General features: G+C 35.0%; 53 protein-coding genes (2 of these 53 cut by a window edge). 27 read left to right on the top strand and 26 right to left on the bottom strand.

Annotated elements, in window-relative coordinates; all coding sequences use genetic code 11:
* Nucleotides 1-229 carry the end of an SPOR domain-containing protein gene (locus FDY99_RS09625; protein WP_139421068.1) on the top strand. 308 nt of this gene lie to the left of the window's left edge, so 229 of the gene's 537 nt are visible here — the last part of the coding sequence; its start codon lies beyond the left edge, outside the window; it ends in the stop codon at nucleotides 227-229.
* A 51-nt stretch (nucleotides 230-280) separates the two neighbouring features.
* Here the strand turns inward: FDY99_RS09625 and FDY99_RS09620 are convergent, their stop codons facing one another.
* From FDY99_RS09620 to FDY99_RS09595, 6 genes are all read right to left on the bottom strand, one after another.
* Entirely contained in the window at nucleotides 281-1,555 is a 1,275-nt protein-coding gene (locus tag FDY99_RS09620; RefSeq protein WP_139421066.1) for a DUF6080 domain-containing protein, read from the bottom strand.
* 77 nt (nucleotides 1,556-1,632) lie between these two features.
* Entirely contained in the window at nucleotides 1,633-2,934 is a 1,302-nt protein-coding gene (locus FDY99_RS09615) for a WD40/YVTN/BNR-like repeat-containing protein (RefSeq protein WP_139421064.1), read from the bottom strand.
* 67 nt (nucleotides 2,935-3,001) lie between these two features.
* Nucleotides 3,002-4,543, bottom strand: a complete 1,542-nt coding sequence (locus FDY99_RS09610; protein WP_139421062.1) for a protein adenylyltransferase SelO — start codon at nucleotides 4,541-4,543, stop codon at nucleotides 3,002-3,004.
* 77 nt (nucleotides 4,544-4,620) lie between these two features.
* Nucleotides 4,621-7,002, bottom strand: a complete 2,382-nt coding sequence (locus tag FDY99_RS09605; RefSeq protein ID WP_139421060.1) for a transglycosylase domain-containing protein — start codon at nucleotides 7,000-7,002, stop codon at nucleotides 4,621-4,623.
* 6 nt (nucleotides 7,003-7,008) lie between these two features.
* Entirely contained in the window at nucleotides 7,009-7,470 is a 462-nt protein-coding gene (locus FDY99_RS09600) for a gliding motility lipoprotein GldH (protein ID WP_139421057.1), read from the bottom strand.
* Nucleotides 7,463-8,914: a PSP1 domain-containing protein gene (locus FDY99_RS09595; protein WP_139421055.1), complete on the bottom strand. Its 1,452-nt coding sequence runs from the start codon at nucleotides 8,912-8,914 to the stop codon at nucleotides 7,463-7,465. The genes FDY99_RS09600 and FDY99_RS09595 overlap by 8 nt, the downstream gene beginning before the upstream one ends.
* 277 nt (nucleotides 8,915-9,191) lie before the next feature.
* On the opposite strand from FDY99_RS09595, the gene FDY99_RS09590 reads away from it, so the two are divergent.
* From FDY99_RS09590 to FDY99_RS09560, 7 genes are all read left to right on the top strand, one after another.
* Nucleotides 9,192-10,430, top strand: a complete 1,239-nt coding sequence (locus FDY99_RS09590; RefSeq protein WP_139421053.1) for an OmpP1/FadL family transporter — start codon at nucleotides 9,192-9,194, stop codon at nucleotides 10,428-10,430.
* A gap of 9 nt (nucleotides 10,431-10,439) precedes the next feature.
* Nucleotides 10,440-12,005 (top strand): SGNH/GDSL hydrolase family protein, encoded by a 1,566-nt coding sequence (locus FDY99_RS09585; protein WP_139421051.1) that lies wholly within the window; start codon nucleotides 10,440-10,442, stop codon nucleotides 12,003-12,005.
* Between the two features lie 85 nt (nucleotides 12,006-12,090).
* Nucleotides 12,091-13,029, top strand: a complete 939-nt coding sequence (locus FDY99_RS09580; protein WP_074230699.1) for a ribose-phosphate pyrophosphokinase — start codon at nucleotides 12,091-12,093, stop codon at nucleotides 13,027-13,029.
* Between the two features lie 55 nt (nucleotides 13,030-13,084).
* Entirely contained in the window at nucleotides 13,085-13,729 is a 645-nt protein-coding gene (locus FDY99_RS09575; protein WP_139421049.1) for a 50S ribosomal protein L25/general stress protein Ctc, read from the top strand.
* 158 nt (nucleotides 13,730-13,887) lie between these two features.
* On the top strand, nucleotides 13,888-15,108 hold the full coding sequence (locus FDY99_RS09570; protein WP_139421047.1) for an aminotransferase class V-fold PLP-dependent enzyme: 1,221 nt from the start codon (nucleotides 13,888-13,890) through the stop codon (nucleotides 15,106-15,108).
* 44 nt (nucleotides 15,109-15,152) lie between these two features.
* Nucleotides 15,153-16,271, top strand: coding sequence for an aspartyl protease family protein (locus tag FDY99_RS09565; protein ID WP_139421045.1), 1,119 nt, complete (start codon nucleotides 15,153-15,155; stop codon nucleotides 16,269-16,271).
* 153 nt (nucleotides 16,272-16,424) lie between these two features.
* Nucleotides 16,425-17,057: an NAD(P)H-dependent oxidoreductase gene (locus tag FDY99_RS09560; RefSeq protein WP_139421043.1), complete on the top strand. Its 633-nt coding sequence runs from the start codon at nucleotides 16,425-16,427 to the stop codon at nucleotides 17,055-17,057.
* Between the two features lie 209 nt (nucleotides 17,058-17,266).
* On the opposite strand, the gene hemE is transcribed toward FDY99_RS09560, so the two are convergent.
* From hemE to hemA, 6 genes are all read right to left on the bottom strand, one after another.
* The gene (hemE, locus tag FDY99_RS09555) at nucleotides 17,267-18,298 is read right to left on the bottom strand and encodes a uroporphyrinogen decarboxylase (RefSeq protein ID WP_139421040.1); all 1,032 of its coding nucleotides are present in this window, start codon (nucleotides 18,296-18,298) and stop codon (nucleotides 17,267-17,269) included.
* A gap of 37 nt (nucleotides 18,299-18,335) precedes the next feature.
* Nucleotides 18,336-19,022: a uroporphyrinogen-III synthase gene (locus FDY99_RS09550; RefSeq protein WP_139421038.1), complete on the bottom strand. Its 687-nt coding sequence runs from the start codon at nucleotides 19,020-19,022 to the stop codon at nucleotides 18,336-18,338.
* Nucleotides 19,022-19,681, bottom strand: a complete 660-nt coding sequence (locus FDY99_RS09545) for a peptidoglycan recognition protein family protein (protein ID WP_317129821.1) — start codon at nucleotides 19,679-19,681, stop codon at nucleotides 19,022-19,024. Before FDY99_RS09545 ends, FDY99_RS09550 begins: the two co-directional genes overlap by 1 nt.
* Nucleotides 19,682-19,684: 3 nt before the next feature.
* Nucleotides 19,685-20,266 (bottom strand): DUF1287 domain-containing protein, encoded by a 582-nt coding sequence (locus FDY99_RS09540; protein WP_139421036.1) that lies wholly within the window; start codon nucleotides 20,264-20,266, stop codon nucleotides 19,685-19,687.
* Between the two features lie 149 nt (nucleotides 20,267-20,415).
* Nucleotides 20,416-21,324 (bottom strand): hydroxymethylbilane synthase, encoded by a 909-nt coding sequence (gene hemC, locus FDY99_RS09535; RefSeq protein WP_139421034.1) that lies wholly within the window; start codon nucleotides 21,322-21,324, stop codon nucleotides 20,416-20,418.
* A complete protein-coding gene (gene hemA, locus FDY99_RS09530; RefSeq protein ID WP_102979655.1) occupies nucleotides 21,311-22,585 on the bottom strand; it encodes a glutamyl-tRNA reductase in 1,275 nt (424 codons plus the stop codon). Before hemA ends, hemC begins: the two co-directional genes overlap by 14 nt.
* A 240-nt stretch (nucleotides 22,586-22,825) precedes the next feature.
* Here hemA and FDY99_RS09525 point away from each other — a divergent pair, with 240 nt between their 5' ends.
* The 6 genes from FDY99_RS09525 to FDY99_RS09500 all read left to right on the top strand — a co-directional run bounded on the left by FDY99_RS09525 (nucleotide 22,826) and on the right by FDY99_RS09500 (nucleotide 29,207).
* Nucleotides 22,826-23,851 (top strand): rod shape-determining protein, encoded by a 1,026-nt coding sequence (locus tag FDY99_RS09525; RefSeq protein ID WP_066678895.1) that lies wholly within the window; start codon nucleotides 22,826-22,828, stop codon nucleotides 23,849-23,851.
* Between the two features lie 31 nt (nucleotides 23,852-23,882).
* Nucleotides 23,883-24,737, top strand: coding sequence for a rod shape-determining protein MreC (gene mreC / locus FDY99_RS09520; RefSeq protein ID WP_074230709.1), 855 nt, complete (start codon nucleotides 23,883-23,885; stop codon nucleotides 24,735-24,737).
* Entirely contained in the window at nucleotides 24,730-25,236 is a 507-nt protein-coding gene (locus FDY99_RS09515; RefSeq protein WP_074230710.1) for a rod shape-determining protein MreD, read from the top strand. Before mreC ends, FDY99_RS09515 begins: the two co-directional genes overlap by 8 nt.
* Nucleotides 25,233-27,260, top strand: coding sequence for a peptidoglycan D,D-transpeptidase FtsI family protein (locus tag FDY99_RS09510; RefSeq protein WP_139421033.1), 2,028 nt, complete (start codon nucleotides 25,233-25,235; stop codon nucleotides 27,258-27,260). The genes FDY99_RS09515 and FDY99_RS09510 overlap by 4 nt, the downstream gene beginning before the upstream one ends.
* A complete protein-coding gene (rodA, locus tag FDY99_RS09505) occupies nucleotides 27,257-28,504 on the top strand; it encodes a rod shape-determining protein RodA (RefSeq protein WP_139421031.1) in 1,248 nt (415 codons plus the stop codon). The genes FDY99_RS09510 and rodA overlap by 4 nt, the downstream gene beginning before the upstream one ends.
* Before the next feature lie 121 nt (nucleotides 28,505-28,625).
* Nucleotides 28,626-29,207, top strand: a complete 582-nt coding sequence (locus tag FDY99_RS09500; protein ID WP_139421029.1) for a pentapeptide repeat-containing protein — start codon at nucleotides 28,626-28,628, stop codon at nucleotides 29,205-29,207.
* 285 nt (nucleotides 29,208-29,492) lie between these two features.
* Here FDY99_RS09500 and FDY99_RS09495 read toward each other — a convergent pair whose 3' ends face one another.
* On the bottom strand, nucleotides 29,493-30,182 hold the full coding sequence (locus FDY99_RS09495; protein WP_139421027.1) for a C40 family peptidase: 690 nt from the start codon (nucleotides 30,180-30,182) through the stop codon (nucleotides 29,493-29,495).
* A gap of 338 nt (nucleotides 30,183-30,520) precedes the next feature.
* Nucleotides 30,521-32,716: a glutamine synthetase III family protein gene (locus FDY99_RS09490; RefSeq protein ID WP_139421025.1), complete on the bottom strand. Its 2,196-nt coding sequence runs from the start codon at nucleotides 32,714-32,716 to the stop codon at nucleotides 30,521-30,523.
* Nucleotides 32,717-33,067: 351 nt separating this feature from the next.
* On the opposite strand from FDY99_RS09490, the gene FDY99_RS09485 reads away from it, so the two are divergent.
* The 4 genes from FDY99_RS09485 to FDY99_RS09470 all read left to right on the top strand — a co-directional run bounded on the left by FDY99_RS09485 (nucleotide 33,068) and on the right by FDY99_RS09470 (nucleotide 40,225).
* Nucleotides 33,068-35,572 (top strand): toxin-antitoxin system YwqK family antitoxin, encoded by a 2,505-nt coding sequence (locus FDY99_RS09485; protein WP_139421023.1) that lies wholly within the window; start codon nucleotides 33,068-33,070, stop codon nucleotides 35,570-35,572.
* A 180-nt stretch (nucleotides 35,573-35,752) separates the two neighbouring features.
* On the top strand, nucleotides 35,753-37,444 hold the full coding sequence (locus FDY99_RS09480) for a DUF6909 family protein (protein WP_139421021.1): 1,692 nt from the start codon (nucleotides 35,753-35,755) through the stop codon (nucleotides 37,442-37,444).
* Nucleotides 37,445-37,721: 277 nt separating this feature from the next.
* Nucleotides 37,722-38,198: a DinB family protein gene (locus FDY99_RS09475; RefSeq protein WP_139421019.1), complete on the top strand. Its 477-nt coding sequence runs from the start codon at nucleotides 37,722-37,724 to the stop codon at nucleotides 38,196-38,198.
* Between the two features lie 185 nt (nucleotides 38,199-38,383).
* On the top strand, nucleotides 38,384-40,225 hold the full coding sequence (locus FDY99_RS09470; protein ID WP_139421017.1) for a M1 family metallopeptidase: 1,842 nt from the start codon (nucleotides 38,384-38,386) through the stop codon (nucleotides 40,223-40,225).
* A gap of 52 nt (nucleotides 40,226-40,277) precedes the next feature.
* Here the strand turns inward: FDY99_RS09470 and FDY99_RS09465 are convergent, their stop codons facing one another.
* Nucleotides 40,278-40,667 carry a helix-turn-helix domain-containing protein gene (locus FDY99_RS09465; RefSeq protein WP_139421015.1) on the bottom strand — a complete coding sequence of 130 codons (390 nt, stop codon included), beginning with the start codon at nucleotides 40,665-40,667 and terminating at the stop codon, nucleotides 40,278-40,280.
* Between the two features lie 146 nt (nucleotides 40,668-40,813).
* On the opposite strand from FDY99_RS09465, the gene FDY99_RS09460 reads away from it, so the two are divergent.
* From FDY99_RS09460 to FDY99_RS09430, 7 genes are all read left to right on the top strand, one after another.
* The gene (locus tag FDY99_RS09460; protein ID WP_139421013.1) at nucleotides 40,814-42,313 is read left to right on the top strand and encodes a hypothetical protein; all 1,500 of its coding nucleotides are present in this window, start codon (nucleotides 40,814-40,816) and stop codon (nucleotides 42,311-42,313) included.
* A complete protein-coding gene (locus FDY99_RS09455) occupies nucleotides 42,285-42,719 on the top strand; it encodes a hypothetical protein (RefSeq protein ID WP_139421011.1) in 435 nt (144 codons plus the stop codon). The genes FDY99_RS09460 and FDY99_RS09455 overlap by 29 nt, the downstream gene beginning before the upstream one ends.
* 152 nt (nucleotides 42,720-42,871) lie before the next feature.
* Nucleotides 42,872-43,129, top strand: a complete 258-nt coding sequence (locus FDY99_RS09450; RefSeq protein ID WP_139421009.1) for a hypothetical protein — start codon at nucleotides 42,872-42,874, stop codon at nucleotides 43,127-43,129.
* Between the two features lie 152 nt (nucleotides 43,130-43,281).
* On the top strand, nucleotides 43,282-43,539 hold the full coding sequence (locus FDY99_RS09445) for a hypothetical protein (RefSeq protein ID WP_139421007.1): 258 nt from the start codon (nucleotides 43,282-43,284) through the stop codon (nucleotides 43,537-43,539).
* Nucleotides 43,539-43,937, top strand: a complete 399-nt coding sequence (locus tag FDY99_RS09440; protein WP_139421005.1) for a hypothetical protein — start codon at nucleotides 43,539-43,541, stop codon at nucleotides 43,935-43,937. The genes FDY99_RS09445 and FDY99_RS09440 overlap by 1 nt, the downstream gene beginning before the upstream one ends.
* Nucleotides 43,938-44,075: 138 nt before the next feature.
* The gene (locus FDY99_RS09435; protein WP_139421003.1) at nucleotides 44,076-44,441 is read left to right on the top strand and encodes a hypothetical protein; all 366 of its coding nucleotides are present in this window, start codon (nucleotides 44,076-44,078) and stop codon (nucleotides 44,439-44,441) included.
* A 118-nt stretch (nucleotides 44,442-44,559) separates the two neighbouring features.
* On the top strand, nucleotides 44,560-44,844 hold the full coding sequence (locus FDY99_RS09430) for a hypothetical protein (RefSeq protein WP_139421001.1): 285 nt from the start codon (nucleotides 44,560-44,562) through the stop codon (nucleotides 44,842-44,844).
* Here FDY99_RS09430 and FDY99_RS09425 read toward each other — a convergent pair.
* The 3 genes from FDY99_RS09425 to FDY99_RS09415 all read right to left on the bottom strand — a co-directional run bounded on the left by FDY99_RS09425 (nucleotide 44,832) and on the right by FDY99_RS09415 (nucleotide 48,999).
* Nucleotides 44,832-45,662, bottom strand: a complete 831-nt coding sequence (locus FDY99_RS09425) for a glycoside hydrolase family protein (protein ID WP_139420999.1) — start codon at nucleotides 45,660-45,662, stop codon at nucleotides 44,832-44,834. The genes FDY99_RS09430 and FDY99_RS09425 overlap by 13 nt on opposite strands.
* Nucleotides 45,663-45,832: 170 nt before the next feature.
* Complete coding sequence (locus tag FDY99_RS09420) at nucleotides 45,833-48,070, bottom strand: hypothetical protein (RefSeq protein WP_139420998.1); 2,238 nt, start codon at nucleotides 48,068-48,070, stop codon at nucleotides 45,833-45,835.
* The gene (locus FDY99_RS09415; protein WP_139420996.1) at nucleotides 48,067-48,999 is read right to left on the bottom strand and encodes a hypothetical protein; all 933 of its coding nucleotides are present in this window, start codon (nucleotides 48,997-48,999) and stop codon (nucleotides 48,067-48,069) included. The genes FDY99_RS09420 and FDY99_RS09415 overlap by 4 nt, the downstream gene beginning before the upstream one ends.
* Nucleotides 49,000-49,205: 206 nt before the next feature.
* Here FDY99_RS09415 and istA point away from each other — a divergent pair, with 206 nt between their 5' ends.
* The gene (gene istA, locus FDY99_RS09410; RefSeq protein WP_139420994.1) at nucleotides 49,206-50,756 is read left to right on the top strand and encodes an IS21 family transposase; all 1,551 of its coding nucleotides are present in this window, start codon (nucleotides 49,206-49,208) and stop codon (nucleotides 50,754-50,756) included.
* A 12-nt stretch (nucleotides 50,757-50,768) separates the two neighbouring features.
* Nucleotides 50,769-51,506 carry an IS21-like element helper ATPase IstB gene (gene istB / locus FDY99_RS09405; RefSeq protein WP_139420992.1) on the top strand — a complete coding sequence of 246 codons (738 nt, stop codon included), beginning with the start codon at nucleotides 50,769-50,771 and terminating at the stop codon, nucleotides 51,504-51,506.
* A gap of 131 nt (nucleotides 51,507-51,637) precedes the next feature.
* On the opposite strand, the gene FDY99_RS09400 is transcribed toward istB, so the two are convergent.
* The 8 genes from FDY99_RS09400 to FDY99_RS09365 form a co-directional block, all read right to left on the bottom strand.
* Nucleotides 51,638-53,647 (bottom strand): phage tail tape measure protein, encoded by a 2,010-nt coding sequence (locus FDY99_RS09400; protein ID WP_139420990.1) that lies wholly within the window; start codon nucleotides 53,645-53,647, stop codon nucleotides 51,638-51,640.
* Nucleotides 53,648-53,946: 299 nt separating this feature from the next.
* Complete coding sequence (locus FDY99_RS09395) at nucleotides 53,947-54,402, bottom strand: hypothetical protein (protein WP_139420988.1); 456 nt, start codon at nucleotides 54,400-54,402, stop codon at nucleotides 53,947-53,949.
* A 24-nt stretch (nucleotides 54,403-54,426) separates the two neighbouring features.
* Entirely contained in the window at nucleotides 54,427-54,864 is a 438-nt protein-coding gene (locus FDY99_RS09390; protein ID WP_139420986.1) for a hypothetical protein, read from the bottom strand.
* A gap of 2 nt (nucleotides 54,865-54,866) precedes the next feature.
* A complete protein-coding gene (locus FDY99_RS09385) occupies nucleotides 54,867-56,096 on the bottom strand; it encodes a DUF2586 family protein (protein ID WP_139420984.1) in 1,230 nt (409 codons plus the stop codon).
* Nucleotide 56,097: 1 nt separating this feature from the next.
* Complete coding sequence (locus FDY99_RS09380; RefSeq protein ID WP_139420982.1) at nucleotides 56,098-56,490, bottom strand: hypothetical protein; 393 nt, start codon at nucleotides 56,488-56,490, stop codon at nucleotides 56,098-56,100.
* A complete protein-coding gene (locus FDY99_RS09375; RefSeq protein WP_139420980.1) occupies nucleotides 56,490-57,044 on the bottom strand; it encodes a hypothetical protein in 555 nt (184 codons plus the stop codon). The genes FDY99_RS09380 and FDY99_RS09375 overlap by 1 nt, the downstream gene beginning before the upstream one ends.
* Before the next feature lie 15 nt (nucleotides 57,045-57,059).
* A complete protein-coding gene (locus tag FDY99_RS09370; protein WP_139420978.1) occupies nucleotides 57,060-57,527 on the bottom strand; it encodes a CHAP domain-containing protein in 468 nt (155 codons plus the stop codon).
* Nucleotides 57,528-57,560: 33 nt separating this feature from the next.
* Nucleotides 57,561-57,671, bottom strand: the 3' end of a protein-coding gene (locus FDY99_RS09365; RefSeq protein WP_139420975.1) for a hypothetical protein. The gene runs 792 nt beyond the window's last position; the window shows 111 of its 903 coding nt (coding positions 793-903); its start codon lies off the right edge, out of view; it ends in the stop codon at nucleotides 57,561-57,563.

The following is a 57,671-nucleotide window of genomic DNA, read 5'->3' as shown; positions in this document are numbered from 1 at the left end:
TACGACTGTGAAAAGTAATGACGAAGCGAATGAAATTAAAGCTTATTTCAGAAAAAGATTTCCAAATTTAAAGGTTGAAACGGATGCTTCTTTAAGGCCAAATTATAAAATTTTGGCAGGAAGTTATTTCACAAAACAAAGCGCAGCAAGCGATTTGGCTAGAATAAAGGAGTATTTTAAATCTGCAACACCAATTCAGTACAGAGTTTTCTGTGCAGAAGCAAAATAAAAATTTAACTAAATAAAATTAAAAGGCTGAGAATATTTTTCTCAGCCTTTTTTATCTGTAAAATTGATTAACAAAATCATAAAATTCCCACATTCTCATGTAATTGTTAAGGAGTAAATACACCAACATTACTCCAATGACTACTGTGAAAGCTGACATCATTTTTGGTGATTCTCTGTAAGAAAAAAAGAGCCACCCCAACATAATAGGAAAAACAAAAACAAAATGTCCTCCGTAAATGTAAGAAGTATGAAGCCCGAATCTGAAAACACAATGAATTAAAATGTCAACCAATAAAGAAAGCATGATGATTTGCACCAATTTATTCTTGAAATTTCTAAAATAGCTCCATAAAACAAGTCCTAAAAGTAATCCGATGAACAAATAGGGGATAACTGAAGTGTAAACATCCATGAAAAGCGCTTTATAGTAAAAACCTTTCATATTATGTTTTTCACGGATAAAAAAGTTTGGAAAAAGGATGCTTCCACCAAAGAAATAGGAGTAAATCATATCCCAGGTCGGAGTAGATTTTACATTAGAAAATTTCTCGTACTGCTCTCCGGATTTTGAAAGTATATTTTTGTATTTAAAATCGATTCGGTAAAGATAAAGAAGGATAAAAGTTACGCAAGTAAGTACAACTCTGAAAACTGCATTACCGAATTTTTTCCAACTTTTAAAAATGTCTTTTTCAAATGCAATCGGAATGAAAACTTTTACAATATTTGTTACGGTTAATCCTCCAATCGTGACTCCTGCCAAAACCAAAGCTGAACCGGCAATTTTTTGATCTTTTTTAAATTTTATTGCTGTGTAATAATTGAATAATACCAATAAAAATAAGGTGTAAGTATAGGTTTCCGGAGTGAATGACAATAAAATATTTGTTGAAAAAACACTGAAGAAAGCAACAATCAACAGATTTAATCCTATGGGAAGATAGGTGATGCTTTTTAAATATTTGTAGATCTGAATCAGGCTTAAACTGATGGTAATATTACTCAACCAAGCTAATGTTAATCTGAAATTACTTCCTGTTTTTCCATCAGAAATATAAAATGCCAACTCCCGAATCCAATTGAAAAAATAATAAGATAAAGGATGTCTTTCGAAGCTTCCGCCGCTCATTACGATAGCTTTATTATCGAAACTGAAATATCCGTCCCAAGGAATTCTTGAGTCAAAAATAATGCGGTAATGTTGCGCTAAATAGGTTCCGAATATGCCGTAAACAACAATAAAGAATACGAATAATCCTAATTCTACATACGAAGAAGGAAAAACAATTTTAAAAAAGGTTAAAAATTTTGATTTGAATGACACTAATTGTAGTTTTTGCAAAAGTAAAATAAAAAACTCACCCAAAAAGGTGAGTTTTTATAATATTGAAAAGATATTAATTAATCTTTAATGATTTTTTCTGTTTTGCTGCTTCCGTCAGAAAACTCTACTTTAACTAAGTAAGTTCCTTTAGTAAATGCGCTAAGGTTTACTGTTTCAGAGCTTCCTACAGTAAGTACTTTTCCTGATAAATCTAATACAGTTGTTGATTTTATTTTCTTATCAGTTTTGATGTTTACTTCTCCTTTTGTTGGGTTCGGATATATCGATAAGTTGTTGTTTTTTTTGTTTATAGCATCGTTTACTCCTAAAGATCCCGAAGACTTATATACACCTCCTACAGTAGCACTTGTGTTAAAACCTCCTCCAAAAACAGTTGATGTATTAAGAGCGGCTACGCTAACCATGCTATTTGTACTTTCAATAGTTGTCCAAGTAGTTCCTCCATTGTAACTTACACTAGATCCAGCTCCGTTGCCTACTGCTATTAAAGTAGAAGTTGTTCCAGGAACATATGTAATGTCTGATGCTTGTGCAAGAGTTGTAGGTAATGTTGTCCAATTGGCTCCTCCATCTGTAGTAGAATAGACATTTCCAAGATCATTAAGGATCCATGCGGTGTTAGCATCTTTTAAAGCAATCTTTCCACTTGATGTAGTACTTCCAAAATCTGAAATTGGTGTTGAAACAACTGTCCATGTTGCTCCTTTATTAGCTGATTTGAAAATCCTTCCTTTAGAAGTACCAAACCAAATATTGTCTCCTGCTACTTCTTTAAGGTGGACATATCCGGCCTCCCCACTTGTAGCCGCTGCAACAGAAGCAGAGGTTAATTTTGTCCAATTTGTTCCTCCATTTGTAGTGGTGTAAATTTCAAATAAAGTTCCGGTTGGGTCTCCCATTGCGACACCATTATTGTCGTCCCAAAAATGAATTGTATTCGCAAAAGATGCATTAGAGCTAAATGAAGCACTTGCTTGTTTTGTCCATGTGGATCCACTATTAGTTGTTTTCCATACGCCACCGCCATTTCCACCCGCAGTAGGAGTTGCTACTACCCAAGCTGTTGTTCCAGAAACTGCTGTTAAATCAGAAATTATATAATTTGTATTGCCTACGTTAATGGTTCCTGAAGACCAAGTTGTTCCTGCATTTGTTGTTCTGGTAAATGTTTGATAATTTGCTTCTACAGCTGAACCATCATATCCTAATGCCCAAGCGACATTGTTATCAACGATTGCAATAGTGTTAATGCCTGTAGTTGCAGCTGTGAATGCAGAATTTTGTTGTGTCCAACTTAATTGTGAATATGCGTTTACACTTAATGTTAATGCAAATGCAAAAAGTAGAATTTTTTTCATGAATAATTATTTTTTTTCAAAATTAATGAAAATAATTACATATTAATGAAAATGTTTAGCAAATATTCTAAGAACTACAAGAAAGCATTGAACATCCGGAAATATCATCGTAATTCAGGGGTCTTTTTACTGAAAATGCAGGGAAAATTTCTTCGTATGGATTTTCTAGAGCTTTTGTCAGTTTTTGTAATATTTCGGTTTTACCATTGTTGATTTCTTCAATGCATTCAAAAAGAAGATAATTTCTAAGCAGAAATTTCGGATTTGCTTTTTTCATTAAACCTGAAGACTCTTCTTTTGAAATACGATTCGTCTTTAATCGGTGGGAATAATTTTGAATGAAATCTTCAATCTTTTTTATTTTAGCATCATCTAAAAAACCGTAAGATATTTTCTGGAAGTCCGTTTTAATGTCTGAAATATTATCCAGTTTTTCTAAAAGATTAAAAAATAGAGTATAATCGAATTGAAGCTCTTGCATCAAGCCTTGCCAGTTGATGAAAAACTCTTCATCTTCTTTTTTTAATTCATCAAAGCCAAATTTTCGGCAGAGCATTTTATCATGAGCTTTCCAAAAATAATTTCCGTAAGAATTTAATGTTTCTTCTAAAAAAAATTCATCTTTTATCAATGGGAAAAGTGCGTTGGCAAGTTGCCAAAGATTCCATTGTGAAATTTGTCCCTGTTTTCCGAAAGCATATCTTCTTCCTGGCAAATCAGTCGTGTTGGGTGTGAAATTTAAATCATATTCATCCATCATAGAATAAGGTCCATAATCGATTGTTAAACCTAAAATCGACATGTTGTCTGTATTCATCACGCCATGTACAAAGCCAACTCTAAACCATTCGACTATTAAATCTGCTGTTTTGGTGCAGACTTCACTGAAAAAGTCTTTGTATTTCTGTTCGCCTTGAGAAGTTATATTTTTAAAATAATTTTTAATTGTAAAATCTGTCAGTTCGGTAAGTGTTTTTATTTCTTTCTGTGCAGAAATCAATTCGAAATGACCAAAACGAAGGAAGCTTTCGGCAGTTCTTACAACGACGGCGCCTTTTTCATTCTGCGGATTCCCACTATACATCATATCTCGAACAACCTCTTCACCTGTAAAGCATAAGCTTAAAGCTCGGGTCGTTGGAATTCCCAAATGATGCATTGCCTCGCTCATCAGATATTCGCGAACAGAAGATCTCAGAACAGCTCTACCATCTGCGTGACGAGAATAAGGTGTCGCTCCGGCTCCTTTCCATTGAATTTCGTTTTTTTCTCCTGCTTCATTGGTGATTTCACCTGCAAGAATTGCACGGCCATCTCCTAACTGACCTGCCCAGTTTCCAAACTGATGTCCTGCGTAAGCTGTCGCATAAGTTTTTATATTTTCAGGTAAGTTGGTTGCTGCTAAAAAATTAAGGTCGTCTTCATTAAATTCTCCCAAACCTATTTCTTCTGAAAGTTTTTCATTAAAAATAATTAATTCAGGATTTTCAAAACCAACTGGTTCTACAGTTGAAAAAAGAACTTTAGGTGTGTTTCTCTGAATCGTGTTTCCTGAAAAATCTCCAGGGAAAATCTCTGTAAATGGCTGGGTAATCTTGTCGATATTCATAGTTCAAAGATATTAAAAGTAAGAAATAAAAAAGACCTTCCAATAATTGAAAGGTCTTATAATGATTATAAAGAAATTTATTTATTAAAATCGATATCTTCACTGGTGTTCAAATGCTCATTTACATTTTCTTCTTTTTTACCAGAGTTGTTTTTTGGTCCTGTGTCTGCAGGTCGTGGATTTTTTAAATCATCGATGGTTTGCAATCCTCCATCATCACCGTATCCACCGCTAAGTCCCTGAAGATTTGAGCATCCGTCTTTCCAATCAAGAGGTTTTACAAATTTATCGTCAGGTGATATTTTTAAGCTTTTATCGGCCCATACTTTTTTCATAAATATTGCCCAGATTGGTAATGCCATTTTTGCTCCCTGACCTTCTCCTGTTCCAAAAAAGTGGGTTGCTCTGTCTTCCCAGCCTACCCAAGCTCCGGTTGCCAGTTTTGGAGTAATTCCCATAAACCAACCATCAGAGTTATTCTGAGTTGTTCCAGTTTTTGCAGCAATTTCAATGTTTTTAGATACTCCTCGTCTTCCCAGTTCTCCTGAAGCGGTACCGTATTGAGCAACACCTTTCATTAGTTCAATCATGGTGTAAGCGTAATTAGGATTCATTACTTCTTTCGGTTCTGAGATTACCTCTTTTATCACTCTTCCGTTGACGTCTTCAATTCTCCAGATCATTTCCGGTTTGTTGTAATTTCCGTAATTGGCAAATGTGCTGTAGGCTCCAAGCATTTCATAGATTGTAATATCAGAAGCTCCTAAAGCCATTGGTAAGCTTGTAGAAATTTCTTCGGTAACCCCCAAATCTCTTGCGGTCTGAATTACACTTTGCGTTCCTGTCATTTCAGCCAATCTTAATGCAACAGGGTTTTGAGAGTGAGCTAAAGCATCTTTTAATGTTAACATTCCACCTCTTCCGGGTACATGATAACTTCCTTTGTTGAAACTAGCATTTGAAATAGTTGAACAAGGTGTTAAACCTAATTTCATAATCGCAGTTGCATAAACAAATGGTTTGAAAGTAGATCCTACCTGTCTTTTTCCTTGTTTGATGTGATCGTATTGGAAATGTTGCCAATCGATTCCTCCAACCCAAGCTTTAATTTCGCCTGTTCCCGGAACCATAGACATTAAACCTGCCTGTGCAATTTGCTTGTGCCATCTTATAGAATCCCAAGGAGACATTTCAACTTCTTCTTCACCTGCCCAAGTAAACCTTGACATTTTTATCGGCTTGCGGAATTCCATCATAATAGAATCTTCAGGAACTCCAGCTCTGCTTAATTGTTTGTAACGACCGGTTCGTTTTACCGCCTGCATCATTACTTTGTTTGCTTGCTGATCATTAAGATAGTAAAAAGGTCTGTTTTTTCTGCCTCTCTGCTCTGCATCAAATCTTTTTTGAAGATCAGTTAAATGTTCTTTAATAGATTCTTCCGCATATTTCTGCATCTTAGAATCAAGGGTTACATATATTTTTAATCCGTCTTTAAATAGATTTAATGGTTTTCCCGTTTCTTTTTCGTAATCTTTAAGATAATTATCTATTTCCTTTTTTAAGTAAAACTTATAATATGCTGAATAATCATCAGTAATATTCTTAATAGGGTGGTAATCTAGAGTAATTGGGGTTGCTACAGCTTTATCAAAAGTTTCTTTATCTATATATTCAGTTTTAAGCATTTGCTCCAACACAACGTCTCTTCTGAATTTGGCTCTTTCAGCATTACGCATCGGATTATTTTTAACTGGGTTTTCGAGCATTGCAACAAACATTGCAGCTTCTGGTAAGGTTAATTCTGCAGTTGTTTTATTGAAATATATCTTTGATGCCATTTCAACGCCATTGGCATTATATAAAAAATCAAACTTATTAAAATATAATGTGATGATTTCTTCTTTCGTGTAACGTTTTTCAAGACTTACAGCAACAACCCATTCTTTTAGTTTTTGTATAACAGCTTTTACTTTATTGTCAGATCTTTTGCCTGTGAAAAGTAATTTTGCCAGCTGTTGGGTAACAGTAGATCCACCACCTCTTCCGCCTCTAAACGCTACAGCTCGAACAACAGATTGTAAGTCAATCCCAGAATGTTCTTTAAAGCGTTCATCTTCTTTTGCATATAATGCATAGATGAGGTATGGGGGAAGTGATTTGTATTCAACAGGTTGTGTTTTCTCTTTCTCAAATTTACCTAAAAGAACTCCGTCTGATGAATAAATTTGGGACGCCACATAAATATCCGGATTTTCAAGTTCTTTTACATCGGGCATTTCACCAAGAAAGCCTTGGGAAACTGCAAAGAAAATCCCTGAAATACCTAAAACTACTGCAATAAAACCAATCCAGATGAATTTTACCCATCTTTTCCATGCAGAATTTTTGGTACTTTTTTTAGGAGGAAGCGGGAACGTCTTTCCCTTGTTTCCTTTATTTTGTTTGTTTTCTTCCATGTATAATTACGGTTTAGCCGTTTCTACTTTTATACCTAAGTCTTCAATCCCCGGAAGATTGTCGTTTCTCATTGCCTGAGCAACTGCAATTTCATAATTGCCTTTTTCCGGGAATTTGTAATTTAATTTATACTGAAACAAAGTTTCTTTCGTTTCTCCAAATCCTGTTCCAAGCCATTCTCCGTTTGGTTTTGCTAAAATATAATTCAGCGTATCAATCTGTTTGGCTTTGGTTTTCGGGTTGGTAAGATTAACAATGAATCTTATATTACTGTAAGGGTACTCATTGTTGTTCCTTACAACAAATATAAGATTTTTAGGATTTTGCGGATCCGAAATTTCAAGATTAAATTTTTGTTCGGTCTTCTTATTCCATTTATTATCAACGTTATTCATAATAACGTCTTCTCCGGTAGCATTGCAGCTTACCAAAAAAACAAGGAGAAAAAGTCCTGAAATTTTATGCATTATTATCTTTTTTTGGAGGAAATTTCTTTTTAAACTTCTTTTTGGGCTGTTGATTCTGTGGTTTTTTATCAACATCATTATTCACTGCTTCAGTTTTTTCCAACTGCGGTTTTTCCGATTGTGGTTTCTGCTGTTGCGGTTTTTGAGGCCTTTGATTATTATTTTGATTAGGCCTTGTGCTTTTTTCAGGTCTTTGCTGACGTTCAGGTCTTTCTGTTCTTTCGCCTTTATCTGCTCTGTCCTGTGGTTTTTCGTTGTTGTTTTCAGGTCTAGGTTTTCTAGGTCCCTGATTTTGATTGTTGTTTGGTCTGTTTTGATTCTGATTTCCTTGGTTTCTGTTTTTGTTGAAACCTCTGTTTTTCTTCTCAAAACGATCGACACTGTTTTCCTGAATTAAATCTACTGTTTTAATAGAAATTTCAGGTTGCTTCAAATCTTCGAGAGGTAACGTTTTTTCACCTCTTTTATTTTGCGAAATCATTTTTTTAACCAAATCAACGTCGAAATCGTACCACGCCATCGAGCTGTCGACGTAGGCAAACCACATTTTCTTTTTGAAAACATCAATTTTTATACAAAAAGCTCTTCCTTTTTCGGTATCAATCATGGTTGAAGAAGAAGGGAAGTGGCTTAATGCATCAAGATAGCTGTCTAATTCATAGTTTAGACAACATTTAAGTTTACCACATTGTCCTGCCAGTTTTTGAGGATTAATGCTCAATTGCTGATATCTTGCCACATTGGTGTTTACTGATCTGAAGTCAGTTAACCAAGTAGAGCAACACAATTCTCTTCCGCAAGATCCTATTCCGCCTACTTTTGCAGCTTCCTGTCTGAAACCGATCTGTTTCATATCGATTTTTGTACGGAAAGCTCCTGCGAATTCTTTAATCAACATTCTGAAATCCACTCGGTTATCGGCGGTGTAGTAGAATGTTACTTTAGAAGAGTCGCCTTGATATTCCACATCAGTAATCTTCATTTCAAGACCTATTCTGTGTGAAATTTTTCGGGCTTCAATTTTTACATTTTCCTCTTTTTTTCTAGCTTCCTGCCAAACTTCAATGTCTTTTTGGTTGGCCAGCCTATATATTTTAAGTGGGTTTTCTTCTGAAGCTCTTTTTTTCTTCATCTGAATTTTCACTAATTCACCAGTGAGGCTTACTACGCCTACATCATGTCCCGGACTAGATTCTACTGTTACAATGCTACCTATATGTAAAGGAATATTATTTACATTTTTATAAAATAATTTTCTGTCATTTTTAAATCTAACTTCTACAAAATCACACCTGTTTGATGCAGGGTTTTGTACGTTAGACAGCCAATCGAAAACACTTAATTTATAACTATTACCGCAGGTATTTACACTTTCACAGCCATTTGCAGATTTTGTTCCGCAAGAATGTGCAGAATCGCCGGATGTTTTACATCCACAACTCATATTATAATTTGTTTAATCTTGCAAATTTATTGATTTTTATCTTTATACAATTCCAAATGTACTAAATATTAATTTTTGAAAATGTTTAATATTAAACATGGTGAAAATTGATTGTCTGGATTCTATTTAATGCAATGTTATTGAGTGTGTTATTTTAATTTATGCATGAGATATTATTTTAAACATAGTTTTCTTTTATTACTTTGTTTAAAATTTTAAGATTTATTAACAGACCTAAACAAAATAATTTTATATTTGGGTTATATAATAATAGTCTATGAAAAAAATATTAATATCAACTGCTTTATTGGCTGGTGTTTTATCTTATGCGGGAGGCTTTAGAGTTTCTTTGCAAGGGGTAAAACAATTGGCAATGGCGCACACAAGTGCTCATGCTGAAGATGCGAGTGTTGCATTTTTTAATCCAGCGGGTATGTCATTTATTCCTTCTAAACTAAGTATTGTTGCAGGAGGTTTTGGAGCAAGTAATAAAGTTACTTTTCAGAATTTAAATACTTTACAAAGTACAGAGACTGATAATCCGTTGGGTACACCAATTTATGCAGCGATTGCTTATAAGCCGATTAATAAATTATCGATTGGTTTCAGTTTTTCTACGCCTTTTGGAAGTACAATTCAATATCCTTACGATTGGGAAGGAAGAGAAATGGTACAGAAACTTGAGCTGAAAAGTTTTTATTTCCAGCCTATGGTTTCCGTGAAAATGGCAGACTGGGTTTCTTTCGGTGCGAGTTATATTTACGCAAGAGGATCGGTAAACTGGGATAAAGCAGTGACGCAATTTGGCGGAACGGTTAATATTAATGACGAGAAAGCAAGTGGTCACGGTTATGGTTTTGGTTTTTATTTCAGACCCGATCCAAAATTTGATATGAGTATTGCATACCGTTCTCCTGTTGATATGAAAGCTAAAAAAGGAACTGCAACTTTCGTTGCACCTGCACAAACTACTGTAAACACGCTTTTAGGATTGAACGGAGCGGGACAGGATAGTTTCACAGCAACTTTACCTCTTGTAGAAGAATATACAATTGGTTTAACGTACAGGGTTACTCCAAAATGGCAAATCTCTGCAGATTTCAACTACCATGGTTGGGAAAGATACAGCAAGCTGACTTTAGATTTTGCTAATGCTCCAATTGGAAATCAAACAGATCCTACAATATTGGTTGCTCCAAAGAACTTTAAAAATTCTAAAACAGTAAGATTAGGAACTCAATATGCATTCACAAATATGATTTATGGCCGTTTAGGTGCTTATTACGATGAGTCTCCTTATTCTGATGAAAACTTCATTCCGGAAACACCATCTTTTGATTCTTTTGTGTTGACAGGAGGTTTAGGTTTCAAACTTAATAAATTCGGAGTTGATGTTGCTGGTGGTTATGCGATGCCACAAAGCAGAGATGTGAAAAATAATTACTTAGGTTTCTATGGTCAGGCAAAGGCTAAAGCATTCTATTTTGGTCTAGGTTTATCTTATAATGCTTTTTAATTTTAAATTATGAAAAAAATAATAATATCTACAATAGCTGTTTCTGCACTTTTTTTTACAGTAAGTTGTAATACAGATTTTGATACTGATGTAGAAGACATCGTTGTAACGAAAGGTGAAGCAGATTTCTCTAATTATGTTGCGCTGGGAAACTCACTTACATCAGGTTATAGAGATGGAACACTTTACAGTGATGGTCAAAACGAATCTTATCCAAGTATGATTGCAATGCAAATGAAACTTGCAGGTGGAGGAGCGTTTAAGCAGCCATTGATGCCCAATAATGTTGGAGGTTTTACAAACTTACCTGGTTTTCCGGGAAAACTCGTTTTAAAAATGGTTAATGGAGCTTTAGCTCCTGTTGCTTCTCCTGCTGCTGCAACTTTAGATAATGTTGCTGCGGGTAGACCATATAATAATATGGGAGTTCCCGGTGCAAAATCTTTTCATCTTGTAGCTCCAAATTATGGAAGTGCTGCAGGTTTGTCTACAGGAACTGCAAATCCTTATTTTGTAAGATTTGCTTCTTCTGCAACGACGAGCGTTTTAGCAGATGCAATGGTGCAAAAACCAAGTTTTTTCTCTCTTTGGATTGGAAATAATGATGTGTTGTCGTACGCAACAAATGGTGGAACTAATTCGCAAACTACAGGAGGAGTTACTACATATACTGCTGCGACAGTACAGAACGGCAATACAAATCCTGCGACATACAGATCAAATGATATTTCAGATGCTAATGTAGTAGCAGGTTCTATAAAAGGTGTTCTTGATGGATTGAAAAGTGTAGGATCTACAAAAGGAGTTATTGCAAATATTCCTGATGTTACCAATATCCCGTTTTTTACAAGAGTTCCTTATAATGCTATACCTTTAGACGCAGCAAAAGCACAGTCTTTAAATACTCAGCTTTATGGACCTTTAAAAGCTGCTCTTACTGCATTTGGACAAGGTGATAGAATTAATCCTGTTGTAGCAGGAAATAATCCGGTGCTTATTATTGATAATAAATTAGCTAATCTTTCAGCACAACTTACGGCTGCACTTACTGCAGGTGGAGTTCCGGCAACTCAGGCTGCATTTATTGGAAATGCTTTCGGAAGAGCACGTCAGGCAAAACCTGGAGAATTAATGCTTCTTACATCAAGTGCGCTGTTAGGTTTAGATGCAACAACTAATCAACCTGCTACACCAACTTCTGTGTTTATTTACGGAGCAAGTTTCCCAATAGGAGATCAGTATTCCTTAACAACAGATGAAGTGAATAATATTTCTACAGCTGTTAAAGCTTATAATACTTCTATCAGATCTATGGCAGATTCTTATGGTTTGGCTTTTGTTGATATGAATGCTAAAATGATTGAATTAAATTCTAAATCAGGAATTTCTTGGAATGGAGTAAGGTATACAGCTACTTTTGTTACGGGAGGTACTTTCTCTTTAGATGGAGTTCACCTTACCGGAAGAGGATATGCAGTGGTTGCTAATGAATTTATAAAGGCAATCAACATGAAATATAAATCGACTTTACCACAGGTAGATCCTAATAAATATTCAGGAATTACATTTCCTTAATCGGAGATAAAAATAAATAATAGAAACCACAGGATTGATTCTTGTGGTTTTTTTTTAAATTTGCAAAATCTTTTAAAAAGTAAAAATGGCCGATCAGTTAAGTTATCTATTTTCTACAAGAACCAGTAAGGATCTTGCAGAAAAAATTGCCCAGCATTATGGGAAAGAATTAGGAAAAATCAACTTTCAGGAGTTCAGCGACGGAGAATTCGAACCTGTTTTAGACGAATCTGTAAGAGGAGGAAGAGTTTTCCTAATCGGATCTACGTTTCCGCCGGCAGACAATCTTTTAGAATTGCTTCTAATGATTGATGCAGCAAAAAGAGCTTCTGCAAAAAGTATTACCGTAGTGCTTCCGTACTTTGGGCTTGCAAGACAAGACAGAAAAGACAAGCCAAGAGCGCCGATTGGGGCTAAATTGGTGGCAAATCTTTTAACTGCTGCAGGTGCAACCAGAGTAATGACGATGGATTTACACGCAGATCAGATTCAAGGATTCTTCGAAATTCCTGTGGATCATTTGTATGCTTCTACCATCTTTGTAGACTACATCAAGAATCTTAAGCTTGATAATCTTACCATTGCTTCTCCGGATATGGGAGGTGCAAAAAGAGCAAAAAACTATGCAGGTCACCTTGGTGCAGACGTAGTAATTGCCTATAAAGAAAGAAAAAAAGCAAACGTTGTAGAAGAAATGTTCCTTATTGGGGATGTGGAAGGTAAAAATGTTATCCTTATTGATGATATGATTGATACTGCAGGAACACTTTGCAAAGCTGCAGATATCTTAATGGAAAAAGGAGCAAAATCTGTAAGAGCAATGGCTACTCACGGAGTGCTTTCTGGGAAGGCTTATGACAATATCGAGAACTCGCAATTGTTGGAAGTTATTGTAACTGACTCAATTCCTGTGAAAAATGGTTTGTCATCTAAAATAAAAGTGCTATCTTGCGCCCCATTATTTGCAGATGTTATGAAGATGGTGCACGAGCATCAATCTATTAGCAGTAAGTTCGTTATCTAATTGGTAATTAGCTAAATGCGATTTAAATCGAAACAATTTTTTTAAATTTTTATAAATGAAATCAATTACAATTCAAGGTACAAAAAGAGAAAGCGTGGGCAAAAAGTCTACAAAAGCTTTACGTGATGCTGAATTAGTTCCTTGTGTTGTTTACGGAGGTGGTGAGCCATTGAATTTCTCTGCTACAGAGAAGTCATTCAAAGGTTTGGTATATACTCCTGAAGCACACACGGTATCTATTGAAGTTGACGGACAGGTAATTCCTGCAGTTCTTCAAGATATTCAGTTCCACCCAATTACAGACAAAATTATTCACGCAGACTTCTACAGATTATCTGACGATAAGCCAGTTATTATGGAAGTTCCTGTAAGAATTACAGGTCGTTCTAAAGGTGTTGTAGCTGGTGGTGTTTTACGTCAGACTTTCAGAAAGTTAAAAGTAAAAGCTATTCCTGCAAACTTGCCAGATGAGATCGTTGTAGATATTACTCCGCTTAAAATTGGTAACAAACTTTATGTAGGAACTATCAAAACTGAAGGATATTCTTTCATGCACCCAGACAATGCAGTTGTTGTAGCTGTTAAAATGTCTAGAAATGCAGCGAAAGGTGGAGCGGCAGCTCAAGATGATGATGAGGATGAAGAAGTTGCAACTGAAGAAGGAGCAGCTCCAGAAGCAGCTGAAGCTTCAGCAGAATAAGAATTTTCTTACTCTAAATAAATTAACCTGTCATTTTTTGGCAGGTTTTTTTTGTTTTAGATAAAAATGATCACTCTATTAATCTGGCAGACTTTTAGATAAAAAATCGTAAATTTGATGCGTTCTAAATAAAGAACCTTTTAATTAAAATTGTAATAATGTTTGACATTCAGGAAATCAGAAGTCAGTTTTCTATATTAAATCAGGAGGTGAACGGTAAACCATTGGTTTATTTAGATAATGCAGCAACGTCTCAGAAACCCAACTCAGTACTTGAGGTTTGGAATCAATATTATACCGAGCTCAATGCTAATGTACATCGCGGAATTCATACATTGAGCCAATTAGCAACCGAAGAAATGGAGCTTTCAAGAAGAAAAATCCAGAAATTCATCAATGCTAAAGATGATTTTGAAGTCATCTTCACCAAAGGAACAACCGAGGGTCTAAACCTTATCGCTTATATTTTAACTCAAAAGTTAAAGAAAGATGACGAGATTATTATCTCTTATCTTGAGCATCATTCGAATATCGTTCCGTGGCAATTGCTTTGCGAAAGAACGGGTGCAAAACTTCGCGTTATCCCAATTGATGAAAACGGAATTCTTCAATTGGATTATTTAGACGAATTTTTAAGCGAAAAAACAAAAGTAGTATCTGTTAATCAGGTCTCCAATGCTTTGGGAATTGTAAATCCTGTTGAAGAAATTATTGCTAAAACAAGAGCCAATTCAGATGCTTACGTCGTGATTGACGGTGCTCAGTCGGCTCCTCATTTTACAATTGATGTGCAGAAGTTAGACTGCGATTTTTTTGTGTTTTCAGGACATAAAATGTATGCTCCGATGGGAACGGGAATATTGTACGGAAAACAGGAAATTCTTGAAAATTTGCCGCCTTTCCACGGTGGAGGTGAAATGATTGCGGTATGTTCGTTCGATGCAACAACATATGCAGGTTTGCCTTTTAAATATGAAGCCGGAACTCCAAATGTAGGCGGAAATATTGCTTTGGGTGCCGCTATTGATTTCATTAAAAAAGTAGGGCAGGAAAATATCCAAACTCACGAAAATGCTTTGCTGAAATATGCGCAAAGACAACTTTTGGAGATTGAAGGATTAAAAGTATATGGCGAAAAAGCTCACAGAACAGGTGTAGTTTCATTTAACTTAGAAGGAATTGGTATTTCTTCAGATGTAGGAATGATTCTCGATAAAATGGGAGTTGCAGTAAGAACCGGACATCATTGTACGCAACCGATCATGGATTTCTTTAATATTGCAGGAACCGTAAGAGCAAGTTTTGCGGTTTACAATACATTTAATGAAATCGATCTACTTGTAGAAGGTGTGAAAAAAGCAAAACGAATGCTTTCTTAATAACTTAACAGACTGTTTCTTTGAAGCAGTCTTTATTTTTTAGTATGATGAAATACAAGATTTTTTTTGCTTTTACGTTATTGTTATTGCCATTGTTTTTTAGCGCAACAACAATTCCTTTTGAATATATTGATGGAAAAATAATCATCAATGTTGACATTAAAAATAAGAAACATAATTTCATCTTTGACACGGGGGCTTTAACGATTATTTCTTCTGAACTAAAAGGTTCGTTGAACGAAAAGAAGAGCAACGCCATATTTGAAGCTACAGATGCCAATAATTCTAAATCAAGGATGGATCTTTTCTCAACCAATGAGTTGAAAATTGATGATCTGAAATTTAAAAATATAGACTTTTCATTTGCAGATATTAGTTGGATGGATTCTCGTGCGTGCAAGAAAATCAGTGGAATTTTCGGAGCGAATATGATGAACAATAAAGTTTGGCGAATAGATTTTAAGCTTAAAACAATTATTGTTTCAGATAAAGTAACAGAAAGTTCTGCTCAATCAATATCAATCCCATTTTCCGAAGAAAATTTCACTCACGTTCCTACAATCAGTGTCAATATAAGAAAGCAAAATTTCAATGTGTTTTTCGATACAGGAGCGGGTTCTGGTTTTACACTCGATTCAAAATCTTATCAATTAGTAAAAGACAATAATTTTTTGATTTTTGAAGGACTTTTATCACAATCGTTAAGCAGTATTAGTAAAGGTGAAAGACAGCTTGATGTGATGGAAGTTGAGGTTGATAATAAAATTTTGGGGAATCAGATTGTTGACACGAGTTCAGATTCACGAAATTTGGTGGGAACAAGATTCATGGAAAATTTTCTCATCAATTTAGATTTCGTCAATAAAAAAGTCATTCTCAATCCAACAGGAAAAACAGCGGAATATAATAGCTTCGGAATTGCTTTTGCTCTTGTAGAAAACCATTTGGTTATCGTTAATAAACTAAAAATCCCTCAGTTGTCAGAATTAAATGTAGCCGATAAAATTATTAAAATAAATAATATCGATGTTTCAAAAATCAATGCTGAAAAATTTTGTGAGATTAAAAAGCTTATTGATAACAGTTCTGAAATGACTATTAAAAACGAATCTGGAAAAGAATTTAAACTTGAGAAGAAAAATATTTTACAGTATTTAAATTAATTTCAATTTAAAAAACAGCAATTTCTTATTCTGAAAACATTTTGTAATCAATTTTGTTACATTATAGATTTTAACAATTGTTCAAATTAGCTTTTTAGCAATTTTCTTAGGTTTGTTTATACTAATTTTGTCCGGTAAAATTTTATTCAATCTATGGAATTATTAGATAAATTAAACTGGAGATTTGCTACAAAAGCAATGAACGGGCAAAAAGTGCCACAGGAAAAACTAGATAAAATATTAGAGGCGGCAAGATTAGCGCCTACTTCAAGCGGTTTGCAGCCTTTTGAGATCATTGTGATCAGCAATCAGGAAATCAAAGAACAGATCAAGCCTCATGCTTGGAATCAGCCGCAGATTACAGATTGCTCACATCTTTTGGTTTTTGCAGCTTGGGATAATTATACCGAGGAAAGAATCAACAAAATGTTTGATTTAACCAACGATGTAAGAGGTTTTAAAAATGAAGGTTGGGAAAATTACAGACAACAGATTTTGGCAATGTATCCTCCAAGACCAGCTGAAGAAAACTTCACACACGCAGCAAAACAGGCTTATATTTCTTTTGGTGCAGCGATTATAGCAGCAGCTTTCGAAGAGGTAGATTCTACGCCAATGGAAGGGTTTTCACCTGAAGCAGTAGACGAAATTTTAAATTTAAAAGAAAAAGGTTTAAGAAGTGTTCTTCTTCTGCCAATCGGTTACAGAGATACTGAAAATGACTGGTTGGTAAACCTTACCAAAGTGAGAAAATCGAAAGAAGATTTCATCACAGAACTTAATTAACGGCTAATTTTTTTCTTCATAGAAAAATCCCTTTCAAAGTTATTTTTGAAAGGGATTTTATTTATAATAAATATTACATAAAGTTTGTCATTCCGTAGGAATCTCGACAATGTATTTGCGTAATTTTTAAAGCTAAATTTAGATTCCCCCAGAATGACAAACGTATTGAAAAATCTGTGTCAATCCGTGAAGATCTGTGGGAATAAAATTTAATTATTCGGCTTCCAATCTACAACAGCTCTGATAAACGCTTCTGCATTTTCCAAAGGAATATTTGGTAAAATTCCGTGTCCTAAATTGGCAATATATCGGTCTTTTCCAAAACGGTTGATCATTTCATTCACCATTTTCTTAATCGTTTCAGGGGTAGAATGCAATCTTGCAGGATCAAAATTTCCTTGCAGCGTCATGGTGTGATTCGTCAAAGTTCTTGCAAATTCTGGTTTGATCGTCCAGTCAACTCCCAAAGCTGAAACCGGAGCCATTGTCATTTCTTCCAAAGCAAACCAACATCCTTTTCCAAAAACTACAACGTGCGTTAACGGGCTTAAAGCTTCAACAATCTGATTGATATATTTCCAAGAAAATTCCTGGTAATCTTCCGGAGAAAGCATTCCACCCCAAGAATCGAAAACTTGTACTGCAGAAACTCCTTTTTCAACTTTTCTTTTCAGATAAGCGATTGTAGTGTCTGTAATTTTCTGAAGTAACAAATGTGCAGCTTCCGGTTGTTGGAAACAGAAAGATTTAGCAATATCAAAAGCCTTGCTTCCTTTTCCTTCTACACAATAGCAAAGAATTGTCCACGGAGAACCAGCAAAACCTATCAATGGAATGTCATTATCTAATTTAATTAAAGTAAGCTCAATCGCATCAAAAACGTATCCTAAAGTATCATTCACATCAGGAACAATTACATTTTGTACGTCTTCCATCGTTCTGATCGGATTATCCAACCACGGACCTACATTTTCCTTCATTTTAAAATCAATTCCCATTGCTTGAGGAACCACCAAAATATCAGAAAATAAAATCGCAGCATCCAAAGGATATCTTCTTATCGGCTGTACTGTAATTTCAGAAGCTAACTCCGGAGTCTGACATCTTGTGAAGAAATCGTACTTGTCGCGAAGTGCGATAAATTCAGGTAAATATCGTCCTGCCTGTCTCATCATCCAAACCGGTGGTCTTTCTACAGTTTCACCACGAAGTGCTTTTAAATATAGGTCGTTTTTAATCATAATTTTAATTGATAATTGACGGTTTTTAGTTGATAGGCTATGAAATATCTTTCATTAATCTACTTTTTATGACCGACAATATGTTTAATAAAGTATTTTCTGTACTCGTAAAAATCTCAGATTTTGTATGTTTTCTTACCTCTTTAGAAGTGGTTTCTCCTATTGAAAAAAGAATAGCATTTTCTAAAGAATTATTTTTCGCAAAACTACGAACTCCGCTCGGGCTAAAAAAAACTATTGCATGATATTTTTCATGTATCACAGGATTAAGTGCTTCGGTCTCATAAACTGTCACTTTTTTGTACGAAATATTCTGCAGCGGAAGCTCCTTGTCTAAAACATCCAATGCTAAATTTCCACAAAAATGAATAAATTTTTCGTGAACGCAGTTTTCAGTAATAAACTGAGATAATGTTTCAGCATTTTTTAAAACCTTAAAGGTTCCGAAACCGTTTTTACGAAGCTCTCTTTTAGTTTTTTCACCTACACAATATATTTTGTTGTAGTTTTTTGCGGTGAAATCTTCATTAGGCTGAAATTTGTTTTCGAAAAAAGATTTTACACCATTGGAACTTGTGAAAATAAGCGATCGGTCTTTCAGGTCAAAACGTTCTACCGAAATCGATTTTGTTTTTATTACCTCAATACAATCGACCGAAATATTATTTCCCAGTTTTTCAGAAATGTATTTAGGATCGATGTTTTTGGTAAATAAAATGTTCATTAAGGTTTGTCTTTTAAATGTAAATCTGCTACTTGCTTTCTTACTTTTGTCATGAAGTCTTTTCCTGGATCTTCTTTTCCTGTAAAATAATTGGGGTCAGATTCTTTCCATAATTTAGAATTTCTAAAGATCCCGTATTCTGAATGGCCAATAAGATATTCTATTTTATATTTTTTGGTTAAATATCTTACCAATTCTGCGTTGGCTTCAACTTGTTTTTCGGTAAGCGGTTGTTTCTTGCTTCCGATATTTTCAACTCCGATGGCGCAATAATTTAAACCAATTGTGTGTCTTGCAAATTGAGTTGGTTCCATCAACTGATAAATAGTTCCGTCCCGGTCTATGATAAATTGCGAAGAAACATTTAAGGTGCTTTGCTTTTTTAAAGTATTTCTTGCACTTTCAAGATGGGTTTTGTTGAAGTATTTATGATTACTTTCTACTGTTCCTCCCGCTGTATAATGCAAAACAATCATTTTCGGAACAATCGTCGGCGTTTTTTGAGTTAAACCGTGATGTTCATTTAAATATTCTAAACTTAATTGAATTCTTTCCGCAGAATAACTGATCGGTTTATCGACGATTTTTAAGCTTGAACTCTGTGCTGAACTCAAGTTTAAAATAAATAAAAACAAAATGAAAACTACCTTTCTCATCATATATTATTTTGAATATTGGTAATGTCCGGTAATTGTAAATTTAAACAGACAATCTTCAATAACCTGTCCTGCGCCGATATTATGTACAATTAAATATCTTTTTCCGTCTGCTGATTTTTTGTTGACCACAATTCCGATATGTGTTAAATTTCCAGGAAGAAGCCACGTTACAATATCTCCGGGAGCATATAATTCAGGTTTCGTTTCGATTGATTTCGATTTTCCAAATTTCGCAAAGAAAACCATCAGGTTTGGAACTCTTCTATGATCAATATTCGTGTCTGGTTTTTTCAAACCAAACTTTTTAGGATATTTAGAAAAATTCTTCTTCATATCTTCATGCACTTCTTTTTGCAAATCAATTCCCAGTTTTCTGTATGCTCTGATAATTACGTCGGTACAAACTCCTTTGTCTGGAGCTACATCACCATTCGGATACTTGATCGAGTAATAAGCAGGATCGTAAATCACTTTGTCTTTCGTCAAGCTCAAAGCCGCATCAGACAATTTTTGAGCAAATTGAGCTTGTGCTTTTCCAAAAAAAACAAAAAGTACTACAATGAATATTGAAAAGAATTTTTTCATGGGCTTAAAATTTGAATTGAAAAACGAGTCTTGTAAAGTTCAAAAATTAATTTTAAACATGAAGATTCTTTAAGCATAAAGAAATGTTAAGATTCAGAAAATCTTAATTTTGCCTAAAACCTAAAACCTAAAACCTAAAACCTAAAACCTTAAAGCTGAGTTTTAATTTCAGTCATCAATTCTTTACCTCCGTTTTCTAAAACAATTTTGGCAAATTTTTCGCCAAAATTTTCTTCTTCATTATATTCAAAACTTTCGTCGGTGGCGATATAGTTTTTTCCATCCAAAGAGCAAAGAGCAGCCTTGAATCTGATCTGGTTTTCAATTTTTTCAGCAAAAGCTCCAATTGGTGCGGTACAACCTCCTTCAAGAGTACTCAGGAAATTTCTTTCAATCTCTATACAAATTTGAGTTTGCTTATGACTAATTTGTTTCAGAATATCGTTGATTTCTTTTTTGTCGGAATGTCCTGCAACGGCAACCACACCTTGTGAAGGCGCAGGAATCATGAATGGAAGAAATTCGTAATCGATATCCATTTTCATTCTTTTAATTCCAGCCAGAGATAAAATGGTTGCATCAAAATCCTGCTCTTCCAGTTTCTGAAGTCTGGTCTGAATGTTTCCTCTGATGTCAAAAAATTCTGTATCAGGATAATTTTTAGACCAGAAAGCCCTTCTTCTTAAACTGCTTGTCGCCAATTTAAGTTCGTGAAATTCTTTATTCATTGCCGATTTTCTTTTAATCAAAACATCCTGCGGATGATCTCTTTCAAGATAAGCGACGATTTCTATATTTTCGGGTAATTTTGTGGGTACATCTTTTAGGGAATGCACAGCAATATCAATTTCGTCATTCAGCAAGGCGATGTCTAAATCTCTTGTAAAAACCCCTGTAATTCCTAAAGAATAAAGAGGTTGATTAAGATTTTTGTCGCCTGAAGAAACGATTGGGACAATCTCGGTAAGATAATTAAGGTTTTGCAAATGTCTTGCAACTTCTCTAGCCTGCCAAAGTGCAAGTGCAGAATTTCGGGTTCCTATTCTAATGCTTTTCATTGAATTCGTTATTGGGTTGTTCGACTAAAATTTCGTGCATTAATTTACTAATTTCCTCCGCTTTTAAAGGGTTGTCGATGATATATTTTGCAAAACGGTTGGTTATTTTCTGAATCATCTTCTCAGAAAGCTCCATGTCGTTGATATTGATGTACTTATTTTTTCTGTAAAAATTGTGCATTTCGTTACGCTCCATGTTTTTCAGCACTGCTTTGAAATGATGAATATTAGGCGCCAGTTTTCTCTTTTTTTCCCATTCCAGAAAATCTTTGGTCATTTCTTTGATGATAACCTCGGCTTTCGGGATCTCTTTTTCTCTTTGTTGAATAGTTTCCTGAATTTGTTTTGAAAGTTCATCAACGTCGATCAAGGTCACATTATCGAGTTCGGAAACATTTTTATCAACATTATGAGGAATAGAAAGATCAATAATCAGAATTTCTTTTCCGTTTTTTAAATGAGATTTGTTGATGATAGGAGTTTTTGCTCCTGTAGCAACAATTAAGATGTCAGTGTTTTCTAATTCCTTTTCAAAATCATTATAATCAATATTGGGAATATTGTATTTCTCAGAAATTTTTGCTGCTTTTTCCTGAGTTCGGTTGGCAATTTTTATTTTAGGCTGATAAACGTGTTTTACCAAATTTTCAACCGTATTCTGACCGATTTCACCAACTCCGAGAAGAAGAATGTTTTTTTCGGTAATTCTTTTCTGATTGTTTAAAATATAATGTACTGCCGCATATGATACAGAAGCAGCTCCGTTTGAAATTCCGGTTTCGTTTTTTATTCTTTTAGAAATCTGAATCGCAGAATTAATCGATCTTTCTAAAAAAGGATTCGAGTTTTGTCTTTCTTTTTTAAAACGGGCGTATGCTTTTTTGATCTGTCCGATGATTTCAAAATCACCGATAATCTGACTTTCCAGTCCGGCTGCAACTCTGAATAAGTGATTTAAAGCTTCTTCTTTTGTCGCAATATTGGCAAATTGAAGAAAATCCGAAAGGTTTACGCCAATTGTTTTGCAATATTCTTCGGCTACAAAAAGATAATTGGAAGTCGTGGTATAAATTTCCGTTCTGTTGCATGTGGAAACCACAAATGCGTCCCCTAAATTTTCGTCGTGAATTCGGGCAACAAAGTTTTTAATATTGTCATCAAAAAATGCAAATTTCCCCCTTGTTTCTACATCGGCTTTTTCGTAACTGATGGATAATACGGCAAAATTTGACGTCTGATGTATATTGGAATACTGTATCATAAGCAGTCGCAAATTTAAGCAAATTTTACTTAAAGATTCTCTGATTGTTTGTATGATAATTATCGTAAAAAGCTATAAATTAAATATCTAAGATTTTATGACTTTTCTTAAAAGTTACAAAAACAATTAATTAAGAAAAAATTTCAATTTTAATAAAATTTTAACCAAATTATATAAAACTTTGTAATCGTTACTATTGTATAATTTATATCTTTGTAAACTTAAATCAAGGAGAAAATTATGAGTTTATTCGATATGTTTACGCAAGAAATTGCGATAGACCTTGGAACTGCCAACACGCTTATCATCCATAATAATAAAATTGTTATAGATCAACCTTCTATTGTTGCAATAGAACGTTCTACGGGAAAGCCGATTGCTGTTGGAGAACAGGCAAAACATATGCAGGGTAAAACTCATGAAGATATAAAAACTATCCGTCCTTTGAAAGATGGGGTTATTGCAGATTTCCACGCTTCAGAGCACATGATCAAAGAATTTATCAAAAAAATTCCGGGAATCAAAGGAAGATTTATTCAGCCTGCTTTAAGAATTGTGATCTGTATTCCTTCAGGAATTACAGAAGTTGAAAAAAGAGCGGTAAGAGATTCTGCTCAAAAAGTAAACGCAAAAGAAGTACGCTTGATTTATGAGCCAATGGCTGCTGCAATAGGAGTTGGTATTGATGTACAAAAACCAGAAGGTAACATGATTATCGACATAGGTGGTGGTACTACGGAAATCGCAGTTGTTGCTTTGGGAGGTATTGTTTGTGATAAATCTGTAAAAATTGCAGGTGATGTATTTACCAACGATATTGCTTATTTCTTAAGAACGCATCATAACTTATACATCGGAGAAAGAACTGCTGAAAGAGTGAAAATTGAAGTAGGTTCTGCAGTTGAAGATCTAGATGTAGATATCGACGATATTCCAGTACAGGGTAGAGATCTTATTACCGGTAAACCAAAAGAAATTATGGTTGGGTATAAAGAAATTGCTCGTGCCTTGGATAAATCAATTATCAGAATTGAAGATTCTGTAATGGAAACTCTTTCTCTTACGCCGCCGGAATTGGCTGCAGATATTTATAAAACAGGTATTTATCTTGCAGGTGGTGGTGCTTTATTGAGAGGTCTTGCAGATAGATTACACAAGAAAACGGGGCTTCCGGTTTTCGTGGCAGAAGATCCTTTGAGAGCTGTTGTTCGCGGAACGGGTATTGCACTTAAGAATATGGATAAATTCAATTTCTTAATTAAATAAATTTTTTAACTCTTTACGACTTTTTATCTGAATGGGATTTTTGCTGAGATTATTTTCTAAGAATGCTCTTTTTGTATTCTTTATTTTCCTGCAAATTATTGCTCTCATTTTGATATTCTCTAAAAACGCCATGCAACAATCTTGGCTTGCAGGTCAGACTGCGGCTTTCAATTCCTGGGTTTCGGGATATATTGATGAAGGTGTTTCTTATTTAAAACTGAAACAGACCAACGAAGATCTTGTTGCTCAAAATAAGGCTTTAATGGTTGAGCTTTATGGAAAACAAGGCGCTGCAAATCCGCAATTCAGAAAAGTACACGATACTTTGGGAGGTGGGCAAATCTATACTTTTGTAGATGGCGAAATTGTTTTCAACAGCATCAACAGAAGAAACAATTATTTTACAATTAACCGTGGTACAAGAGATGGTGTTTATCCTCAAATGGGCGTAATGGCTCCAAAAGGAATTGCCGGAATTGTTATTAATTCTACCGACAGTTATGCTTTAGTGCAATCTGTTTTGAGTGTAAATAAAATCAGGATTAATGCTTCACTGAAAAATTCAGGATATTTTGGTACTTTAACTTGGAAAGGAGATAATTCCCGATTAATGCATTTAGCAGATGTACCAAAATATGTTTCCCTGAAAATTGGTGATACAATAGAGACTGACGGGAAATCAGCAATTTTTCCTAAAGGAGTTATGATTGGTAAAATTGCGGGCTACACCGTAGATAATAAAACAGGATTCTGGGATATTTCAGTAGAATTAAGTGAGAAAATGGGAGCTTTGAATAAAGTTTACGTTGTTAAAAATCTTAAAAAAGCTGAGGTTCAAAAAATTCAGGATACCATGCAAGCTGTAATAAAAAAAGAAAATGATTAGCAGAACCGTATTTACAGATCTTTTGATCATGGCTTTTCTAGTTGCATTACAGATTTTTGTATTGAACAGGATTACGCTGTTCGGTAAATTCACTCCGGTTTTATATCCGGTTTTTGTCATGTTTTATCCTTTTTTCAGAAATAAATTTCAGTTTTTGGCTTTAAGTTTCTTAATTGGTTTGTCGATTGATGCCTTTTTATATTCTTGGGGAATCAATGCTTTGGCGACTACAATGATTGCTTATTTCCGTACGTTGATTTTCCGTACGTCTACAGATACTTCTACAGATTTCTTTTCATTTCAGTCTTTGCAATGGACACAGTTTTTGCTGTTTCTGTTCTCAAGTATCTTCCTGCATCAGCTTTTGGTGCAGTATATCGAGTTCTTTAAATTCAGCAGAATTTTTGAAATCTTACTTAATGTGTTGGTAACTAGTGGAATTTCCTTTATATTTATCATAGTTTACGCATTAATCTTTAAAATCAAACAGAAAGTTTGAACACACGCCATATAAAAATCTTAACGATTCTCGTTGTCATTGCTCTTATTTTTGTAGCAAGGCTTTCTTATTTACAGCTGTTTACAGATCGTTATGCACTGAATGCAGCCAATACTTCCATCAAAACCGAATATGTAATTCCGCAACGTGGAGTTATTTTCGACAGAAACGGGAAAATTATGGTGGGAAACCAGCCTGCTTATGAAATTTCTTTTACTCAGGCTTTGATGAAACCAGATTTTGATACTTTGGCTTTCTGTAGTTTAATGAAAATTGAGAAAGGAGATTTTATTAAAAGAATCAATTTAATTAAAGCTGAAAAATATTATTCCAAACTCACGCCGATGACTTTTATTAAAGATCTGAGTAGGGAAGAAATAGCAAGAGTTCAGGAAATTATATTTAAATATCCGGCTTTCAGTATCGTTCAGCGTCCGCAAAGACAATACGAAGTTTCTACTTCCGGAAATCTTTTGGGATATACAAGTGAAGTAAACGATAGAGAAATTAAAAAAGATTCTACTTATTACCTTCCGGGTGACCTTATCGGTAAAACTGGTGTTGAAAAATCTTATGAGAAAGAGCTTCGTGGAGTAAAAGGAATTAAATATATTCAAAAAGACATTAAATTAAGAAACGTTGGACCCTACAAAAACGGATCTTTAGACAGAGATGTTATTACTGGAAAAGACATTACTTTGACGATTGATTATGATCTTCAGAGAATGGCTGAAGAAATGCTGGTGAATAAACATGGTGCAGTTGTGGCTTTAGACCCAAATAATGGTGAAGTTTTGGTTGCAGCAACCGGACCGGATATTGATCCAAATCTTTTTACAGGACCAAACAAATCTAAAAATCTTTACGCCCTTTCGAAAGATACTATTTACGAAAACAAACCGACTTTCGACCGTTCTTTACAGGCGGGTTATCCTCCCGGATCTACTTTCAAATTGTTGACGGCTTTGGCAGCGATGCAAATGGGTGTGATGGATGAAAAGACAATTTTCCCATGCGGTGGCGGATTTTTCTACAAAGGAAAAAGAATTAAAGGTCACGGTGGAGCAGATCCTTTGATTCCTTCAATTCAGGTTTCAAGTAACTGTTTCTTTACTTACGCATTTATTGCAATCATTAAAAAATATCCTGGAAATCCATCAAAAGGCGTTGACGAATGGAAAAAAATCATGAGCAGCTTTGGGGTCGGTGAGTTTTTAAATAATGATTTTGCAGTAGGAGCAAAAGGAAGAATTCCTTCGGGGGATTTTTATGAAAGAAGATTTAAAGCCATCATCAAAGCAAACGGTTCTACAAGACAAGATTATAAGAATTGGGATGAAATGTCAACCGGAGCAATTTACAACGGAATGGGGCAGGGTGATGTAATGGTTACACCTTTACAGCTTGCTAATTATGTTGCTGCCATTGCCAATAGAGGGTGGTATTTTACGCCACACATTGTAAAATCGATTGATGGTAGACCTAATTCCGATCCGAGATTCAAAAAGAAACATCATACCCTGGTTGATCCAAAACATTTCGAACCTGTTTTAAAAGGAATGGAAGCAGTAGTTTTAAGAGGTACTGCGAGAGGTTTGATGTCTAAAGATTTTACTCAATTAGCAAAAACCGGAACTGCACAGGTTCCGCAAGGAAAAGATAATTCAATTTTTGTGTTAATTGCTCCTGCAGATAAACCCAAAATTGTGGTAGTTGCTGTAATGGAACATGCCGGATTTGGAGCAACTTGGGCAGGTCCAGCCTGTACGGTAATCGCCGAAAAATATATTACCGGAGATCTTAAACGTGAACATCTTTACAAAAAAATGATTACGTCGAGCTTTATGCCTGAATATAAAAGGCAATGGATTGTCGATCTGAAAAGAAAAGGTCTGTATAAAGAACCAAAGCCAGATTCTATAAAGCTTAAAAGGATACAAGACAGTTTGAATCTTGTGAAAAAAGCAAAAGAAAAGTTGCAAAAAGCCCAAAATGTTAAATCCCAAAAAACCGTAAAACCATGAAGTGGACAGAAGGAATAGATAAGTTAGGTCTTGGGTTGTATTTTTTGCTTTGCTTATTTGCGATAGCCAATATTTACAGTGTAGACGAAGGTTTGGGTAAAAAACAATTGATCTTTTTCGGGATTTCAATTTTTGTAGGCTTAATTATTTTCTTCAGCAGAAGTAAGTTTTTCGAGAATATGTCTGGAATTATTTATATTGGCGGAGTTTTGATGCTTGCTGGTCTTCATGTTTTCGGAACAGAAATTCTCGGACAGAAAAACTGGTATAAATTCGGAAGTTTTACGATGCAACCTGTAGAGTTCTCAAAGATTGGAACAGCTTTAATGTTGGCAAATTATGTCTCCGGAGCAGACTTTGATCTTAAAAATACAAAATCATTATTAACAGCTTTGGCAATTATTGGTATTCCTGCTGTTGTTGTTTTATCAATCCCCGATGTTGGGTCTTTGCTTGTATTTACTGCATTTTTTATTGCGTTATACAGAGAAGGTCTTTCTGGAAAATTATTTTTAATTGGAGGTCTTTTTGGGGTGGTATTTCTTATTGCGAATTACCTTAATGATCCATTGAAATGGAGTTTATGGTATTTCACGGTGTTTATTATTGTAATTGGTCTTTTATGGTTTTTATTTAATGCGGCTCTGCTTCGTAAAAATATTTATACCCTTTTACCGGGAGTAGGAGTGATTCTGTTATTGGCAGCATTGTCATTTATTTCGCCTGTTATTTTTGAAAAATTACCAAAACACCAACAAGAACGTGTTGAGGTTTTGTATAAAGGAGAAAGAGAATTCCGGGATACTTCAGGATATAATTTATTATATTCAAAAACGGCGATTGGTTCTGGGGGAATGTTTGGTAAAGGATTCCGTGAAGGTTCTGTAACCCAAGGAAAGTTTGTTCCTGAGCAGGAAACCGATTATATTTTCTGTACCGTTGGAGAAGAATGGGGTTTTGTAGGAAGCGCAGTTCTTGTTTTTGCCTATATGATTTTTATCGGGCGGATCTATTATCTTGCAGAAAAGCAGAAATCCGTATTTAACCGGGTTTTCGGGTATTGTTTTGCTTCCATCCTTTTGATGCACTTTTCGATCAATTTAGGCATGGTTATGGGCTTGTTTCCAACCGTTGGAATTCCGTTGCCATATTTCAGTTACGGGGGAAGTTCGTTGCTTGCCTTTTCTATGATGACCTTTATTTTCTTTAAACTCAATTACGCAGACAAAAACAGTTTGGTTTAGAGCTAATCAGGAGCGGAATGATGGAAGTTTACAATCATTCTTTAAACATGATATTTAAAATCTGCTCAATTAGCGAGATAAAATTTCTATTAATTTTCCATTAAATAAAATCATAAAATTTATGAGAGAAGCTTACATTATTGATGATAATTTCGATAATATAAATTTTGCACAACAGCCTTTAGAATTTGGCGAATATGAGAATTGTACTTTCCACAACTGCAATTTTGAATATGTAAATCTCTCAGAATTTAAATTTACCAACTGTGAATTCGTCGATTGTAATTTAAGCATGACCAAATTAGCCGGAACTGCTTTTCGTGATGTTGTTTTCAAAGAATGCAAAATGTTCGGAATGCATTTCGATGATTGTAATGAATTTGGAATGTCTTTCAGATTTGACGGATGTGCTTTAAATAATTCTGTTTTCTATAAAACAACGATTAAAAGAACATTATTTAAAAATTCTAAACTGATTGAAGTTGATTTTGCAGAATGTGATCTGTCTAATTCCGTCTTCTCAAACTGTGATTTTAGCGGAGCGACATTCGAAAGAACTAATTTAGAAAAAGCAGACTTGAGAACTTCATTCAATTACACCATCAATCCTGAATCTAACAGGCTTAAAAAGACCAAATTTTCACTTTCTGAAGTTCATGGTCTCTTGCGTCGATTTGATATAGAAATTGATCAAAACAGCTGATTTAAATTATTTAAAGAACTAAAATTTACATTAAATCAATAGGAGCGGGCTTTTAACCCGATTTCAAGTATAAAATTACAGATTGGCTTTAGCCGGAAATTATGGTAGGTTTTGGATAAAGCCAATTTCCTTCTACAAATATTATATCGGGCTAAAGCCCGATTCTACCGATAAAATTTGAATTTTTGATAGTTTCCACTTCAAGATAAAAGTAAAAGAAAACAATATTAAAAAATTAAAGCCATCAAATCTGATGGCTTCATTTATATAATCAATTATTTAAGACTAAAAACTAGTAGATGCTAAGTTGTTGTAGTTATCTCCGTTTTCATTGATTACTCTTTTTGCAAACCTGAATTTTGGTCCCCAATAAGAATCATTCAATGATGAGATCATTACCCCTTTTGATGTTGCTGCGTGAATAAACTTTATTTCACCTTCTTCAGTTACGCTTTCTACAATTCCTACGTGAGAAATTCTTTTTCCGTGAGAGAAGAAAATTAAATCTCCTTTCTGAAGATTTTCTTTATCGATTGCTTCTCCTTCCTGAGATTGAGATGCTGCCACTCTTGGTAAAGTAAGGCCTGCTGCAGCTCCGAATACTGATAATACAAATGCTGAACAATCGATTCCTTTTCTTGTCATTCCTCCGTATCTGTAAGGAGTTCCAATATAAGTTTGAGCTTCTGCTAAGATATTATCAATTGTCTTATTATGTTTGATCGCTTTTGCGATTTCAGAATTTTTTAAAGAATTTTTTGCGTTTGCAAGTGCCACTGCTTTTTCAGAGATGAAAGAGTTGATTAACAACTTTTTATCATTCTCCATCTTAGTATCTATTGCAGCAAGTTTGGCATCTGTTTTGTATTCTTTAGTGTAAGTTGCTGGTTTTGAAACCACGTAATTGGTTACGCATGATTGTAGTGATATTGTTGAAACGAAAGCAACTAAATAAAACAAAACTCTTTTCTTCATATTTTTTAATTTCCGGTTGAAAAAGAAATATTTATTTCCCTAAAGCCTTACAAAAGTAGAGATTCTTGCTAAGGCGACCTCAGTATGATTATTATCAGGTTCTTGATTTAACACATTTTAACATCTTACTTAAGTATGTTAAAGAAATAATGGCTGTAATGCGCCTGTTTTAGTGATTGTGTGTTTTTTTTTATTAAGATTTTTTAACAAAATATATTCGAATTCCTTTATTTATCGGAGTTTCTTATTTCTTGCAATTCTAAAAATAGTATTAATAAGTTATAAAAAAAGTTCCCCGGAAAACCGGAGAACCTCACTAATATGGAACTTTACAGATGTTATCTTGTAAATAACATTTCTCTATATTTCGTCATTGGCCAAAGCTCATCATCAACCATCATTTCAAGATCATCAGAAGCATCTCTGATAATATCAAATAGAGGTTTTACTTTGTTGCAGTAATCTTCTGCCTGCGCCTGACTTTCTGTTACAGCTTTTGCTGCTTCTCTCGCTTTAATCAAATCTTCAACGCCTAATTTAATTTTAGAAACGTTTTCAGAGATGTTGGTGATCAAACTCATTTGCTCTTTAGCCAATGTTTTAAATTCTTTATCTCCGAAGATTTCTTTAAGACCTTTTACGTTCTCAATTAATCTGTTTTGATAATTTAAAGCGGAAGGAATAATGTGGTTTCTTGCGATATCACTCAATACTCTAGCTTCAATATCAATAACGGTAGAATATTTTTCTAGTTTGATTTCGTTTCTTGCTTCTACTTCTCTGTGGTTGAAGATTCCTATTTCTTCGTAAAGATCTACAAATTTCTGGTTCATTTCCTGTTTCAAAGCTTCAGGAGTAGTTTTCCAGTTGTTTAATCCTCTTTTTTCAGCTTCTATAGCCCAGTCTTCAGAATATCCGTCACCTTCAAACATAATGTTTTTACACTTTTTGATGTATTCTCTCAAAACATTGAAAATTGCTTCGTCTTTTTTAAGACCTGTTTCAATTAAAGCATCAACTTCTTTTTTGAAATCGTTTAGTTGTTTTGCAGCAATGGTATTCATTACAGTCATAGATTCTGCGCAGTTTGCAGAAGAACCTACCGCTCTGATTTCAAATTTATTTCCTGTAAATGCAAATGGAGAAGTTCTGTTTCGGTCTGTGTTGTCCAACAAAATTTCAGGAATTTTTCCTACAACATTTAGTTTTAAATCTGTTTTTTCGTCTGGAGAAAGTTTTCCTTCGGTTACTTTTTCAAGCTCTTCTAAAACTCTGAACAACTGACTTCCGATAAATACAGAAATAATTGCCGGTGGAGCTTCGTTTGCACCCAATCTATGATCATTACTTGCAGAAGCGATACTTGCTCTCAAAAGATCTGCATATTCGTGTACCGCTTTAATTGCGTTTACGAAGAACGTTAAGAACTGTAAGTTTTTCTTTGGATTTTTTCCAGGGCTCAACAAGTTTTCACCAGTATCAGTTGCTAAAGACCAGTTGTTGTGCTTTCCGCTTCCGTTTACTCCTGCGAATGGTTTTTCGTGGAATAAGATGTGGAAATGGTGTCTGTGAGCGATTCTTGCCATAACATCCATCAACAAAGAATTGTGGTCAACAGCAACGTTTACTTCTTCAAACATTGGAGCTAGCTCAAATTGGTTTGGAGCAACTTCGTTGTGTCTTGTAGTAACCGGAATTCCTAATTTCATACATTCGATTTCCAACTCTTTCATAAAGTTCATAACCCTTGTAGGAATTGAACCGAAATAGTGGTCATCTAATTGTTGTCCTTTTGCAGGAGAATGTCCTAATAAAGTTTTACCTGTTAAAACTAAATCCGGACGAGATTGATACAATGCTGAATCAACCAGGAAATATTCTTGCTCCCAACCTAAAGTAGGAGTTACTTTCGTTACGTTTTTGTCGAAATACTGCATTACGTTGGTTGCAGCCTCGTCTACAGCGTTCAAAGCTCTTAATAAAGGCGCTTTGTAATCTAAAGTTTCTCCTGTGTAAGAAATAAAGATTGAAGGAATACACAAAGTGGTTCCCATAATAAATGCCGGAGAAGTAGGATCCCAAGCTGTATAACCTCTTGCTTCAAAAGTGTTTCTGATACCACCATTCGGGAAAGAAGATGCGTCCGGTTCTTGCTGAATCAATAAGTTCCCGCTGAATCTTTCGATGGCTCTTCCGCCTTCAATTGGAGTGAAGAAAGAATCGTGTTTTTCTGCAGTAGTGCCTGTTAATGGCTGAAACCAGTGGGTGTAATGAGTAACACCTTTGCTCATTGCCCAGTCTTTCATCGCTACAGCTACCTGATCTGCGATGTGTCTCTGGATTTTTGTTCCTTTTTTCATCGCATCCAAAATAGATTGGAATGCTTCTTTCGTTAAATATTCTCTCATTGTTTCTTCTGAAAAAACATTCTGACAGAATAATTCTGATAATTTCACGGGAACTTCGATTGAGTTATCTTTTCTGAAGTCCTTAAATGGTAAAGTTTCTAGCGCTTTGAATCTTAAAGTTGACATATTGGGTTTGGTTTTACAATGCAAATTTACAAAAAAAATGAATTAAAATAATTTTACCCCTTTAAATTTGATATATTTTTATTTCAAATTGTGTTTTAGTTAAAAACACCCTTGTTTTTAATGGGTTGTTTTGCTTTGGTGTGTTTTTTTTATCTTTTAATTTTGAAAGTGAATTTCCAAATATTTTTTAGTTAATCCTCTTGAATAACGATCTGGTATCAATTAAATGAGTTAAGTTTCGTAGGAGTGATCTGGTAATTATTTTGTCTCTTCTAAATTACACTTAAAATATATTTTTTTTAGATAAAGTTAATAAGGTAAAAATCTTATTTTTGAATAAATCCAAATCAAATGATTAAAAAAAATCTTCTCATTACTGCTTTTTTATTTTCTCAAATATTGCTTTCTCAGAAATCAGAATCTATTTATTATGATAAAGATTGGAAAGTAACTACAAAATCCAATGCTTTGTATTATAGGCAAATGCCAATGAAAGAAATTGGCGAATTGATTTTACTGCATGATTTTTATATAACTGGAACTCCGCAATTTGAAGGATACTCTTTAAAGAAAAATGAAAATGCCTATGTTGGTGACATTATTTGGTATGATGAAAATGGAAACGATAATAATTTTCGTCAATATAGAAATGATACAAAAGATCAAACCTTATTATATTATCATCCTAATGGACAAGTACGCAAGAAAGTTGGCTATAAAAATGGTGTTAAAGATGGTGAAGCTGTAATTTATAATACAGACGGAACTGTTTTAATGAAAGGAATGTATGTAAAAGGAAAGCCCAATAACGGAAGTTTTGAAAGAGTGAAAAATAATGATGACTATGATTATAATGAAAGAATTGAAGAGGTTTCTGTATCGGAGACGGAAAGTCGTCGTGGTGAAGATGCTTTGGTTCCACCTCCACCCGCAGCTCCTTTAAAAACAACTGAAGTGGCACCACAAACGGTTGAACTTTTGGAACCAATGGATGATGAAGAAAATTCTTCAAAAAAAATAAAGAATAGAAAGACAGTTACTCAAAAAATATTTTGGATAAATTCTAAACAAATTGCTCAGGAAACGGTTTTTGTAATTGATCGATATTATTTTAAACCTGTCGAACAGAAAAATTATGACAAGTCGGGAAAATTAGTACAATCTTTAAATGAAATTCACTTTGAAGAATATGGAAGTCAGATTGCAGATGGATTGGATTATGAATATTATCATCAAAATAATTTTGCAACAGGAATTAAATCAACAACAAAATATGTAAAGAAGCTAAAGTCAGGAAAGGCATTTTCTTATTTTCCAAATGGTAAAATTGAAGCAGAAACTTTGTATAAAGATGGCTGGAAAGACGGAGAAGAAATAGTTTATACTAAAGATGGGAAACTTAAAAGTAAAAGAGTTTATAAAGAAAACGAGCCATTTCAAGGCAATTTTGATGAAAATGTAGGTGAGTTTATTGTGAATTTTAATTATGTGAATGGTTTAAAAGACGGTGAAGCAATTGCTGTCAATGAAGAAAAACAAACTGTTGCCAAAGGAATTTATACAAACGGAAAGCCTTTTAACGGAACTTTTATTGAAAAAATACAAGGAAGTTCTGATGATTATGAATTGATCAATGTTGAAAAATTTAAGAAAACCGGATTACAGAAAGTGTTTGGCTACAGATTGGAAAACTTAGAAAAAACCTATACAGTCAAAGACGAAAAGCTAAATGGAATGACAACTTTTTATGACGACGGCAAGATTGTTGGAACTTTAGAATATAAAAACGACCAGCCCCACAATGGAGCTTTAGTACAAGGTGGAGGAACCTCGATTTTTAAAGATGGAAAAATAACTGAAGAAACTTTTTTTGAAGACGATTATAATAAAGATAGAATTCGAAAACAAAAGCTTTACGAAAATGGAATTCTGGCGAAGATTAAAGATTATTCTTTTACTGTTTCAGAAAAGCCTCAACAATTTTATGAAGGAATTTTAAAAAACGGCAAACCTTTTTCAGGATATTTTGAAACTGAAGTTGATCGTGAATTTAAACAGGTGAATTATTTTGAAAATGGAGTTTTAAAATTTCAATATTCAAATGATTATCTTAAAAATATGGATAATTACAGACATCAACTGTATGATATTAAATCAACTTATAAGGACGGGAAGATTTTCGATGGTGTAGAATATAAGCTGAATGAAAAACAGTTTGTCTCAAGATATTGGAAGAGTGGAGTTTTGCACAGTTTCGATTGGGATTTGTTTGCGATGCATTATTTTAACAGGATTCATTTTGAATTGAAAAATAATACGATTGAAATCAGCGATATGCAGGCAAATAGAAAAGCTGAAATTAAAATTGAAAATTCTAAAAATACATTTAATAAGCAGCTGTTTATTGATGGGAAGTTAATCGATTCAACGAAAAAAGAGTATTTAGAATCAAAATATAAAGAAGGCATTATTCTTTATTATGAAGAAAATGGAAAAATAATTTCCAAAATGATGGATATGTTGGATGAATCTATCGAACCAGGCGAAGGAACAGAATTGTTTTACAAAGTTTATATGGTTGTCAAAGAATCCTCAAATATCAAAGAAAGCTTTAATGTGTTATCGGAAAAATTTGTTTCAGATAAATTTTTGGAAGAAACAGATGAAAGCCGTATTGTTACTGGCGTTCAAACTGATTCTGAAGGAAAGCCAAAAGACGGAATTCTCATCACTTCAATTCAAAACAATACTTACAACCTACAATTGTATATGAATCGAAAACTGATTAAAACTGTAGAGAAAATTAGTTTCAGCAAAATAAAAGACGAAATAAAAAAGTTGGAAAGGTTAGATTAAAATATGATTTTTAAATATGAATAAAACTTATTCCGATTTTCTTTCAAAATAGTATTGCAAATATTAATTTTATAACGTTTTAAAAAATTAGGTTAAAATTCAATAGTCTGATTTTGAATAAATTAAATTGATAAAATTATTTTTCGTAACTTAGCAGACTTTTTATAAAAATTTTAATATATGACAAATTCTAGAGCAAGAGAAACTACCGAGGCAATTGAAAGACTATACATATCTATGAGACACCTGTTTTATAGAGGTTTTTTTAAGCCGAGCGGAGTTTCTGGAGAAAGCATTAGAAGTTTGTTGAAGACGATCAATCCGGAAATTTACGGTACCATGAGCATTCCAAGCAAATTGGAATTGGATGGTTTGATGTATGTTTTAGACAGACTTCCAGATGGTATTGAAGAATGCGCTTTCATTCATCTTACATCAGACGAAGGTTTTGATAAAGGAAGTTTCGAGCCGATCGTTCCTAAAAAGAGAAGAAGAAACTGTTACCGAATCGATGAACACCAAATGAATATTGAAGTTCTTTTGGGCCGTTCAGAAATCTATGATATTCTTACGCATTTAACGTTCTTATTTATAGAAGCAGATAAAATTCGTAACCTCGCATTTATTCAGGATGAAAACTGGAAGCCGACAAGAGCTTTCAAAATCATCGAAGAAGTGGTAAAAGGGGAGAAAAAATTCAGCAGAAGAGAAAAAGAAGTGGCTTTGATTCATCTTTCTTCTTTAATAGGAAGAACTTTTGATGAAACTTTAAACGCTTACAATACTTTTGGCGATGATGAAAACCCGGACAGATTATTCAAAATCATTTACCATTTAGGAAAAGTAAGCCTTGAAGATGCTAAACAAAGCAGAGAAAGAGAGATCTACTTCAGTGCAATTCTTAAAGAAAGAGTAGGACACCATTATTTTGGAGAAAAATGGGCTAATAAAGTGAAAGAAGTTTTATTTGAAAACGATCTTCATATGCGTCCGTTACATATTATTTCGGCAAACATGCATTCCGTTAAAAATATGCTGTACGGAAATGATGCTTTAAAGAAAAAAGATACCAAAGAAGTAGATTACAAACTTTACGGAGATATTTCAGACAAAAAAGATCTTCGCGATAAGGTTTCAAAATACGCTTTGGAAGAAGGTTTAATTTACATCAACGATAAGAGCGGAAGTAATATCGATGTTCAGATTATCGATTTAAGCAAAACCAATCTTAAAAATACCCCTTTCGGACATTTGAAATATGACGGAGACGATGTAATTATGGTTTTCGATTATGCATTTGGTGAACAGGCTTTTGAGGTAATGGATGAATTGCTGAGACCTTTCGAGCAAAAGGGCGAAGTCTATATGATGAAAGTGAAATCAGTTTCTATCATGGGGAAAGCCGGAATTCTTGAAGGTGGAAAAGGAGATATCATGATTCCTACTTCTCATATTTTTGAAGGAACGGCAGATAATTATCCTTTTGAAAATGCTTTGAAATTGGAAGATTTTAAAGATGATGAATTAAAAGCTTTTGAAGGACCGATGATTACCGTTTTGGGAACATCCCTTCAAAACAGAGATATTCTTCAGTATTTTATGAATACTTCTTGGAAAGCAATTGGTCTTGAAATGGAAGGTGCTCATTACCAGAAAGCAATTCAGGTAGCATCAAAGATCAGACATCACATTGCACCAGATCTTTTTGTGAGTTACGCTTATTATGCTTCAGATAATCCTTTAGAAACAGGAGCTACACTTTCTTCGGGAGGTTTAGGTCTTACAGGAGTGAAACCAACATATCTGATTACTTTAAGAATCCTTGAAAAGATTTTACAAAGCGGAAAGAAAGAAATTTCTGCTAAAAAATAATTTATTTTTAAATTAAGTATGAACCTCGAATGTTTTGCATTTGAGGTTTTTTTTTATTTAACCACGAATAGCAAAAATATTTTTCACAAATGACACTAATTTATTTGTGCTAAAAATTGTGTTTATTATTTGCGGCATTTGTAATTATTAGCCTTGTCAAGGTTCGAAACCTTGACAAGGCTGCTTGAAAAAAATATACGCTGTCATCTGTGAAAATCTGTGCAATCTGTGAGAGATTTAAAAAATATTATCTTTAGAAATCACAAAATTTAAAACAATGAGCACAACTTCACAATTAGCCAAAAGATTTCGAGAAGTTTTACTGGATGGAAAATGGATTGCCAATACTAATTTTAAGGAACAGCTTTTAGATGTTACATGGGAACAGGCAACTACAAAAATTGATTCTTTAAATACAATTGTAATGCTCACTTTTCATATTGATTATTACATTGCAGGATTGGTAAATGTTTTTGAAGGAGGTGATTTGGAAATCAAGGATAAGTTCAGCTTTGACCTTCTTCCGATTAGATCTCAACAGGAATGGGAAAATCTTTTAAATAAACTTTGGCAGGATTCTGAAAAATTCGCCACTTTATTAGAGCAAATGCCGGATTCTAAATTAGATAAGGTTTTTGTTGACGAAAAATATGAAACCTATTTAAGAAACATCGACGGAATGATCGAGCACGCTTATTATCATTTAGGTCAGATTACTTTGATTAAAAAATTGATTTTATCTAAACACGAATAACACTGATATTTTTCACGAATGATGCAATTAGTGTCTATTTGTGTCTTCATTTGTGATATTTGTGTTTAATGTAATTTAACAATCAAAAATAAAACTCATCTAAACTTCAACGAAAAACCTCATCAACGCTCCGTATTTGAGGTTTTTTCAAAAATTACCTACCTTTAGAAAAATAAAATTTATCAATGAGAAAATCGTTTATCATCCTTTTTGCATTTGTTATTTCGCAGTTTCAGGCACAGCAAAATGCCTATTACCAGCAAGCTGCACAATATAAAATGGATATCGACGTCAATGCAGAACAATTTACTTATCAGGGAACTCAAACTTTAAAATACCGCAACAATTCTCCCGACGAACTCAATGTCGTGTATTTCCATTTGTATTGGAATGCCTTTAAGCCTAATTCAATGATGGATCAAAGAGTGGCTTCACAAGGGAAAAATGGAGATTCTAGGTTACAGAAAGATGGAATTTCAAGATTGGCTTCGATTCCTAAAAATGAAGAAGGCGCACAAAATATTCACTGGATTAAACAAAACGGAAAAGAACTGAAATATGAAATTCAGGAAACCGTAATGAAAGTGTATCTGGATAAACCGATTAAACCACATTCAAAAACAACTTTCACAATGGAATGGGATGCGGTGATTCCTCAGCAAATCAGAAGAGCCGGAAGAAATAATAAAGAAGGGGTTGATATGACGATGACGCAATGGTATCCGAAAATCGCGGAATACGATTATGACGGTTGGGCAACTTTCGATTATGTGGGAAGAGAATTTCACGCGCCGTTTGCAGATTTTGATGTAACGATCAAAATTAATAAAGATTATGTTGTTGGAGCCGGAGGTACGCTTTTAAATCCAAAAGAAGTAAAAGGGTATGATGCTTCAGCACAGATTAAAGCTGATCAAAATAAAGCAACCTGGAAATGGACTGCCAAAAATATGCTCGATTTTGCCTGGGCTGCAGATAAAGATTATTCGGTAGAAAGTTTTGATGTGCCTCAAGGTCCGAAAGTGTATTTTGTATATCTGAAGAACGATAAAACCAAAGCTTGGGGTGAAGCAAAACCTTATGTCACAAAGTATTTCCAGATCATGAATTCTAAATTCGGGAAATATGCTTATCCTTCTTACGCCTTTATTCAAGGTGGTGACGGCGGAATGGAATACGGAATGTGTACCATGATTTTGGGTGAAGCAAAAAACATTGAAGATTTGATAGGATTGATGGCTCACGAAGGTTCTCACTCTTGGTATCAGCAAATGTTGGCAACCAACGAGCCTGTAAGACCGTGGATGGATGAAGGATTTACAAGTTATGCAGAAAGCTACGTGATGCATCAGTTATTTCCTCCAAAAGAAAACAGACCGAATGCTTTCGTTGAAAAGATTGATGCCTACAGAAAGTTTCTAAAAAAACAAATTGAAGAGCCTGCAGTTTGGTTGGGTGATCATCACGATAACGGAACGGCATATTCTTATGCAAGTTATGTGAAAGGTGAATTGTATTTGGTGCAGTTAGGATATATTGTTGGAGAAGAAAATTTATCCAAAATCATGACTGAATATTTCAGAGAATGGAGCATGAAACACCCTACTGACAGAGATTTTCTTCACATTGCACAGAAAGTTTCCGGGATGGATCTGAAATGGTTTCATCATTACTGGATCAATACGACAAAAACTATTGATTACGGAATTAAAGACGTACAATACGGCAATACTTCTACAACGATAACTTTAGTTAATAACAGTCAGATTCCTATGCCGATTGACTTTAGCGTAATTACTGCCGACAATAAAATGGTTAATTATCAGATTCCGTTAAATATGTCGCATACCTGGAAAACCAAAGATGCGTTCGGTGAATTTACTACTCTAAAATACTGGCCGTGGACGCAGAAAGAATATACGTTTACCATACCTTATAACAAATCTCAACTGAGCGTTTTAGGAATAGATCCTAGTCAAAGATTAGCAGATGTAAATCCTGAAGATAATTTTGTTGAAGTGAAATAGCTTTTAGTTTAAATAAAACAATAACGCCCAACGAATTCGTTGGGCATTTTGTTTATATATTCTTTAGCTGGTCTATTTCTTTTTTCAGCCATTGGTTTTCTTCTTTAAGGAAAGCAATTTGATCCAAAAGGCTCTCTGTAAGCTTATCTGAACCATTGTAATTATTAGTTTGATTTTGAATCATATTATTGCTTGAATTTTCATTCGATGTATTTTCCTTATTTATTTGAGTGTAACCTTCTTCAGGTTTTAGAATATCATCCAGTTCTACATTAAGGGAAGTACAGATGTTTTCAATATGATTAATCCATGAATTGGTTTCGCCATTTTCGATGCGTTGATAAGTAGAGCGAGAGATGTGTAGCTTTTCTGCCAGTTCTTCCTGAGAAAAACCTCTTTCTTCTCTGTATGATCTTATTCTTTTGCCGATACTTGTATTCATGGATATGCTTTTTTGGGTACAACAAATATAAATTTTTTTCAAAAATAATCGTGCATCAAAAATAGGGCATTGCTGTTTTGATTGTTTTTTACATATTTGTAGAGTTAAGAAAAAAGTATATATTTAACACACCAAAACCAAACCGTATGAAAAAAAATCTATTGCTCAGGCTATGCCTGATTTTAACCCTTGTGCTCGTGGTACATTCTTGCCGCACCGATGACTATTATTACCAGCAGACAGATTCCGAAAACCAGTTCCAAAACAGGAAATTCTATGTGCTTAATGCAAAAGAGGTAAAAGGTATTCCCGGTCTTTGGGAAAAGGTGCACAACATACAGCAGAACGTTATGATACACAATATCGGAATAAAGGCAATATCCAAGAACAATCAGGATTCTCTTTTACAAGGCGGTACAATAGATACCGATTCTGTACTGGTTATTGAAAATAATGGCAGCAAAACCTATACTTTTAAAATAACTAGAGATTCCGCTTCCCCTATTGTCGAAAACCTTGTCCTGAAAAAGAACGAAGACGAAAGTTTTTCAGGAATTATGCTGAAATATAATTTTACAGAACAAGAAAAGAAAATCTCTTCTTTGGGACATGCGGTAGATTTCACCAATAAAATTGAGGTATTTCCTATAGAAAACCTGAATATCTCTGCAAGAGTGGTTTCTCAAATATCTGGCTGTTATACTATAGTGTGGGAGACCGGGCTTTGTTCTGCAGGCTTACATTCTTATGGGCAGTCTTGTAATCTTACCGGTGATGAAAGGGCGGGAGTACCGCAGGTAATTTCTGTAACGAGTTCTTGTGCGGTAAGTACCATCACAGAATATACCGATGGGCAACCGAGCGGTGGTGGTTATGATACTGGAGCATGGGGGACAGGAGGAGGCTCTGGAGATGGCGAAGAAGAAATATTGAATACCTGCGAAAAACTTAATCGTGAAAACCTGAAGCTGAAAGAATTTTTCCAGAAAACAAAATTTCAAGGGAGACTGACCGATATTTCGACTGATATAGCTACTAATACAGCAGAAAAGTCTTTTTCTTTTGGGGTAGGCACTTCAGTTTCTAAGCCTGAGGCGGTAACACCGATCAAAATAGGATACCCGAATGTAGGAAACGTTTCAATTGCTGTCACCTATCCCAATATGAGAGTTTATGGTGCGCTACATACTCATCCTAAATTTAGTGAATACAGAAGTTTTTCAGCTTCAGATCTTTTTATGTTGGGAGCAGCCAATAAGATAAATCCGGATTTCCAATATTTTATTGTAAAAGCTTACGACGGTTCAGTATATGGTCTTGTAATTACTGACTGGTCAGCTTTCAGAAATTTCTTTGATAATAAATCGAAAGATGACTATACTGATGCTCAGGATAATTTTAAAATTACTTCTGATATTGGTGAGGATATATCGGAAGTACTGGCATTTTTTAAAAAACAAGGCAAAACCAAAAACGAGGCATATGAATTAGCAATGGCATTCGTTTTGAAAAAATATAATATGGGGTTGGGATTAAGTAAGATGGATTCTAATGGAGATTTTAAGCCTTTATTTGTAAATGATTCTCCTAATCCACAGAGTCCCAAAAAAAATATTTATGAACAAACTGATAATTGTAATCTTTAAAGTGAATAATTCTATGAAAAATAAAATTTTAATATTCAGCTTTCTACTATTTACTTGTATTTTTAAAGCTCAGGTGAGTGATACATTAGCTTATGTGAAATCTTTTGAAGCTAATAAAATCAATTATATTAATCAATCTTTTTCTAAATTATTAAATAATATGAATAATTTACAACCTATAGGATTATTTACGAATACACGTTACTATTCTGTTGCTAAGTTTTCAATAGAAGATAAATGGTTTGACAAAGGAAATGTCAATATGGTTATATTTTGGCAAGCACCAATTCCCGAAACAGAAACAGAGTATTATGAAAATAAAAATCATTTTTATTTTACAAATGATGAAAGAAGCTTCTATGGTAATAAAATAGTGAAGGATATTTACGTTTATACCACGAAGTGATGAGAACATTGTTGAAAGCTTGCTTATTTTTCTGCGTAGTTCTATCTTTTTCATTTAAAGGACAAGTTTCTGATACGTTAGTGTATGTTAAAAGTTTTGAAACAAATAAAGCAGAATATATAAATCAACCTCTCTCAAAACTTTTAAATAATATGACTCAACTACAACCAAAATCTATTTGGTTAGATGAGACATTAACGAATACATACCGTTCAACATTCATTTTCAATAAAATGGATGATATTCCTTATGTAGGTATGGTAAATATGGTTATATTTTGGCAAACACCAATTCCTGCAACAGAAACAGAGTATTATGAGAATAAAAATCATTTTTACTTTACAAACGATGAAAGAAGCTTCTACGGTAATAAAATAGTGAAGGATATCTACGTTTATACCACGAAGTGATGAGAACATTGTTGAAAGCTTGCTTATTTTTCTGCGTAGTTCTATCTTTTTCATTTAAAGGACAAGTTTCTGATACGTTAGTGTATGTTAAAAGTTTTGAAACAAATAAAGCAGAATATATAAATCAACCCCTCTCAAAGCTTTTAAATAATATGACTCAACTACAACCAAAATCTATTTGGTCAGATGAAACTTTAATAAAAACTTATAATAGTATGTTTAAATTTAATAATATGGAAGATTCATTTGATGTAGGCACTGTGAATATGGTCATTTTTTGGCAAACACCTATTCCTGCAACAGAAACAGAGTATTATGAGAATAAAAATCATTTTTACTTTACAAACGATGAAAGAAACTTCTATGGTAATAAAATAGTGAAGGATATCTACGTTTATACCACGAAGTGATGAAAGCATTATCGAAAGCTTGCTTATTTTTCTGCTTAGTTGTATCCTTTTATTATAAAGGACAGGTGTCGGATATATTAGCATATTTAAAATCATTTGAAACTAATAAAATTCAATACATAGGTCATCCCTTAACAAAATTATTGAATGATATGATTCAGCTGCAACCTAAATCAGTTTGGTCAACAAGTATATATTATTCACATTTTAACTTTTGTAAAGTTGATAACTCAACAGATATAGGTACAGTAAATATGGTAATTTATTGGCAACTTCCAATTCCTGAAAGTGAGAGTGAATATTATAGTAATAAAAATCAATTTTATTTTACAAATGATGAAAAAAACTTTTATGGCAGTAAAACAGTAAAGGATATCTACGTTTATACCACGAAGTGATGAGAACATTGTTGAAGATTAGCTTGTTTTTTATGCTTAGTTGCGTCTCTTTCTTATAAAGGACAAGCTACCGATACATTAACTTATATAAAGAGATTGTATTTGTTTGCGGTCTCTTTTAAATGTCTAACTTAAATTATGAAAAATATATTTATAATAATTGCATTTATCATCTCTTTAAACTTAACTGCTCAAATTCATATAGAAGCAAACACATCAGTTTCAGGACAAAAATTTATAATTGACATCAATGATACTTCTTTAACATATTTCCTTACGCTAAAAATCAGAGACAGCATTTCTACAAGTAAAGAATATGAAGATGAAATGAACAGATATCGAGAAAAATATTTCAGTCTGAAAGACCAGTCCATAAAAAATGACAGTGTAAAAATGTTATTTGAGGAAATGAAAATTTTTACAGAAAAAAACTCCTATTACTCTACTATAAAAACTGAAATACATAATCGGCAAAACCAAAAGTATAAAAAAATCATGCTATGAACGCCAACATCACGTTGAAAAAATCGCCACAATTTAACCATCTTTTAAAGACTATTTAAACAACGTTAAAACACAAAAAAAATGCACTCGTTTCGAGCGCATTTTTTAATTTAGTGTTATGATATTAAGAGGAACTATAAAGGAAGAAATAAAGCCTGATGATAAATCTGTTATCGTCCAATTTCACGGTGATAAAGCAAAGCAACACTTTGAGGTGCTATGTAATTTTAGTCCTTTCTATAAGAAGATGCGCAAGTGGGATTCATGGGACTTTAAAATCACATGGAAAAGTGAAATTTTTACTGATCCAAAAACAGGTGTAAAATCCTATTTTACGCATCTAATTTGCTCTAAAGCTCAATTATACCACGAACTCGGTTCTGTATCTGATCAATACAAATAACGGTGGATCATAATATCCTCATAACTCGCATTGTATGTTAATGAAGTATTCACCGTAACGGTTGTACCACCATCGAAAGGACTTCTACAATAACCACGGGTTTGCATCCAATCACAAAGCTCTATAATCTGACTTTTGTTGCTCGTAAAATAGAAATAAGAAGTATCTTCAATCGTCTTGAGAACATTCAAATAGTCAGCTAATTTCCAGTAATCAGGACGGCTATATGTAGTGCAATCAGTAGATAAGTAAGGCGGATCAACAAGAAACACTACATTAGGATGATTCCGGTATTCAGCAAACAAATCTCTGTAATCTTTCTTCACACGATCTACACCTTCCAGATAGCCATCAACACGATAGTTTGAAAGCCTCACTTTGTTATAAAACTTTTCTTTCTTCAGCTGCTCAAAATTGGTCACATAATTCATTGAAAAAAGCAAACTTGATGAGATAGTGACCCAATCAATAAAACCTTCTTCTTTCGATATTCTATCTACTATCTCTGAATGCAAATCATCCGGCAAACGTTCCTTTCTTGTTTCCGATTTAGCACAGATAACACGAATGTCAGAGAGCAAAGCGTTTGTTTTATCGACGTTATCTAAACGTTTAGAATAGCTATCAAAATCGTTATAAACGACTTTCGCATCCGGATAATATTCTTTTACTGTATGGCTCAACAAGCCTGAACCGCCAAACAAATCAATATAAATAGCATCTGCCGGAAACTCATTTAAAGCCTCTTTAAATGGTTTTAAAAATCTTCTTTTTTGTCCCTGAAAAGGCAAGGGAGCCTGTACATAATTGTATTTCATAGTATTAAAAATTATAAATTGTTTTAGTATATTTGCACTCCTACAGTATAAACAACAAAGCCAGCCAAAGAAGACTTTTCGTCCTCCATGGCTGGCTTTGTTGCTATTAAAATACTGTAGAAAGTTTTTAATTTGGAGGACGTTTTTAATTCCTTTCCTCCATTGGAATATTAGTTTATTATATTAGTTCCGTTAACATTATTTTTGAAAATATCGCCATCCTGATCCCTGTAGAACTCCGCCCACGTAGTATTTCCAATACTTGTAACGATTGTACCGCCATCGAAGTAAATGGTAGGATTTAAGTACTGGGATGAATTCATTATTTTTAAAGTCACACCTTTTGGCATGTTTTCAACTCTTATATTTTGAAAGTTATTTCCTTTACAAATAATTGTTACTACTCTAACATTTCGGTAAGCGCTGAAATTAAATGTTAAATCATTTGCGATATTTTGATAAATAACTTCAGCAAACGTGTCATTAATACGTGTCTGTATAATTTCCTCAGTTTGACCAAGAGGCACAGCATCATCAGATTCTATCGCTGAAGGAACTTTGGGAGATACAAGATGCGTTTTAACACCTGTAATATTTTGATCACTAAAGAGAGTTACAAAATTGATTGATGACCATTCTTCAGTCGATAATCTAATTTCTGCACCATTAGCATGTTTGACATAGGGTGTGTTAGCTGTACCTCCAACAAAACCTAAAGCAAATGCATTATTTTCTGAAAGTACTCTGCTTAAGATAATATTTTGAACATATTCTTTAGGTGCAAGTTCAATTGAACCTGCTGTCGAATGTTTAAAATAAGGTTTAATTTCACTATTACCTATAAATCCAGCACCTACAATTGAAGAATCTTCTCTTTGGATATATCTTCCGTCGCCTTGAGTTATATTCAAATAATTTTGTGATAATACCCAGTCATATCTCGCTAACCTTACATTACCTGCTGTTAAATGATAGATATAAGGCGCCTCTGCTAAACCTGCTATAAAACCAATAGCTGTAGCATTATCTACAGCACCAGCAAAATCTGAAATGGCTTTATCATTTCCATCACCTAATAATACATGATTACCATCTGAACCATTTTTTATAAATTGACTCGATTTTATTCCTTTATATCCGGTACCAGTTGAATCTGTAGTTTTAAAATAATAGCCATCAAATATAAGTTGTCCTATATCAACGCCGTCTCTATAAAATGATAAACCTGCGTCATGACCATTTATACCATGAATTCGTAAAGTATTATTATCCCAGTCATTTCCATTATCAGTTTTAAACCATTTTTTTCCTGTAATATTATTCCAACTATCAACAGTAATAAAATCTGAAATAGATTTATCACCACCACCACCTAAAAGTACTTTTGAATCAGATGAACCTGTTTTAATAAATCCTAAAGAAGTTATATTATGATAATTTGTTCCCGACATATCCATGAAATGAAAACCATCACCTCTATGACTTAAAGTGGCAGCGTATAATCCCGGTTGATGAAATGCTAATGTAGGATAAATAGTATTTGTTTGTCCGTTACCATTAATCATTATTGCAGAACCTATATAATCATTTCCAGTGCCTCCAATGAAAGTTTTATGTGCATGAATTGTGGATGCTACATACTTAGGAACATAATTCTCTAATTCTACTGCTAATTTAGAATTAACATAACCGTGTGTAGCTATTGGAATGTAACCTGTTTTCGTACCATTATCAAAATAAAAATATGGAAATTCTATACCATCATCTGTAGGATAAGTTCCTGAACTAAATCCAATAGCTCTTGCATTTTCCTGACCATTAGCTTTTGAATTTAAATTCTGAATAGTTGCAAAATTTTCATTAACATATTCCTGAGTAGCTAAAGTTTTAAGATAGATCGAAACTCTTTTTGTTCCACCCGGATCGGCACTATCTGAAACGTTGACAACCCTATTTTGTCCCTGTTCTATTCCGCCATAGCCACGAGTTAATTTTACGTCAAATCCTTGCCAATATGACAATTGCGGAAACCAAAAACAAAGCTTTCCGTTAAGATTTAAAGCAGTAATAATTTTCCAATAATAACAAGTTGTATAAGCTGCAACATTTAAAAGAGGATTTGCACCATTTAGATAAATATAACCCTGAATCTTTGCATCCAGTGGCATTGAGTTGTCGTACATATTGCCTTTAATCTCCAAAAGAAATTGGTCTCCATAATCCTGAGAATAATCAACATCGGTTTCAATCAAGGTTCCGTTCGGGAAATTTCTTGCAGAATGAAAAAAAGAATCTTCCTTTGTTAAATGATTACGAGTACCACCACCTGCCATGACGATATCTTCATTTGTTTTGCCGTCAATTTTGTAGCCGGCTTCCGTTTCATAGTATGAATAATTAGTCATCATAATACAGGCTCAATTGTAATTATTATAGGGTTAATTGGTAGAACATCAAACTCAATGTTAATTGTATTAGCTGTGTTTGCTTTCCAACGAGTATATGCCGGATAGTTCGTCACGGAATCAAGCATAAATACTTTGACCTGATAAGTGCCGAAATTATGCGTTAAAGTCTCGTTTGCTGTTACTGAAAAGCTTTTGGCGGTAATATCATTATTGCCTGCTGTAACACGTCCTTTGGCATCAACTGTAACTTTGTTGTACGCTCCGGGTATCACGCCCGTATTCGCCAAAACTAAATTTGCGGAACCATTGGCAGTACCATCGACTGTCACCTCCCAAGTTGCATCCCCCGCAATACTGATTACTCGTGGTGTAGTCCATTTTGTTGCAGATAAAACATTTTTTACGGCATCTGCCGTATTATCTGCATTACCTAAGCCAATATGAGATTTGTTTAGCACCACAACACCTGTTTGCCCATTAACAGAATCAACAGCACCGGACGTAATGTAAACGTACGCCGATCCGCTCCAGCGATAGGTTTTATTTGTATCTAAAGCAACATAAATTTTCCCTGATTCACCGGGATTTGGAAACGATGCAAGATTAGCAGCTTCGATCACGTCATCTACATAACTGGGTAATTGTGTTGATGGAATTAAACCATTTGCATCAAGAGTAGCCACACCATTTACAGCACCTTTTTGTGATAATGGGATATAATTCGCTAAATCGGCAGTGGTCGGCATTGTTCCCATATACACAGTGATTCCCGTTGCAGTCTGAACAAGTCCGGTTACAACATTTCCCGTTCCTGAAGTGGTCACAGGCAAAGTAAATGTTGTTCCTGTCAATGTCAGCCCGTTTCCGGCACTGTACGTTGTATCAGTAGAGGTTAACGTGATTGTATTTCCAGTTTGAGAAACAAACATATTTGAACCTGCTGCCAAAGTAATATTGGAAAAGACGGTCAAATTGACCACCTAATTTCGGAGTAAATTGACCACTGATTTCGGAGCAAAGTGACCACCACTTTTCGGTCTAAAATGACCACCTGTTATCTGGGTTATATTTGAGATAAAAACGACTTGGTTTTTTCATGATGTTAGCGTCATATATTCGTTAAAAAAAGCGGATTATGGCAAATAAAATAACAGACATGAGTAAAATTAGAAAAGTCATAAAATTCTACAGCACTGGAAAGAGCAAGTTATTTATAAGCAGCTATCTATCCCTTTCCAGAAATACCGTTAAGAAATACATCTCATTATATGAGATCCTGGGCTTGAGCCCTGATGCAATCAATGCCAAGACAGACGCCGAGTTGGAACTTTTGTTTTCCAATAACACGGTTCACACCATCAGCCCCAAACTACAGTCCCTGTACGATTTTTTTCCCAAGATGGAACGTGAGCTCAAAAAGGTGGGGATCACTATCCATCATATGTGGGAGCAGTATCTTGTACTGCATCCTGATGGTTTTCAGAGTTCACAGTTCCGGCATCATTACAAGGTCTGGGGCAAACGTGTGAACCCTGTGATGCATATGAATCACAAATCCGGTGATAAGATGTATGTCGATTATGCAGGAAAGACACTCTCCATTATTGATAAGGAAAGCGGGGAGCTTAAAGAAGCTCAGTTTTTTGTAGCTATCCTGGGAGCAAGCCAGTACACGTATGCTGAAGCCTCTATGAGCCAGCAGAAGGAAGATTTTGTACGATCTGTAGAAAATGCCATCCGCTTTTTTGAAGGCACACCGGCAGCGATCGTTCCTGATAACTTAAAATCCGCAGTGATCAAAAGCAGCCGTTTTGAACCCACCATCAATGAGACCCTGGCCGATCTGGCCGAACATTATGAGACGACTATCTTGCCTGCCAGGGCTTACAAACCGAGGGATAAATCCTTGGTAGAGGGAGCGGTCAAGATCCTGTACAGAAGGATCTACGCCAACCTTCAACAGGGAGCCTGCGGCCTGGATGAACTAAATCTTGAGATCCGGGACCTGTTGGACTCCCATAACAAACGCAAGCTCACAGGACGTCCTTACTCCCGCTACGAGCTGTTCCTGGAGGACGAGAAGCAGCAGCTGCGCCCACTGCCTGAGCGTCGTTTTGAGATCAGGTACCAATCCTTTGCAACAGTGATGCAGAACGGGCACGTACAGTTGAGCCAGGATAAGAACTACTACAGTGTCCCGTACCAGTATATCAAGAAGAAGATCAAGATCCTATACACCTCTTCCACCGTGGAGATCTACTATAAATACAACAGGATCGCCATGCACAGACGCAATTACAAGCCTTATGTCTACACGACCATTACAGAACATCTGGCCAGCACCCACCAGTTCGTTGCCGGATGGAGCGCTGCCCGCTTTATCGATTGGGCTAATAGTATTGATACCGCAGTGGGAGAATACATTGTCCAAATTATCGACAGTCGCAATCATCCCGAGCAGGCCTACAAAAGCTGCCTGGGGATCCTGAACTTCGAAAAGAAAGTAGGCAGGGAACGATTGATCAATGCCTGTAAACGGGCATTGGATTTTAAGATCTACAGCTTTAAGACCGTGCAGAAGATATTGGAGAACAATCTGGATCAGATGATCGATCCGGAAAAAGAAGAAAAGGAGCAGGAACTGCCTGATCACGGCAACATCAGAGGAAAACAATATTATCATTAAATACCAACAGTTATGAACGAACCGACAGTGAGCAAAATGAAGCAAATGAAGCTTTACGGCATGCACAATGCCTTTAAGACCGCTATTGAAAGCGGAAGGACAGACCATTATACCCTCGACCAGTTTGTATCGATGCTCATCGATGCCGAATGGGATGAGAGGCACAACAGACGCATAGAGCGAAGCATCAAAAATGCCAAGTTCCATTACAGGTCCAGTATTGAAAGTGTCAACTTCGATGACACCCGCAATCTCGACCGTAATCTGGTAATGCGTCTTGCAGGATGTGAGTTCGTAGAGAAAAATGAGAACATCCTGATCACAGGAAGTACAGGCGTGGGTAAAAGTTACCTGGGAACTGCGTTGGGCTACCAGGCCTGTATCGAAGGCTTCAAGGTCAATTATTTTAATACTTCCAGGCTGTTTGCCAAATTAAAAATGGCAAAAGCAGACGGGTCATACCTGCGCGAACTAGCAAAACTACAAAGGCAGGATGTGATCATCCTTGATGATTTTGGTCTTCAGGCTTTGGACAGTGCCAACAGGATAACCCTTCTGGAGATCATAGAAGACCGTCACAACAACGGGTCCATCATTGTGACATCACAGATCCCGGTGCAAGGCTGGTATGACATCATTGGCGAAAAGACCATAGCTGATGCTATTCTGGACAGACTTATCCATCAGTCTCACCGCCTGGAACTCCAGGGGGAATCTATGAGAAAAAAGAGAAGAGTTAGCAGGGAGTAATTAATTATTATATTTGAATATTAATTGACACATGAAAAGCAAGAGTTTTTATCAAATTTAAGGGTGGTCAATTTAAACCGAAATTACCTGGTCACTTTGAATTGAAATTGGGTGGTCAATATCACTGGAATTTACACTTCAGCTTTATCCCTGGTAGAAGGAAGAACAGCTTTACCCATATACATGACCAGTTTACCTTCTTTTATCGCCTTGTCGATCCTTTCTTTTTCGGTAAGCTGTTTTTGTTTTGGGACTACCTTTTCGCCTTTAGTTTTGGCTTTCTCATCAGCTTCAGACTTCTTTTCATTTTCGGTAACTAAGTCCATTTCGGTTCTTAGTTTTTTGATCCCGGCTTCAAGGTCAGTATTGAATATTTTATCAATCCATCCAGATATTTGCTGAAGTGGTTTAAGTAGAACATCTAAAAGCACAACACCAATTCTTTTTAAACCTCCTAAAATTCCATCAGTCTGGAAGGCTTTTTTGATGCTATCCCAATGATCATAAATAGACTTGAAAGCAGCGATTATACGCCCCACCGGACCCATAAATATCAATAGCGTTGCACCCCAGTCATCCCAGTAAACAATTGCTGCTGCTACCAATGCAACCAATGCGGCAATACCTACTACAATAAGTCCTATAGGATTAGCAGTTAAAGCAGCATTCCAAGCCCACTGAGCAGCTGTTACAATCCCAGTCCAGGTTGCTGATAATTTTTGAGCAAGTGCTGAATTTCTAACCCACATTGTAAAAGCTTTTAAAGGACCAACGTTTATAGAAGCAGTGTAAGCATTGGTTACAAATGTTGATATTCCCGTCCAGATACTTGAAAGCTTTTGAGCAGCAGCCCCACTTCTTATCCATCTAACAAAATTGCTCATTGGACCCGCCATCCCTGAATAGATATTTGCTAAATCTGAACCTGTAGCAAGCATTTCACCACTTGCTTCAGTCAATGTTATAACTGGTGAAATAGCATCGAAAATAGAAGTCTTCCAATCGTCAATCTGAGCAGAATAACGTGACATTTTTTCTTTCCAGCTTTCCATGTTTTCAGCTGCCATAGTATAGGCATCTTTTGTCCCGGTAACTTTTGCGGTAAGTTCTTCCTGATAGTTGATAGTAGATAACATTGCCTGAGCGCCTTGAACGTTTTCAGTTCCAAATATCAACGCCAAAGCATTCATATCGTGACCTACCTTTTGAAGTTCTCTTAGTCTTTCTGCGAATGGAATTGTTGTGTCAGATACTTTCTTTAGATCAACACCGTATGCCTTCAAATATTCGGATGCATCATCACTTAAGGTTACAGGCGCTGCCATTTTCAAAAGTGCATTTCTCGAGGCAACTCCTAATTTTCCAACTTCAACACCTCCTTTTGCCATTCCCTGAAGTAAAGCATTGGTCTCTTCAAATGTCAGATTACTCATTTTAGCAACTCCTCCAACTTCAGATAAAGCATCTGAAATCTGAGGAACCTCTACAGAACCAGCTCTTGCTGAAGCAACCATGACGTTCATCATTTTATCCATTTCTTCAGCAGCTTGCATGGGGTCTTCCAAGCTTACTTTAAACTGAATCATGGCGTTATTAAGAGCATTGGTTGCACCGGAAACATCCCCTTTCATGCTTTTAGACATAATATTGACATTACGTCCCATTTTAGCAAGAGCAGCGTCGTTCTCAGCAATTTCAGGTCCTAATGCACCTAAAATATTTTGATATGATGATAGTTGGCGAGCTCCGTTACCTCCAAATTCAAGAGCCATTTCACGACCGCTTTTCGTCATCTTTGCCATCTGTTCATCAGTAACTCCTGTCAATGCTTTTAATTCATGCATCGATTCATCAAAGTCAGCACCAGGACCTTTCATACTTGATAGCCTTCCTGATATTCTTTCAAAGCCTTCCGAAAGAGCGTTCCAGTTCATGGAACTCATATCTTTTAGTGAAGTCTTAAGTTTTTCTGTTTTTTTCCTCGTTTGATCAATTTCTTTTCCGGCTTTATCGAAATTCTGATCTATTTTTTCAGCGGCTTTTTCACCTTCATTTCCTACAGTTTTAAATTTCGGAATAAGATTTTCCGAAAGATTCAATACCCAGGTTGTAGTAGCCGTGCTCATTATTTTTTTTATCATAGCAGCATTTAAGCTGCTTTTAAAGTTTTATGGTTAATAGTTTTTTTCCGGCATTTTTTCCGGAAACATCTCATTGAGAATTTCGACAAGCGCACTTTGAAAATTTATTTTTTGAATTTGACTTTCAAATCTTTTTACAAATGCATAATCGTTCACTAAACGGGCGAATTCTTCATCTGAGAGTGTATCCGGATCAATACCATATGAAATCCTGATTATGGCGTTAGCTTTTCTGATACTATCTAATTCAAGGATTGGCGTGCCTTCATCATCATTGATTATTTCAATGTGTGAGGCTTCTATAGCTTTTTTGCCTCTAACTCAGCCTCCTTTACCATCGAAGTCAGGAAGCTTGTAACTTTTGCAAATACTACTGCATCTTCTTCAATATCTTCCAAATCACCTATTACCACACAATTACTGAGCATTATTTCGGAAGCAAGATCTTGATTCTTTTTTTCGATAGCATCATGCACAGCACTGGACGTAGCACGACTCGGCTTTTTAATAATAAATTCAGAAATACCGTCCGGCGTTGTTACCTTCAGATATCTTAATCTTTTACCATATTTAATCTTAGCGTTCTTTACTTCATCTTCAGTAAACTTTCCAAAATCATCAGATTCATAGTAAAGATTATTGATAAGAAGTTTTTGTTCTTTAAGTTCAGGTGTGTTTTCTTGAGTTTCAGGAGCGTTGTCTGAAAATTCGTCCAGAATTAACTCTTCAGCTGTATTTTCTTGTTGGTTTTCCACGTTTAAATAATGTTTAAATGATAATTAAAGCACATTCCAGTCGATGTGCGAAATGATTAGTTCAAGTTTTATAGCCATAGAACCATCGCCTTGTTTTACATCAATACCGTTTCCGATAAATTCTGCATTACGGATTATATCTTTTCGGATACGTCCTCCTTTAATTGCATATTGAATAACGATATCGGACATTTCAATATCTTGTAATCTCATTCCAGGAGGAAGGGTATCTAAAATAGCATCCACCTCTTCTTTTAATAAAGTAATGGAAGCTTTTGCTTCATAATTACTTTCTGATCTTCCGACCATGAATTGACCGGCTCCCTGAACGTTCTCCTTTTTAGTTGAATCATCATAAGAAATTTCTGTAATCCCTACAGCATCCCGACCAAATAGGTTTGTAGTTATGTTATTCCAGCCCTGAAGCTTTCCTAAACTGTTTATAATACTGCCTGCTCTCATGTCTAAATTTTATTTGTAAGACCTAATTCGACCTCAAACTCATGCACAATACCATGAGCAACCAAAGAGCATTGGATTTTGAAAGGTGTACTTTCGTCCGGATACTGCTGAGCGTCCAAATTCAATGAATAACCGCTAATCTCGTCTGCATTGACCATTTGGTCTAAGGCTTTTTCCAATAGCGTTTCCCAGTTGCTTATCGTAGTTGTTTTCACAAACCCGGTAGAAGGGTCTTTAGGAACTTTTGATTTTACTTTTGGAAGAAGCGTTCTGTTGATTAATCTTTTCGCTTTGTTCCAGGTTCTATTTCTTTCGATGTAGCAATAATCGCTTGCTTCAGTAACACAGGTCGGGGAATTGCTGAAGTAAAAATCTGCCTCAGCTTCATACTGAGCTGCAAAAATGTACTTCTTTTTGTTAAGTGCAACAATCTGAACATTTGTTAACTCATCCATTGTCTGACCAGTTGAAATACCAACATTGACAAATCTTCCGGCTGCTGAGCTTGTTAAAGGATAAGTATCAAATGAAAGGCTGTCTAACGGCTTCTTCTCGATGTTCACAGACCCAATGTTTTCAGCAACATTTCTTACATTGATCATTCCCAATTTTGCACCAACAGCAGCATATTTTGAATACGCCGGGTCTAAGGCTGCAATATCTCTATCCTGAGCAATAACGAGTGAGATATTAGGAGCTTGATTAAGTGCCAAATCTTCAAGATCATTAATAAGGATAGGTTCTGCAGTTCCTTTACCTTCAAGAATTACATAATCCAAATCAATTCCTTCTTTGGCTGCTTCACTTACTAAATCAGCTTGAATAGCATCCAGTTCATCAGTCAGTGTGGAAAGATCATTGGTGAATCCAGCGAAACCAATTCCCTTAATCGATCTGTTCTTTTTAAGAGCAGTTAACGTCACTGCAATTTTGCTTTGAATAGTCGTATTCGCTTCAACAGGCAAAATAAACAATGTGCTTTCCGGTGCTAATCTGAAATTCTCTGAAATATGATGATATGCAAGAGTTTTATTGTTTGCATCAAAGGCTTCAGTAATTCCAAAAACTTCAGCATCTTTCGCTTCCAAGAGCTCTTTTGCCTGACCATACACCAGGGATGAACCTGCGATACTCATAGCAATAACAATCATGGAAACGTTGTCTGTAGCAGCGGTGGTCCTGCCGAGACCACCGTTTGCTTTTTTAAATTTTATAGCTTGTAACTTTCCCATGTTATGCAGGGTTCTGATCGTTCTGATTAGTTGATGTAACAGCGTTTAAATCTGCTTCTTTTTCGGCAATTAAGCTTTTTAGCTTTTCTTCACCAATATTGTAATGTGCAGGTTTTCCGTACAGCTCTTCGTATCTTTCTTTCAATTCCTTCAGATCAACGATATCTTCATCACTTGTCAAAAGCTCAGCTTGAGTTCCGTGTGCTTCAGTTCTTGTGATCGTGTGATACTTCAGACCTTCAATGGTTTTGCAATGAATTTTAGCCCTGTTTTCATCTAAGAAGGTGTATCCATCTTCTGAAACGTAGACCTTTTGGATTTTGCTGTGCATTTCATTTTGAAAGGTTACAGCCGCAACAACGATGAGTTGTGATAATGCTAATGTGTTTTTCACTATATTAATTTTTTAGAGATTAAAAATCTGATCAGAAATGCCAAAGCAGCAATACCTGCGACCCAAATGAATATATTTCCAATCCATATCCTGACATTCTGATATGTTGTTAAAGACTTTTCAACAGGCGGAAGCGGTTTGTGGGTAATTTCCCACTGTTTTTCGTACACTTCCTTCCACTTGAAAAATATCTTTTGGGCTTCTATTTGGCAGTCAATTTTTAACTGACCATCCTGAAGGTTAACAATTGGAGCGTTAAGAGATTTTCCGGATTTACTTTTTGGAGCTTTTGCATTTCTTCCTGGATTCTTACTGTTGTAATCCTTGATCTGCTTTTCAGACTGAACAAGAACAGGCTTACCATTAACACAGTCGATGTAAGCAGAATAAAAAGAACTATCTTTTTCAACTGTCAAAATCGTGTCTTTTACGATTTCTGTTTTAGTGATAATGGTTTCTTTGGTTTCTCCCGGGAGTTGTTTGCTTTTGCAAGATGTCAAAAGCAAACATCCCAGTAAGAAAGAAAATATAAATATGAATAAGTTTGTTTTCATGGTTAGTGAGCTAGTTTAGTTAGCTATTCTGATATATCCTTTAATTGCTGATTGTTTTCTGATTCTATAAGCCACTTCATATCCTTCACGGCTTCCTTCATCGTTGGTATTTCCTTCAATAGTTTTTAGTGAACCATCAGCACGGACTTCAACAACAAATCCGGTATGACCCTGACCTTTCCCGTAATCCATGATGAAGATATCACCAGACTTTGGCGATTTAGTTACTTTCATCTTTGGCGTGATTTCATTCCATTGACGGAGAACGCCGGCAGTTTTAATTAAAGGAGTTTCTGTATTGAGTTGTTTTGAGGCTTCTTTGACCGACCAATAAACAAAAGCCATGCACCATGCATATCCTTTACCAAGCCCAACACTTTTAAGATAACTTTCCACTGCCGGTCCGGCATTGCTATTTTTTGGAACTTCCTGTACGCCGTTTTGGCTTTGAGCGATTTTTAATGATAAAGAATTGAGTGACATGACTTTTGTAGGTATATAAATGGTTATTAATTTTTAAGCTGCTTTTCCTGATCTGATTGCTGCAAGACCTTCATCTTTAAGAGCTACACAAATCCAGTGCATTTCAAATCCGATCTCGTGTCTTCTGTAAGAAGGATTTTGCGT

It is taken from the genome of Chryseobacterium mulctrae (genome assembly GCF_006175945.1).
In the GTDB taxonomy this organism is placed as follows: domain Bacteria; phylum Bacteroidota; class Bacteroidia; order Flavobacteriales; family Weeksellaceae; genus Chryseobacterium; species Chryseobacterium mulctrae.
This window is presented reverse-complemented; position numbering and strand designations above follow the sequence as displayed.

Coding starts and splice junctions, on each gene's coding strand:
- FDY99_RS09570 (WP_139421047.1), top strand. CDS start 13,888: ATGTTTGACATTCAGGAAATCAGAAGTCAGTTTTCTATATTAAATCAG.
- FDY99_RS09605 (WP_139421060.1), bottom strand. CDS start 7,002: ATGGAAGAAAACAAACAAAATAAAGGAAACAAGGGAAAGACGTTCCCG.
- FDY99_RS09425 (WP_139420999.1), bottom strand. CDS start 45,662: ATGAAATACAATTATGTACAGGCTCCCTTGCCTTTTCAGGGACAAAAA.
- FDY99_RS09465 (WP_139421015.1), bottom strand. CDS start 40,667: ATGAATACAAGTATCGGCAAAAGAATAAGATCATACAGAGAAGAAAGA.
- FDY99_RS09495 (WP_139421027.1), bottom strand. CDS start 30,182: ATGAAGAAAAGAGTTTTGTTTTATTTAGTTGCTTTCGTTTCAACAATA.
- FDY99_RS09445 (WP_139421007.1), top strand. CDS start 43,282: ATGACTCAACTACAACCAAAATCTATTTGGTCAGATGAAACTTTAATA.
- istB (WP_139420992.1), top strand. CDS start 50,769: ATGAACGAACCGACAGTGAGCAAAATGAAGCAAATGAAGCTTTACGGC.
- FDY99_RS09560 (WP_139421043.1), top strand. CDS start 16,425: ATGGAATTATTAGATAAATTAAACTGGAGATTTGCTACAAAAGCAATG.
- FDY99_RS09455 (WP_139421011.1), top strand. CDS start 42,285: ATGAACAAACTGATAATTGTAATCTTTAAAGTGAATAATTCTATGAAA.
- FDY99_RS09540 (WP_139421036.1), bottom strand. CDS start 20,266: ATGAAAAAATTCTTTTCAATATTCATTGTAGTACTTTTTGTTTTTTTT.
- FDY99_RS09420 (WP_139420998.1), bottom strand. CDS start 48,070: ATGATGACTAATTATTCATACTATGAAACGGAAGCCGGCTACAAAATT.
- FDY99_RS09370 (WP_139420978.1), bottom strand. CDS start 57,527: ATGTCACTCAATTCTTTATCATTAAAAATCGCTCAAAGCCAAAACGGC.
- FDY99_RS09500 (WP_139421029.1), top strand. CDS start 28,626: ATGAGAGAAGCTTACATTATTGATGATAATTTCGATAATATAAATTTT.
- FDY99_RS09440 (WP_139421005.1), top strand. CDS start 43,539: ATGAAAGCATTATCGAAAGCTTGCTTATTTTTCTGCTTAGTTGTATCC.
- FDY99_RS09485 (WP_139421023.1), top strand. CDS start 33,068: ATGATTAAAAAAAATCTTCTCATTACTGCTTTTTTATTTTCTCAAATA.
- FDY99_RS09575 (WP_139421049.1), top strand. CDS start 13,085: ATGAAATCAATTACAATTCAAGGTACAAAAAGAGAAAGCGTGGGCAAA.
- FDY99_RS09515 (WP_074230710.1), top strand. CDS start 24,730: ATGATTAGCAGAACCGTATTTACAGATCTTTTGATCATGGCTTTTCTA.
- FDY99_RS09375 (WP_139420980.1), bottom strand. CDS start 57,044: ATGAAAACAAACTTATTCATATTTATATTTTCTTTCTTACTGGGATGT.
- FDY99_RS09430 (WP_139421001.1), top strand. CDS start 44,560: ATGATATTAAGAGGAACTATAAAGGAAGAAATAAAGCCTGATGATAAA.
- hemA (WP_102979655.1), bottom strand. CDS start 22,585: ATGATACAGTATTCCAATATACATCAGACGTCAAATTTTGCCGTATTA.
- FDY99_RS09525 (WP_066678895.1), top strand. CDS start 22,826: ATGAGTTTATTCGATATGTTTACGCAAGAAATTGCGATAGACCTTGGA.
- FDY99_RS09490 (WP_139421025.1), bottom strand. CDS start 32,716: ATGTCAACTTTAAGATTCAAAGCGCTAGAAACTTTACCATTTAAGGAC.
- FDY99_RS09545 (WP_317129821.1), bottom strand. CDS start 19,681: ATGATGAGAAAGGTAGTTTTCATTTTGTTTTTATTTATTTTAAACTTG.
- FDY99_RS09595 (WP_139421055.1), bottom strand. CDS start 8,914: ATGAGTTGTGGATGTAAAACATCCGGCGATTCTGCACATTCTTGCGGA.
- FDY99_RS09450 (WP_139421009.1), top strand. CDS start 42,872: ATGACTCAACTACAACCAAAATCTATTTGGTTAGATGAGACATTAACG.
- FDY99_RS09480 (WP_139421021.1), top strand. CDS start 35,753: ATGACAAATTCTAGAGCAAGAGAAACTACCGAGGCAATTGAAAGACTA.
- FDY99_RS09550 (WP_139421038.1), bottom strand. CDS start 19,022: ATGAACATTTTATTTACCAAAAACATCGATCCTAAATACATTTCTGAA.
- FDY99_RS09390 (WP_139420986.1), bottom strand. CDS start 54,864: ATGAGAGCAGGCAGTATTATAAACAGTTTAGGAAAGCTTCAGGGCTGG.
- istA (WP_139420994.1), top strand. CDS start 49,206: ATGGCAAATAAAATAACAGACATGAGTAAAATTAGAAAAGTCATAAAA.
- FDY99_RS09415 (WP_139420996.1), bottom strand. CDS start 48,999: ATGTTTGTTTCTCAAACTGGAAATACAATCACGTTAACCTCTACTGAT.
- mreC (WP_074230709.1), top strand. CDS start 23,883: ATGGGATTTTTGCTGAGATTATTTTCTAAGAATGCTCTTTTTGTATTC.
- FDY99_RS09585 (WP_139421051.1), top strand. CDS start 10,440: ATGAAAAAAATAATAATATCTACAATAGCTGTTTCTGCACTTTTTTTT.
- hemE (WP_139421040.1), bottom strand. CDS start 18,298: ATGATTAAAAACGACCTATATTTAAAAGCACTTCGTGGTGAAACTGTA.
- FDY99_RS09615 (WP_139421064.1), bottom strand. CDS start 2,934: ATGAAAAAAATTCTACTTTTTGCATTTGCATTAACATTAAGTGTAAAC.
- FDY99_RS09600 (WP_139421057.1), bottom strand. CDS start 7,470: ATGCATAAAATTTCAGGACTTTTTCTCCTTGTTTTTTTGGTAAGCTGC.
- rodA (WP_139421031.1), top strand. CDS start 27,257: ATGAAGTGGACAGAAGGAATAGATAAGTTAGGTCTTGGGTTGTATTTT.
- FDY99_RS09470 (WP_139421017.1), top strand. CDS start 38,384: ATGAGAAAATCGTTTATCATCCTTTTTGCATTTGTTATTTCGCAGTTT.
- FDY99_RS09460 (WP_139421013.1), top strand. CDS start 40,814: ATGAAAAAAAATCTATTGCTCAGGCTATGCCTGATTTTAACCCTTGTG.
- FDY99_RS09400 (WP_139420990.1), bottom strand. CDS start 53,647: ATGATAAAAAAAATAATGAGCACGGCTACTACAACCTGGGTATTGAAT.
- FDY99_RS09565 (WP_139421045.1), top strand. CDS start 15,153: ATGATGAAATACAAGATTTTTTTTGCTTTTACGTTATTGTTATTGCCA.
- FDY99_RS09590 (WP_139421053.1), top strand. CDS start 9,192: ATGAAAAAAATATTAATATCAACTGCTTTATTGGCTGGTGTTTTATCT.
- FDY99_RS09580 (WP_074230699.1), top strand. CDS start 12,091: ATGGCCGATCAGTTAAGTTATCTATTTTCTACAAGAACCAGTAAGGAT.
- FDY99_RS09610 (WP_139421062.1), bottom strand. CDS start 4,543: ATGAATATCGACAAGATTACCCAGCCATTTACAGAGATTTTCCCTGGA.
- hemC (WP_139421034.1), bottom strand. CDS start 21,324: ATGAAAAGCATTAGAATAGGAACCCGAAATTCTGCACTTGCACTTTGG.
- FDY99_RS09475 (WP_139421019.1), top strand. CDS start 37,722: ATGAGCACAACTTCACAATTAGCCAAAAGATTTCGAGAAGTTTTACTG.
- FDY99_RS09385 (WP_139420984.1), bottom strand. CDS start 56,096: ATGGGAAAGTTACAAGCTATAAAATTTAAAAAAGCAAACGGTGGTCTC.
- FDY99_RS09435 (WP_139421003.1), top strand. CDS start 44,076: ATGAAAAATATATTTATAATAATTGCATTTATCATCTCTTTAAACTTA.